Annotated in this window: 48 protein-coding genes (2 of these 48 only partly in view); 25 read left to right on the forward strand and 23 right to left on the reverse strand. The window is 47.8% G+C overall.

The genetic code is table 11. The annotated features are described in order from the left end of the window. A protein-coding gene (locus EST55_RS07675) for a hemerythrin domain-containing protein (RefSeq protein WP_100691632.1) crosses the window boundary here: on the forward strand, window positions 1-398 show its 3' portion. 40 nt of this gene lie to the left of the window's left edge; 398 of the gene's 438 nt are visible here — the last part of the coding sequence; the start codon falls outside the window, past its left edge; it ends in the stop codon at window positions 396-398. A 20-nt stretch (window positions 399-418) separates the two neighbouring features. Here EST55_RS07675 and rraB read toward each other — a convergent pair whose 3' ends face one another. From rraB to EST55_RS07705, 6 genes are all read right to left on the reverse strand, one after another. Next, a complete protein-coding gene (gene rraB / locus EST55_RS07680; RefSeq protein ID WP_129497047.1) occupies window positions 419-802 on the reverse strand; it encodes a ribonuclease E inhibitor RraB in 384 nt (127 codons plus the stop codon). Continuing rightward, window positions 799-1,524 (reverse strand): 1-acylglycerol-3-phosphate O-acyltransferase, encoded by a 726-nt coding sequence (locus EST55_RS07685; RefSeq protein ID WP_129497048.1) that lies wholly within the window; start codon window positions 1,522-1,524, stop codon window positions 799-801. The genes rraB and EST55_RS07685 overlap by 4 nt, the downstream gene beginning before the upstream one ends. A gap of 15 nt (window positions 1,525-1,539) precedes the next feature. Continuing rightward, window positions 1,540-3,777 carry a DNA topoisomerase IV subunit A gene (gene parC / locus EST55_RS07690; RefSeq protein WP_129497049.1) on the reverse strand — a complete coding sequence of 746 codons (2,238 nt, stop codon included), beginning with the start codon at window positions 3,775-3,777 and terminating at the stop codon, window positions 1,540-1,542. Between the two features lie 24 nt (window positions 3,778-3,801). Next, window positions 3,802-5,694: a DNA topoisomerase IV subunit B gene (parE, locus tag EST55_RS07695; protein WP_088767658.1), complete on the reverse strand. Its 1,893-nt coding sequence runs from the start codon at window positions 5,692-5,694 to the stop codon at window positions 3,802-3,804. Window positions 5,695-5,759: 65 nt separating this feature from the next. After that, window positions 5,760-6,227, reverse strand: a complete 468-nt coding sequence (locus EST55_RS07700; protein ID WP_129497050.1) for a DUF1249 domain-containing protein — start codon at window positions 6,225-6,227, stop codon at window positions 5,760-5,762. A gap of 8 nt (window positions 6,228-6,235) precedes the next feature. Next, window positions 6,236-6,853 (reverse strand): NUDIX domain-containing protein, encoded by a 618-nt coding sequence (locus EST55_RS07705; protein WP_129497051.1) that lies wholly within the window; start codon window positions 6,851-6,853, stop codon window positions 6,236-6,238. A gap of 221 nt (window positions 6,854-7,074) precedes the next feature. Between EST55_RS07705 and tolC the strand changes: the two genes are divergently transcribed. Then, the gene (gene tolC / locus EST55_RS07710) at window positions 7,075-8,439 is read left to right on the forward strand and encodes an outer membrane channel protein TolC (protein ID WP_129497052.1); all 1,365 of its coding nucleotides are present in this window, start codon (window positions 7,075-7,077) and stop codon (window positions 8,437-8,439) included. 100 nt (window positions 8,440-8,539) lie between these two features. Further along, the gene (lpxL, locus tag EST55_RS07715) at window positions 8,540-9,466 is read left to right on the forward strand and encodes an LpxL/LpxP family Kdo(2)-lipid IV(A) lauroyl/palmitoleoyl acyltransferase (RefSeq protein WP_129497053.1); all 927 of its coding nucleotides are present in this window, start codon (window positions 8,540-8,542) and stop codon (window positions 9,464-9,466) included. Here lpxL and glnE read toward each other — a convergent pair. Beyond that, the gene (gene glnE, locus EST55_RS07720; protein WP_129497054.1) at window positions 9,450-12,314 is read right to left on the reverse strand and encodes a bifunctional [glutamate--ammonia ligase]-adenylyl-L-tyrosine phosphorylase/[glutamate--ammonia-ligase] adenylyltransferase; all 2,865 of its coding nucleotides are present in this window, start codon (window positions 12,312-12,314) and stop codon (window positions 9,450-9,452) included. The two genes, lpxL and glnE, sit on opposite strands and share 17 nt — an antisense overlap. Then, window positions 12,314-13,813, reverse strand: coding sequence for a CYTH and CHAD domain-containing protein (locus EST55_RS07725; protein WP_129497055.1), 1,500 nt, complete (start codon window positions 13,811-13,813; stop codon window positions 12,314-12,316). The genes glnE and EST55_RS07725 overlap by 1 nt, the downstream gene beginning before the upstream one ends. A 226-nt stretch (window positions 13,814-14,039) precedes the next feature. On the opposite strand from EST55_RS07725, the gene putA reads away from it, so the two are divergent. Further along, window positions 14,040-17,207: a bifunctional proline dehydrogenase/L-glutamate gamma-semialdehyde dehydrogenase PutA gene (gene putA / locus EST55_RS07730; protein ID WP_129497056.1), complete on the forward strand. Its 3,168-nt coding sequence runs from the start codon at window positions 14,040-14,042 to the stop codon at window positions 17,205-17,207. Window positions 17,208-17,286: 79 nt separating this feature from the next. Here the strand turns inward: putA and EST55_RS07735 are convergent, their stop codons facing one another. The 4 genes from EST55_RS07735 to EST55_RS07750 all read right to left on the reverse strand — a co-directional run bounded on the left by EST55_RS07735 (window position 17,287) and on the right by EST55_RS07750 (window position 21,698). Next, window positions 17,287-17,709, reverse strand: coding sequence for a hypothetical protein (locus EST55_RS07735; protein WP_129497057.1), 423 nt, complete (start codon window positions 17,707-17,709; stop codon window positions 17,287-17,289). Further along, complete coding sequence (locus EST55_RS07740) at window positions 17,690-19,474, reverse strand: acyl-CoA dehydrogenase C-terminal domain-containing protein (protein ID WP_129497058.1); 1,785 nt, start codon at window positions 19,472-19,474, stop codon at window positions 17,690-17,692. Before EST55_RS07740 ends, EST55_RS07735 begins: the two co-directional genes overlap by 20 nt. Before the next feature lie 110 nt (window positions 19,475-19,584). Further along, window positions 19,585-20,289, reverse strand: coding sequence for a general secretion pathway protein GspB (locus tag EST55_RS07745; protein WP_129497059.1), 705 nt, complete (start codon window positions 20,287-20,289; stop codon window positions 19,585-19,587). Between the two features lie 2 nt (window positions 20,290-20,291). Further along, the gene (locus EST55_RS07750; RefSeq protein ID WP_129497060.1) at window positions 20,292-21,698 is read right to left on the reverse strand and encodes an AAA family ATPase; all 1,407 of its coding nucleotides are present in this window, start codon (window positions 21,696-21,698) and stop codon (window positions 20,292-20,294) included. Between the two features lie 117 nt (window positions 21,699-21,815). Between EST55_RS07750 and EST55_RS07755 the strand changes: the two genes are divergently transcribed. After that, window positions 21,816-22,952 carry a multifunctional CCA tRNA nucleotidyl transferase/2'3'-cyclic phosphodiesterase/2'nucleotidase/phosphatase gene (locus EST55_RS07755; protein WP_129497061.1) on the forward strand — a complete coding sequence of 379 codons (1,137 nt, stop codon included), beginning with the start codon at window positions 21,816-21,818 and terminating at the stop codon, window positions 22,950-22,952. Here EST55_RS07755 and folK read toward each other — a convergent pair. Further along, the gene (gene folK, locus EST55_RS07760; protein ID WP_129497062.1) at window positions 22,936-23,445 is read right to left on the reverse strand and encodes a 2-amino-4-hydroxy-6-hydroxymethyldihydropteridine diphosphokinase; all 510 of its coding nucleotides are present in this window, start codon (window positions 23,443-23,445) and stop codon (window positions 22,936-22,938) included. The genes EST55_RS07755 and folK overlap by 17 nt on opposite strands. A gap of 9 nt (window positions 23,446-23,454) precedes the next feature. Then, on the reverse strand, window positions 23,455-23,838 hold the full coding sequence (folB, locus tag EST55_RS07765) for a dihydroneopterin aldolase (protein ID WP_058576106.1): 384 nt from the start codon (window positions 23,836-23,838) through the stop codon (window positions 23,455-23,457). A 98-nt stretch (window positions 23,839-23,936) separates the two neighbouring features. Here folB and plsY point away from each other — a divergent pair, with 98 nt between their 5' ends. Then, the gene (gene plsY / locus EST55_RS07770; protein WP_088767647.1) at window positions 23,937-24,527 is read left to right on the forward strand and encodes a glycerol-3-phosphate 1-O-acyltransferase PlsY; all 591 of its coding nucleotides are present in this window, start codon (window positions 23,937-23,939) and stop codon (window positions 24,525-24,527) included. On the opposite strand, the gene tsaD is transcribed toward plsY, so the two are convergent. The 3 genes from tsaD to EST55_RS07785 all read right to left on the reverse strand — a co-directional run bounded on the left by tsaD (window position 24,511) and on the right by EST55_RS07785 (window position 27,768). After that, window positions 24,511-25,560 carry a tRNA (adenosine(37)-N6)-threonylcarbamoyltransferase complex transferase subunit TsaD gene (gene tsaD / locus EST55_RS07775; RefSeq protein ID WP_129497063.1) on the reverse strand — a complete coding sequence of 350 codons (1,050 nt, stop codon included), beginning with the start codon at window positions 25,558-25,560 and terminating at the stop codon, window positions 24,511-24,513. The two genes, plsY and tsaD, sit on opposite strands and share 17 nt — an antisense overlap. A gap of 100 nt (window positions 25,561-25,660) precedes the next feature. After that, a complete protein-coding gene (locus tag EST55_RS07780; RefSeq protein ID WP_129497064.1) occupies window positions 25,661-26,701 on the reverse strand; it encodes a phosphodiesterase in 1,041 nt (346 codons plus the stop codon). A gap of 32 nt (window positions 26,702-26,733) precedes the next feature. Further along, complete coding sequence (locus tag EST55_RS07785; RefSeq protein WP_129497065.1) at window positions 26,734-27,768, reverse strand: type IV pilus twitching motility protein PilT; 1,035 nt, start codon at window positions 27,766-27,768, stop codon at window positions 26,734-26,736. 34 nt (window positions 27,769-27,802) lie between these two features. On the opposite strand from EST55_RS07785, the gene EST55_RS07790 reads away from it, so the two are divergent. Genes EST55_RS07790 through EST55_RS07805 form a run of 4 tightly spaced genes read left to right on the forward strand, consistent with a single transcriptional unit; the run spans window position 27,803 to window position 30,336 of the window. Further along, window positions 27,803-28,513, forward strand: a complete 711-nt coding sequence (locus EST55_RS07790; RefSeq protein WP_129497066.1) for a YggS family pyridoxal phosphate-dependent enzyme — start codon at window positions 27,803-27,805, stop codon at window positions 28,511-28,513. Continuing rightward, the gene (proC, locus tag EST55_RS07795) at window positions 28,513-29,337 is read left to right on the forward strand and encodes a pyrroline-5-carboxylate reductase (protein WP_129497067.1); all 825 of its coding nucleotides are present in this window, start codon (window positions 28,513-28,515) and stop codon (window positions 29,335-29,337) included. The genes EST55_RS07790 and proC overlap by 1 nt, the downstream gene beginning before the upstream one ends. Window positions 29,338-29,346: 9 nt before the next feature. Then, window positions 29,347-29,874: a YggT family protein gene (locus EST55_RS07800; protein ID WP_058576102.1), complete on the forward strand. Its 528-nt coding sequence runs from the start codon at window positions 29,347-29,349 to the stop codon at window positions 29,872-29,874. A gap of 36 nt (window positions 29,875-29,910) precedes the next feature. After that, a complete protein-coding gene (locus tag EST55_RS07805; RefSeq protein ID WP_129497068.1) occupies window positions 29,911-30,336 on the forward strand; it encodes a DUF4426 domain-containing protein in 426 nt (141 codons plus the stop codon). Window positions 30,337-30,344: 8 nt separating this feature from the next. Here EST55_RS07805 and EST55_RS07810 read toward each other — a convergent pair whose 3' ends face one another. Next, window positions 30,345-32,075: a potassium/proton antiporter gene (locus EST55_RS07810; RefSeq protein WP_129497069.1), complete on the reverse strand. Its 1,731-nt coding sequence runs from the start codon at window positions 32,073-32,075 to the stop codon at window positions 30,345-30,347. Window positions 32,076-32,201: 126 nt separating this feature from the next. Here EST55_RS07810 and rdgB point away from each other — a divergent pair, with 126 nt between their 5' ends. Both rdgB and hemW read left to right on the forward strand, forming a co-directional pair. Continuing rightward, window positions 32,202-32,810, forward strand: a complete 609-nt coding sequence (rdgB, locus tag EST55_RS07815) for an RdgB/HAM1 family non-canonical purine NTP pyrophosphatase (protein ID WP_129497070.1) — start codon at window positions 32,202-32,204, stop codon at window positions 32,808-32,810. Further along, complete coding sequence (hemW, locus tag EST55_RS07820) at window positions 32,810-33,964, forward strand: radical SAM family heme chaperone HemW (RefSeq protein WP_129497071.1); 1,155 nt, start codon at window positions 32,810-32,812, stop codon at window positions 33,962-33,964. The genes rdgB and hemW overlap by 1 nt, the downstream gene beginning before the upstream one ends. A 21-nt stretch (window positions 33,965-33,985) precedes the next feature. Here hemW and trmB read toward each other — a convergent pair whose 3' ends face one another. Beyond that, window positions 33,986-34,705 (reverse strand): tRNA (guanosine(46)-N7)-methyltransferase TrmB, encoded by a 720-nt coding sequence (gene trmB, locus EST55_RS07825; protein ID WP_129497072.1) that lies wholly within the window; start codon window positions 34,703-34,705, stop codon window positions 33,986-33,988. A 111-nt stretch (window positions 34,706-34,816) separates the two neighbouring features. Further along, window positions 34,817-35,911 carry an OmpA family protein gene (locus EST55_RS07830; RefSeq protein WP_129497073.1) on the reverse strand — a complete coding sequence of 365 codons (1,095 nt, stop codon included), beginning with the start codon at window positions 35,909-35,911 and terminating at the stop codon, window positions 34,817-34,819. A gap of 115 nt (window positions 35,912-36,026) precedes the next feature. Between EST55_RS07830 and mutY the strand changes: the two genes are divergently transcribed. The 4 genes from mutY (at window position 36,027) to EST55_RS07850 (ending at window position 39,893) form a co-directional block, all read left to right on the forward strand. Then, window positions 36,027-37,067 carry an A/G-specific adenine glycosylase gene (mutY, locus tag EST55_RS07835; RefSeq protein WP_129497074.1) on the forward strand — a complete coding sequence of 347 codons (1,041 nt, stop codon included), beginning with the start codon at window positions 36,027-36,029 and terminating at the stop codon, window positions 37,065-37,067. Window positions 37,068-37,078: 11 nt separating this feature from the next. After that, window positions 37,079-37,351 carry an oxidative damage protection protein gene (locus tag EST55_RS07840; RefSeq protein ID WP_088767634.1) on the forward strand — a complete coding sequence of 91 codons (273 nt, stop codon included), beginning with the start codon at window positions 37,079-37,081 and terminating at the stop codon, window positions 37,349-37,351. A 176-nt stretch (window positions 37,352-37,527) separates the two neighbouring features. Continuing rightward, window positions 37,528-38,643: a glutamate 5-kinase gene (proB, locus tag EST55_RS07845; RefSeq protein ID WP_088767633.1), complete on the forward strand. Its 1,116-nt coding sequence runs from the start codon at window positions 37,528-37,530 to the stop codon at window positions 38,641-38,643. After that, window positions 38,640-39,893, forward strand: coding sequence for a glutamate-5-semialdehyde dehydrogenase (locus EST55_RS07850; RefSeq protein WP_129497075.1), 1,254 nt, complete (start codon window positions 38,640-38,642; stop codon window positions 39,891-39,893). The genes proB and EST55_RS07850 overlap by 4 nt, the downstream gene beginning before the upstream one ends. 82 nt (window positions 39,894-39,975) lie before the next feature. Here EST55_RS07850 and EST55_RS07855 read toward each other — a convergent pair whose 3' ends face one another. Together EST55_RS07855 and EST55_RS07860 are read right to left on the reverse strand one after the other, a co-directional pair. After that, on the reverse strand, window positions 39,976-41,961 hold the full coding sequence (locus tag EST55_RS07855) for a 3-deoxy-D-manno-octulosonic acid kinase (RefSeq protein ID WP_129497076.1): 1,986 nt from the start codon (window positions 41,959-41,961) through the stop codon (window positions 39,976-39,978). Between the two features lie 5 nt (window positions 41,962-41,966). After that, window positions 41,967-42,743: a glycosyltransferase gene (locus tag EST55_RS07860; RefSeq protein WP_129497077.1), complete on the reverse strand. Its 777-nt coding sequence runs from the start codon at window positions 42,741-42,743 to the stop codon at window positions 41,967-41,969. Between the two features lie 121 nt (window positions 42,744-42,864). On the opposite strand from EST55_RS07860, the gene EST55_RS07865 reads away from it, so the two are divergent. Next, entirely contained in the window at window positions 42,865-44,421 is a 1,557-nt protein-coding gene (locus tag EST55_RS07865; RefSeq protein ID WP_129497078.1) for a cryptochrome/photolyase family protein, read from the forward strand. 12 nt (window positions 44,422-44,433) lie between these two features. After that, window positions 44,434-44,970, forward strand: coding sequence for a lipocalin family protein (locus EST55_RS07870; protein ID WP_129497079.1), 537 nt, complete (start codon window positions 44,434-44,436; stop codon window positions 44,968-44,970). On the opposite strand, the gene EST55_RS07875 is transcribed toward EST55_RS07870, so the two are convergent. Then, window positions 44,967-46,733: a DEAD/DEAH box helicase gene (locus EST55_RS07875; protein ID WP_129497080.1), complete on the reverse strand. Its 1,767-nt coding sequence runs from the start codon at window positions 46,731-46,733 to the stop codon at window positions 44,967-44,969. The two genes, EST55_RS07870 and EST55_RS07875, sit on opposite strands and share 4 nt — an antisense overlap. Before the next feature lie 349 nt (window positions 46,734-47,082). Here EST55_RS07875 and EST55_RS07880 point away from each other — a divergent pair, with 349 nt between their 5' ends. The 7 genes from EST55_RS07880 to EST55_RS07910 all read left to right on the forward strand — a co-directional run. Further along, window positions 47,083-48,525 (forward strand): NAD-dependent succinate-semialdehyde dehydrogenase, encoded by a 1,443-nt coding sequence (locus tag EST55_RS07880; protein WP_129497225.1) that lies wholly within the window; start codon window positions 47,083-47,085, stop codon window positions 48,523-48,525. Beyond that, window positions 48,522-49,895 (forward strand): aldehyde dehydrogenase family protein, encoded by a 1,374-nt coding sequence (locus EST55_RS07885; RefSeq protein WP_129497081.1) that lies wholly within the window; start codon window positions 48,522-48,524, stop codon window positions 49,893-49,895. The genes EST55_RS07880 and EST55_RS07885 overlap by 4 nt, the downstream gene beginning before the upstream one ends. Window positions 49,896-49,970: 75 nt before the next feature. Next, window positions 49,971-50,825, forward strand: coding sequence for a thioredoxin (gene trxA, locus EST55_RS07890; protein WP_129497082.1), 855 nt, complete (start codon window positions 49,971-49,973; stop codon window positions 50,823-50,825). A 71-nt stretch (window positions 50,826-50,896) separates the two neighbouring features. Next, on the forward strand, window positions 50,897-51,982 hold the full coding sequence (zapE, locus tag EST55_RS07895; RefSeq protein ID WP_240665281.1) for a cell division protein ZapE: 1,086 nt from the start codon (window positions 50,897-50,899) through the stop codon (window positions 51,980-51,982). A gap of 297 nt (window positions 51,983-52,279) precedes the next feature. Continuing rightward, on the forward strand, window positions 52,280-53,698 hold the full coding sequence (locus tag EST55_RS07900; protein WP_129497083.1) for a sodium-dependent transporter: 1,419 nt from the start codon (window positions 52,280-52,282) through the stop codon (window positions 53,696-53,698). Window positions 53,699-53,714: 16 nt separating this feature from the next. Next, window positions 53,715-55,538, forward strand: a complete 1,824-nt coding sequence (locus EST55_RS07905) for a GNAT family N-acetyltransferase (RefSeq protein ID WP_129497084.1) — start codon at window positions 53,715-53,717, stop codon at window positions 55,536-55,538. Between the two features lie 63 nt (window positions 55,539-55,601). Next, window positions 55,602-57,671: the 5' portion of a prolyl oligopeptidase family serine peptidase gene (locus EST55_RS07910; protein ID WP_129497085.1), read on the forward strand. Its footprint extends 99 nt past the window's final position; 2,070 of the gene's 2,169 nt are visible here — the first part of the coding sequence; the start codon lies at window positions 55,602-55,604; its stop codon lies beyond the right edge, outside the window.

Consider the following 57,671-nt stretch of genomic DNA (forward strand, 5'->3'; position numbering starts at 1 on the left):
AGCGTCAATTATTGGATCTTTTACTCGACACGTCAGGCAATGAACCTGAGCGTGAACAGTATTACCAGCAATTAAAAGTACAGTTGGAGCAGCATGCGGCTGCGGAGGAACGTTATTTTTATAACCCGCTAATTGAAGACGATACGACCATTGATATGTCTCGCCACGGCATTGCTGAACACCATGAAATTGACGAGCTTATTGAGGCCTTAGAAAAAACGGATATGTCGTCTCCCGGTTGGCTGCAACACCTTAAAAACCTAAAGCATAAAGTACTGCATCATTTGGAAGACGAGGAACAAGGGTTCTTCCAGAAAGCTGGAAAGGTTTTAGAGGACTCTGAAAAGCAGTCTTTAGGTAAAGAGTATCGAGAAATGATGAAAGAAAAAGGGCTGTAACAAATTGACGGTGGAGAGGATCACTCCTCTCCATCATCGTATTCTTCATCCAGTTCATCGTCATCCAGCATGGTTCCCCAGCCGTCATACTCGACGTCACACTCGTCAGCGACAGCCGCTATTTCTCTCACCTGACGCGCTAACACATTATTATCGAGTTCAGCATCCGTCGCAGCGATGAACGCAAACCAGCGCTTACCCTGTTCGTCGTCAAACTCATCGGCATCATCCACATGATATCCCAGCTTCACCAACTCCACTGCGGCCTTCTCTAGCTTGGTAAAGTCTGTAGAAGCAAGGTGGTGTTCAATCTCATAAAGAACGTCAGGCTCAGCACCGTCACTGATGAGTGCGTTAATCGTTTGTTCGCTTTGCTCAAGTAGCTCATTCAGAGACTGGCTCATTCGCTTTCCTTCTTCACTTGTTCGTTTAACTGATTAATTTTGCTGTCCATAATGTCATGGCAGTGGCGGCTTAAGTCGCGCAAGCTCTCTTTCTGGTAGTTTGCGATGCGAATAGGCTCAAGAAAGGCGACTTTTAATACACCATTGTTCCAACGGTTCATTTTAATTTTCCCATGCAGCTCTGACACGCAAACAGGAACAATATCGACTTGAGCACGAAACGCTGTATGGAAAGCACCATTTTTAAACGGCAATAGTCCTCTGCCATAGCTTCGTGTGCCTTCCGGAAACATCCATACCGAGATATCTCGCTGATTTATCGCGTTCGCTGTTTGAGCAATTGTACCGTGTGCTTTACCCGCGTTTTTACGGTCAATCAAAATATTACCGGCCAACCAGTACAACCAGCCAAAAAACGGTATCCAACGCAGACTTTTCTTACCCAAAGTGACCGTATTTTTTGGCAGCATCGCCGCAATCGTGAAGATTTCCCAGCTGTTCTGGTGGTTACAGACAAAAACATAGGGGCCACCGTGCTCAATATCGGGGTGCCGAGTTACTTCAATTTTCAACCCAAGCACTCGAGTCGCCCACCCAAAAATGTGAGCGAACCGATACGTGTTGTTTCGGTGAAAGGGTCGAATAATGCAAAACAGGCAGCCAACGACACCAAAAACAACGATAAATCCACCTAAAAACAACCACCTCAGTACCGCTAACATAACAAACCCTCAGCCTTACTCATCTTCAACGACAATATCGTCGACTCGTTGAAGGCCTCTGGGCAGTTTGTTACCCCGGCGCCCTCGCTCGCCCAGGTAGTGCTCGAGATCAGCCGGCTTCAAGGTCAGTTTGCGTTTTCCGGCCATTAACGTTACCGCCTTGTCCGGTGCGGCTGTCGCCAGGGCCACCACATACTCCTCCCGCGACTGAGCTCTTAACGCTGGGATATTAATAATTTTGTTCCCTTTCCCTTTACTGAGCTGCGGTAAATCAGCTACCGGGAAAACCAACATACGACCTTCATTTGATACAGCGATAACACGGTCATTTTCAATGCTGTTAACCGATGTCGGAGAGAGTATTTTTGAACCGGTTGGTAAGGTAATAATCGCCTTGCCATTTTTGTTACGACTGACTAAATCACTAAACTGGCAGACAAAACCGTAACCAGCATCCGATGCAAGCAGCAGGCAGCTGTCGTCTTTCCCCATCAGTACATGCTCTACCGTTTCACCTGACACCAGACTGAAGCGCCCGGTTAGTGGTTCGCCCTGGCTTCTCGCCGATGGCAACAAATGAGCTTCGCACGAAAAGCTCCGGCCTGAGCTATCAATGAATACAACTGGCTGGTTGCTTTTCCCTTCGGCTGACCCAAGGAAGCTGTCACCCGATTTATAACTCAGCTTCTCACCGTCAATATCATGGCCTTTCGCGCTACGCACCCAGCCTTTCTTAGACAGTACAACGGTAACTGCCTCTGCCGGCGTGAGATCGCGCTCACTTAATGCCTTTGCTTCATTACGCTCAACCAACGGCGAGCGACGTTCATCACCATAAGTTTCGGCATCGGCAAGCAGTTCCTTGCGAATCAACGTTTTCAGGCGACGGTCTGAGCCCAGAATTTTTTCAAGTTGCTCACGTTCCTTGCTCAGCTCGTCTTGTTCACCTTTCAGTTTCTGCTCTTCCAGCTTCGCTAAGTGCCGTAATTTCAGCTCAAGAATGGCTTCTGCCTGCTTGTCTGACAGCGCAAAGCGCGACATCAGAACCTCTTTAGGCTTGTCTTCCGTACGGATAATTTCAATAACTTCGTCTAAGTTTAGATACGCAATGAGCAAGCCTTCCAAAATATGAAGACGCGCCAGTACTTTATCTAAACGGTATTGCAAGCGGCGGGTGACCGTCTGCTGACGGAACTCGAGCCATTCTTTTAAAAGTCCCACCAACGGCCTAACTTGCGGACGGCCGTCCAGCCCCAGAATATTCAAGTTAACGCGGTATTGTTTTTCTAAGTCAGTGGTTGCGAACAAGTGATTCATCAGTTGTTCCGTGTCAACGCGATTGGAGCGGGGAACAATCACTAAGCGTGTCGGGTTTTCATGATCCGACTCATCACGTAAATCAGACACCAACGGTAACTTCTTCGCCTGCATTTGTTGCGCAATTTGTTCCAGCACTTTTGCGCCGGAAGCCTGATGTGGTAGCGCAGTAACCACAATTTCACCGTCGTCTACTTCATAAGACGCCCGCATTTTTATACTACCGCGACCGGTTTCGTACATTTTCTTAATGTCTTCGGCAGGCGTAATGACTTCTGCGTCGGTCGGGTAGTCTGGCCCTTTTAGCACATCCATGATGTCTTCAAGTGTGCTACTTGGCTTTTCCAGTAACATGGCACAAGCGTTGGCTACTTCGCGAGCATTATGTGGCGGGATATCCGTCGCCATACCGACCGCAATGCCTGTCACGCCGTTCAGTAAAATATGGGGAAGTCGCGCCGGTAGAACTTTCGGCTCCTTCATGGTGCCATCAAAGTTCGGTATCCAGTCAGCGGTGCCCTGTCCTAACTCACTCAACAGAACTTCACTAAACTTAGACAGTCTCGCTTCGGTATAACGCATCGCCGCAAACGACTTAGGGTCATCGGGAGAGCCCCAGTTACCCTGCCCATCCACTAGCGGATGTCGGTACGAAAATGGCTGCGCCATGAGCACCATCGCTTCGTAACACGCGCTGTCACCGTGAGGGTGAAACTTACCCAGCACATCACCCACTGTACGGGCGGACTTTTTATATTTCGCTAAAGCCGATAAGCCCAGCTCTGACATCGCATAAACAATACGTCGCTGAACCGGTTTTAAACCATCACCAATATGTGGCAATGCCCGGTCCATAATGACGTACATGGAGTAATTTAAGTAGGCCTCTTCAGTAAAGCGGCTGAGGGGGCGTGTTTCGGTAATCTCCGTCGACATTCTCACTTCTCCTTGCTTAGCAGCCTACAGTTCAGCCAAATCGGCCATGTTACCTTTGCTTTCCAGCCAAGTACGGCGATCACTCGCACGTTTCTTCGCCAGCAACATGTCCATCAGTTCTTCCATCATTTCAGCGTCATCTATTGTCAGCTGCACCAATCGACGTGTATTCGGATCCATCGTCGTTTCACGAAGCGTCAATGGGTTCATCTCGCCCAAGCCTTTGAAACGTTGAACATTGATTTTGCCTTTTTTCTTCTCGGCTTCAATACGATCCAAAATGCCCTGCTTTTCATCTTCATCAAGGGCGTAAAACACCTCTTTACCGACATCAATTCGATAAAGTGGCGGCATGGCAACAAAAATATGGCCATTTTCAACCAGTGGCCGGAAATGTTTCACAAACAGTGCACACAGCAAAGTCGCAATGTGAAGCCCATCAGAGTCGGCATCCGCAAGAATACAAACTTTACCGTAACGCAACTTGTCCAAATCAACACTGTTTGGATCGACGCCGACAGCAACGGATATATCATGGATTTCCTGTGATCCCAGAATTTGCTCCGGATCCACTTCCCAGGTATTCAAAATTTTTCCGCGCAGTGGCATGACGGCCTGAAACTCTCGGTCGCGAGCCTGTTTCGCTGAACCACCGGCCGAGTCACCCTCAACCAAAAACAATTCGCTATTGGATGGATCCTGACTAGAGCAATCGGTTAACTTACCCGGTAACGCAGGTCCCTGAGTGACTTTCTTACGGACAACCTTTTTGCTTGCTCGCAAACGACGCTGAGCGTTACTGATACAAACATCAGCCAATAATTCAGCTTGCTCGGTGTGCTCATTCAACCATAAGCTGAATGCGTCTTTGACGACGCCGGAAACAAAGCTGGCAGATTGTCTCGACGACAAACGCTCTTTGGTTTGCCCGGCAAACTGCGGATCTTGCATCTTAGTCGACAAAATATAGGAGCAGCGTTCCCACACATCATCAGGTGTCAGCTTCACACCTCGCGGTAGTAGATTGCGGAACTCACAAAACTCACGCATAGCCTCTAACAGGCCTTGTCGCAAGCCGTTAACATGCGTACCACCTAATGGCGTTGGAATCAGGTTTACATAACTCTCAGATAGGCCCTCACCACCTTCCGGTAACCAGGTTACCGCCCATTCAACCCCTTCGGTTTGCGAGCTAAAAGAGCCATTAAATGGGTCTTCCGGTAAAGTAGGAACCTCTTTTACCGCTTCAATCAGGTAATCGGTCAGACCATCCTCGTAAAACCAAGTTTCTTCGGTGTCATCGACCTTATTTTTGAAGGTAATGCTTAACCCGGGACACAGCACCGCTTTCGCCCGGAGCAAGTGCTTCAACTTGGTAACAGAAAACTTTGAGGAATCAAAATACTGAGCGTCTGGCCAAAAATGGACTTTGGTTCCGGTATTGCGCTTCCCAACAGTGCCGGTGACTTCTAACTCAGAGACTTTATCGCCATTTTCGAAGGCCATTTCGTAAACCTGACCATCTCGCTTAATGGTGAGCTCAACACGCTTCGACAGCGCGTTAACAACAGAGATACCAACACCATGCAGACCACCGGAAAACTGGTAATTTTTATTCGAGAACTTACCGCCCGCATGCAATTTGCTCATAATAAGCTCGACACCCGGAACCCCTTCTTCAGGGTGAATATCCACGGGCATACCACGACCGTCATCCATGACTTCTAAGGATTGGTCGGTGTGTAGAATAACCACTAAGCTTTTAGCGTGACCGGCAAGCGCCTCATCCACACTGTTATCAATAACTTCCTGACCTAAATGGTTGGGCCGTGTGGTATCGGTGTACATACCGGGGCGGCGCTGAACCGGCTCCAGGCCATTCAGCACCTCTATAGAATCGGATTTGTAGTCTGTCATGAGTCCCTGTTTTTTGTTGTAGCTCGCTCCGCAAAGTTGACTGACAATTTACCGCTAACCGTCGTCTATTTGAAGTAGTAAGGCATAAATTTCTGCACTGACTCGCTCAGCTCTGGTTGGATTCGACCTTGCTTACGACACAGTTGCAACCAGTCCGACAAAAATTGATTTGCTTGGTACTTTTCATCGCGGTGTCGCATATCTTTATTCGGCTGACGATAATGCACTTCTAGCTTTGTAATACCCTGCGTTTTTAAGACTTCCGCCATACGCACGTCATGGTATAGGCGCACCGTCATTTTGGCGCGCAAATAATCCGCCCAGCTAGGCTTTAGTTGCTCGATCGAAATATCCGTTGTGTAACGCGAATTGTCGACACGTTTTACCACAAACACCAAGCCTTCGCCGGCTTGAATAATGACCTCAGCTTGAGTCGAGTCATCTTCATCCGGCACAAAAGGTAACAAAGCGGCATAGTTCAGCTCATTCAACCGGTGTAACTCTGCCACGTCGACAACGTAACGCTGCTGCATATCACCCCTTACAAGCTCAGCTTATTTCTAAACACATTATCTCGATGCAATAGCAACCATTGTAACCCAATTACACTGGCGGCATTATTAATTTCCTCACGCTCTAACATACCAATAGCATCTTTACGCGGTAACACATGCACTTTAATGTCTTCATCTTCTTCAGGAAGACCGCCAAAATCAGCCGCTAAACTCGTGTCGACTTCCGCAATATAAATTGTCAGTTTCTCATCGGTTCCGCCCGGGCTCGAGTAGTAGCTGGTTGCGTAAATCAACTGTTTGGCTTCCAGGCCTGCTTCTTCTTTTAATTCTCTTGTTGCGACCTCTTCAGCACTTTCATCAGCGTCAAACATGCCTGCGACGAATTCAAATAGCCAAGGCCCGTTGGGGTCATCTAATGCACCTACCCGAAATTGTTCCAGCACGACTAACTCGTCGCGAACAGGGTCATAAGGTATCACCACGACAGCGTGGCCACGCTCCATCAATTCACGCTCAACAGGCTGACTCCAGCCGCCTTGAAACAAACGGTGTTTGAGTTTGTATTTATAAACCGACAAAAAGCCTTCATAAAGCGGCTGTTTTTTATCGAGTTCAACATCTTTTCGAGTCAATCTTGACGCCATTTCACCTTCTCGCTTCAACTTTTTTTGATATGAGAGTAAAGCCTGCTTTCTGATCTACTATACAGCAAACATTCTGTTACACTTGAGCAGATTCTGAAACCATGTTTTGCTTAAATTATCAGCGTGAATCAATTACACTGGTAATCATTCAACACTGTATGTAAACTAACGCGCAATCATTTTAAGACTATTGCATGTCAAGTAACGGGACACTGACTACCATGAAAAAGCACCTCTTGTCAGCGGCTGTAGGAATTGCATTAACTACAGTCTCTTTTACATCAAATGCCGAAGATTTAGCTCAGATTTACCGCTTAGCGGTTGATAACGATCCGACCTTATTAAGAGCCGCAGCCGAGCGCAACGCCATTCAAAAGGGTGTTGATATTGCTAAGTCCGGTTTCTTACCACAGGTGACTGGTCAAGCAGGCTACAGTGATAGCAGTTCAGAGTCGTTTCAACCAGGCATCGGTTCATACGATATCGACACTGATGGTTGGCAAGCAGGCGTTTCTCTGAATCAAAGTCTTTTTGACTGGAGCGTTTGGAAAAATGCGGATATCGCCGAGAAGCAAGCCTATCAAGCAGAAATTTCTTATAACAACGCGCAACAAGAATTAATGCTTCGAGTCGTCAATGCTTACTTCCAGGCGCTTCAGGCAAAAGACGACCTGTCATTTGCTGAAGCCGAGAAAAAAGCCATTAAACGTCAGCTTGAGCAAACCAAACAACGTTTCTCCGTTGGTTTAACCGCCATTACTGACGTGCACGAAGCACAAGCACAATATGACAGTGCCGTCGCTCGTGAAATTCAGGCTCGTAATGCAGTAGAAATTGCCTACGAAAGCATTCGTGAAATCACTGGACAATACCCGCAGACACTCGCTGCATTAGACACCGAAACCTTTTCACCCAGTGACCCTGCACCGGAAGATGTCATGAAATGGGTAAAGAAAGCGGAAAATAGTAATCTAAGCTTATTAGAGAGCATGGTGCAGGTTGAGATTGCTGAACAGCAAATTAAGCTTCAGCAAGCGGGTCACTACCCGACCGTGTCATTATCAGCGAACTATTCAGCCAATGATATCGATAGAACAATACAAGGTGAGCCATCCCCAGATACGGGCCGTCTTGATAGCCGTTCAATTGGTCTAAACGTCAGCGTACCTATTTTCTCAGGCTTCCGCACCTCAGCTGAAGTGTCTCAGGCGCGTGACAACTACGTAGCAAGTAGCCAGCAAATGGTTCAGACCCGTCGTCAAATTGAGCGTGAAGTGCGTAACGCTTACTACGAAGTATCTGCGTCAATTGCCAGTATTAGCGCATTCCAGCAGTCTGTAGTTTCAGCAGAAAGTGCCTTAAAAGCAACAGAGGCAGGTTTTGAAGTCGGTACCCGTACTATCGTTGACGTACTGAATAGCACTCAAAACCTGTATAACGCTAAGCGTAACTTATCAGAAGCTCGCTATGGCTATATTCGCCAAATGCTACGTTTAGAGCAAGCGGCAGGACAGCTTCAGGAAAACGACCTACTGGCAATTAACAGCAGTTTGTCTGAAGACGTCGAAGGAACTGCGGCAGACTAACTCCGCTGACCACAGGCACCACGTCCCGTTAGTGGTGCCTGCCTCCCTTAATTCTATGTTACTATCCGCTCCAATTTAATAAACAACAACGGTTCTTGTTGTGATTGAACAACCCAAATTTAAATTCTATTTTTTGCACCCAAAGTTCTGGCTTACCTGGCTTGGCGTTCTTATCCTTTATACCGTTTCCTGGCTGCCTTATCGTGTACAGCTGGCTATGGGGCGTGGTCTTGGCTTACTGTTTAAAAAGCTTATGCCCCGGCGCGTTAATATTGCCCGCACTAATTTAAAGCTCTGTTTTCCTGACTATAGTGACGAGAAGATCGAGTCGCTGGTTACAGAGAATATGAAGAACACCGGTATCGCTTATTTTGAAGTCGGTATGGCTTGGTGGTGGCCGGACTGGCGCATTCGTCGCAAGCTTCATATTCACGGTGAGGAGAACTTGCGCAAAGCCCAGGAAGACGGCAGTGGCGTGTTGTTATTGCTGTTTCATTTTCTCAGCCTGGAAGTGCATGCTCGCTTGCACGGGTTTGTAGAGCCTGCTGTTGGTTTGTATCGCCCTCATAACAACGCAGTAATGGAGTTTCTGCAAACTCGCGGACGTGCTCGCTCCAATAAATACATGATTCAGCGGAAAGACGTTAAAGGCATGCTTAAAGCTCTGTCTCAAGGCGATATTGCCGGTTACTTACCTGACCAGGATTACGGCCGCCGCCGTACTGAGTTCGTTAAATTCTTTGAGGTCCCTGACGCCTCAACCACCACTGGCACTATGTTGTTCGCCAACGCACCTAATTGCAAAGTGTTGGTATCTCGCTGTGTTCGCCGCAAAGACGGTACGGGCTATGACTTATATTACGAACCTGAGCTTCAAAACTTCCCGACAGGCGACGACAAAGCGGACGCTCGCTACGTCAATACCCTAGTCGAAGAGGCCGTGAAAAAAGCCCCCGAGCAATACCTGTGGGTTCATCGCCGGTTTAAAACGCGACCTGACCCCGATATGCCTAGTTATTATCAGTAGGTTCTATCTCAGTGTCGCCAAGCAGCTTATTCCAGCAACGAATAACAGCTTGGCGCTCTGTGTCTAAGTTGTGCTTTTCTAAAAGCTGCTCTCCCTGCAACGCCAGGGCGTGACTCTCACAACGAAATATCTGAAACGCATTCACCAAATTCTGGGCATCAACATCGTCTAGCAAATGTTCTTGCTGAGCCTCGGTTAACAGTCGAATATTATCGCTGTAGCGACACAAGCTGGGGTGTGTATGCGCATATTTAAGCACAAGGTACTGAGTAATAAACTCAATGTCTGCAATACCACCATCGTCCTGCTTCAAGTCAAACGCATCCATGCGACTGGCCGACAAGTGATGTTTCATTTTGCGTCGCATGGACACAATATCTTTTTTTAACGGCTCGTCATCTCGCGGCTGCATTAATGCGGCTCGCCGGATATCCATTAACGTATCTCTTATGCTGTTACTTCCATACACGGGGCGAGCTCGCACCAATGCCTGTAACTCCCATGTCCATGCGTCGTCATGTAGGTAGCGCGCGTAAGACTTCACCCTTGTGACTAACAGCCCTGACTGCCCGGACGGTCGTAAACGAAGGTCAACATCGTATAACACCCCTGCAGTCGTTCGCGTCGTAAATAGATGCAGTACGCGCTGCGCCAAACGCAAGTAGAACTGCTGAACCTCAATAGGCTTATTGCCGTCAGTAACCCCCTCGTAGGTCGAGTCTGTAACAAACACCAAGTCGAGATCGGACCCATAGCCAAGCTCTTCGCCACCCAGTTTGCCGTAAGCCATAACCCCAAAGCCGGTATTCTCCACACTGGTTCCCTCGGGCTTGCCGTGCTTCTGGGTTAACTGGTACCAGGCCAGGCCAATCACTTCATGAATAATGGCTTCTGCCAGAGCACTCAGATGATCACTGACATTCATAAGCTCCAAAACATTACTAATATCAGCCGCAGCAATTTTAAGCTGTAGCGCCTGCTTTGCCTGCCTGAGAGCATCCATTTGCGTTTCTAAGTCCTGCTCTGGAATGCGAATTAAGTATTCACGCAGTAACGCATCGTAGTTTTTCGACTCCGGCAACGTATAAAGTTGCTGCGGATCGATGAGCTCATCGAGTAACAAAGGGTGTTGTGCCAGCTGGTTGGAAATCCAGGGGCTGGCCATACATAACTTACAAAGCTGCGCCCGTGCCCCAGGGTTTTCTGCCAGCAGCTCTATGTAGGCAGTGCGGCTCATTATGGCTTTAATAATAGACAGCAGCCGCTCAAGAAGTCGTTCGGGGTGCTGATGCTGAACCGCATGCCTGAGCATCATCGGCATTAGGCGTGCCATTGCCGCACGTCCTCTTGGCCCGGAACTTCGACGCCGACTCTCCTGCCGAAAGTCATTAATCAGCCGCCATAAACGTTCCGGTTCATCAACCCCTTCTGCTTCCAGAATCTCGATAGCCGCGTCGTCTTCCAGCATATCCTGCCAAAGCACTTGCAGCGACTGCTCTTCTTCATCGTCTTCGGACTGTTCACCAACGACTTGTTGAAACTCTTCGTGAATGCTCGCCATGCAGTCATCCACACGCGCTTGCACTGATGCCCAGTCGGCTTCGCCCAACATACACCGCAACCGCTCCTGACCCAGTTCGTCGTCGGGTAACTGCTGCGTTTGTGCATCATCGATTTGCTGCAAACGATGCTCTATAGTGCGTAAAAACTCATAGTTCTCAATCAGCTTGTCCGCTCGTTCTTTCTCTATGAGCTCTAGCTCAACCAGACCATTAATTGCCTTATACAACGACCGTGTTTGTAAACTTTTTTCCTGACCGCCCCGAATAAGCTGGTGCGCCTGAACAATAAACTCCACCTCGCGGATACCGCCGGCGCCCAGCTTGATATTGTTCTTGACCCCTCGTCGCCGAGTCTCCTGGGTAATAAGCAACTTCATTTTGCGCAGCGCTTCTATGGCACCAAAGTCTATGTAACGGCGGTAAACAAAAGGTCGTATCAAATCATAGAACGTTTTCTCGTCCGCGGCACTTGCGCCAATAAGGCGGGCTTTTACCATTGCGTAGCGCTCCCAGTCGCGCCCTTGCTCCTGATAATAATGCTCTAGCGCGTTAATACTGGTAACCAGCGGGCCAGACTGACCGAAAGGCCGTAAACGCATATCGACCCGAAAGACCTGACCATCGGCGGTTGTTTCATCGAGCAAGGCAATAAACAGCTGCGATAATCGCTTGTAAAACACGCTGTGCTCTAAATTACGACCGGGTCCCTCGGTTTCTCCCTGCTCAGGGTACGCAAAGATAAGATCAATATCTGAAGAGAAATTAAGCTCACGTCCGCCAAGTTTTCCCATGCCAATAACCAACATAGGCATGGCCTCCCCATTGCTGTCCCGGGGCGTACCGTGCTTGGCTACTAATCGTTTAAAGGCCCAGCTCAGGCTTTGCTCAATAGCGGCATCGGCAAAAATACTGAAATGTTTTAACGCTTCAGTAATAGATAATTGACCAAGAATATCTGCTGCCGCTAGCTTCGCCATGACACAATGACGATACTCTCGCAGTTTATATTTGGCACGGCGGTCGTCGTCGCATTCTCTGAGTAGTTTGTTGAGCTTGCTTTCATATACGCTGCTATCATCTATAGCAATAGCACCGTCATTGGCAAAAAAGTCAGCGAGGAACTGATGGGGATAGCGCTCAGCGACACGCGCAATAAAAGGGCTTACCGCAAAAAGTGCGCGCAAAACTTGCTGCTGAGACTCAGTGAGCGACACCTCACGAGCTTCCCGGAAGCGCTCCCAGGCAGGCTCACTGTGTGTTTCTAAATAGGAGTTAAGCTTAAGCATTAGGCAAACCAATACGGATCACGCTTTAACGCTGCCTTTCTTGAGTATTCCAATGCCTTCAACAAAGACTCTCGTTGCATTTTTTGCCACTCCAGCAAACGGTCCAAGTCATCGTCATCACGCTCTTTAATGCGTTCATGCAAAATATGCAGGGCGGTAATCTCTCGAATACCGCGCGCTAAATCCTGCCAGGGTAAACGGAATTTCTCGCGTATGTCATCATCGAACAGCTCACCAAAACAAGTTCCCATCAGCAGACTATTTTGCAATGGCTTCAATAACTTTAAGTAGCCTTCTTCATTCAGTTTCTCATGCTCAGAAAAAGCCGTTTGCACGAGTTGCCAGTCGCTTTTAAGTAATTGACTGCACCAAGGCGATACTGGCTGCGATAACTCTTCTGTCATTTCCTGTTCAATTAAAAATTGTGACAGTTTCAGGACTGTTGTTTGATAACGCGCAGACGCCACCACCTCTGCAACTTCATTTAACCGAATCACATCTTCCTGGCTGTTCTGTAAGCTTTCATAGAGCTTTTCATAACGCTTTAAGGCTCTATGGTAGGCTCCATCTTCTGCCGTTAGCTCATCAAGCCCTTCAAAGTTTTTCAGCCACTGTAACTGCTCAGTGATTTTAGCCAAGTTAGTTAACAGTTGACGCTCGCCAACACCCAGTTCAATCAATTGTTCCAGAGCAACTCGCACTAATTGAATACCATCAGCAAGTCCTTGAACCGCGCGAACACTCGGATTAAAAAGCAAACAGGACTCATTGTGCTGCCAGTGCCTTAATCCATACTCAACCGCTCGGTATAATGCCTGACCGATGGTGAAGTCATTTTCCAAAGGGACGTAATGCATCTGCGTAAACGGCTCTAGCAGACTCTTACCGGCCAGCATATAGCCACGGGCCGCTTTACTCAGCGAGCCCACTTTCGCTTCCACTTTAGTCACCAACTGATGCGCTAAATGATAGGCATCATCTATCGAGCCACCCTGTAACTCCAGCTCAATTTCAGAAATAGTTTCTGAGTTTTCACCGGCCTGGATTTGCCCCTCATCCAGCACCATTTCAATCACGCCATCACCGCTAGGCAGGCGCCAGCGGGTACGCGTAAAGTCAGTCACAAAAATAGTTTCTAAGTCACGCTGAATGTCGTAAACCGGAAAGTCGTCAGGCCAAATCTCACTATCAAACAATGTTAAATCGGGCTTTTCGCTATCAACATTTACATTGTACTCCGGCCGTTGATGCATACCGCCCATAACTCGACCGGCTAACTTAATCGTTTGTTCTTTTTGATCTTTATGGCTGCGTATGCGTAATCCCATATCAAACTGACGCAAACGCAAATCGGATGTGTCGAAATAACTGTTTCTGAGTTCAAACTGTGTTTTTTGCGTGGTTCCTGAACGGACATCAGCCAGTGATTGACACACTTTTAAAGCTTGATCTCGTTTTTCAGGAGCAATCAGTAATTTTAACTCAAGTTCTTGTGACATTGACGCATTCCGAAGCGGGTGAAAGTTAAAGTAAAGGTACTGGCTTGGCGGCTTAGGGTCAACAAACATAGGCATTTTGTTGGCTTGACAGTATCCCGAAAAAATAGCAACGTGACGACAGGCCTTTTTTAGGGTCTTTACCCGCGCAAAAATAAGCTTATACTTGCGCCGATTCCCGACGTTGGGGAAGCACGCCGAGCTTCGGCCTGGCTATACAGGAGATGCTATGTTCAAAGCGAGTGAGGTGCTATCCAAACAGCATCAGGCAGAAGACTTAAAGTCTCTGCAACAAGCGATAACCGACAACTATATTGTCGATGAAGATCAATATATGCGCGAGTTATTGCCGCTTGTTCCTGCCGATGAAGAGACGGTTAGCGCAGTAACCGAACGCGCAGCTAAGTTAGTTGAGCAAGTTCGAGAGCAAGCCGACAACGGTGTTGTCGATGCTTTCCTGCAAGAGTACAGCTTAGACACTAAAGAGGGCATTATCCTCATGTGTCTCGCCGAGGCCTTGCTAAGAATTCCCGATGGCTACACTGCCGATGCACTTATCCAGGATAAACTGTCCGGCGGTGACTGGCAGAAACACATGGGGCAAAGTGCGTCCTGGCTAGTGAATTCCGGTACCTGGGCATTAGCGCTAACCAATAGCGTGACTAACCCTACCGGTAAAGCGATGGAAACCCCAAGAGGTGCTTTCAGGCGCCTGGTTCGCAAAATGGGTAAACCTGTCATTCGCAAAGCGACTTATGCCGCCATGCAAATTATGGGTAAGCAGTTCGTATTAGGGCGCACCATTGAAGAAGCGCTTAAAGAGAGCCGTGATAACCGTGACAAAGGTTACACCCACGCCTACGACATGCTTGGCGAGGCTGCGCTTACCGCGAAAGATGCGAATTACTACAAACAGCAATACGTCAATTCCATCAAGACCATTACCAAAGAGAAGTTCAATAACCCGGACGCTCCAAGGCCGACTATTTCAATTAAACTGTCGGCATTGCATCCGCGTTATGAAGCCTCTAACCATGAGCGTGTGCTAACCGAATTAGCAACCACTCTGACGGAGCTGGTCAAGCTGGCCAAAGAAGCAGACGTCGGCGTTACTATTGATGCCGAAGAAGCAGACCGTCATGAGTTATCGTTAGAGCTGTTTGAGAAAGTCTATCGCAGTGGTGTCTGTAAAGGCTGGCCACGTTTTGGTCTGGTCGTTCAAGCCTACTCGAAACGTGCTTTACCAACCTTATGCTGGATTACTGCACTGGCTAAAGAGTGCGGTGATGAAATTCCGGTACGCCTGGTAAAAGGTGCTTACTGGGATAACGAAATTAAGTGGACTCAGGAAAATGGTCTGCCCGGGTACCCAGTCTTTACCCGGAAATCGCACAGTGATATTTCCTATCTCGCCTGCGCTCGCTATTTAGTCAGCGATGATACCGACGGCGCGATTTATCCGCAGTTTGCGACGCATAATGCTCAGACCATTATGAGCATCCAGCACATGAACGAAACTCACAAACGCCGTATTGAATATCAGCGTTTGCACGGTATGGGTGACAGTCTGTACGACACGCTTATGGAACAAAACCCGGGCATGGTCGTACGCATCTATGCGCCAGTGGGTCCACACAGAGACTTACTACCGTACTTGGTTCGCCGGCTCTTAGAAAACGGCGCCAACTCGTCTTTCGTTCATAAGCTATTAGACGCCGACACGCCGGTTAACGACCTGGTGGAGCATCCGATGAAAACAGCATCGGGTTACGAGAAGTACGCTAATAGCAAGATTCCACTTCCTCCTCAAATTTATGGGGATCGCACAAATTCATTAGGATTGAATATGAATATTCACTCACAAGCAGATGATTTTATTGCAGCGGTTCAGCAATATCGTGACAAACAATGGCAAGGCGGTCCTATTGTCGATGGCAAGACCGTTGAAACTGATCACCATGTCAGCATTACCAGCCCACAGGAAACCGCAAAACAGGTCGGTAGTATTTACTGGGGCGATAAGAAACTCGCAGAGCAAGCGCTTGAAAGTGCTAACAAAGCTTACAAACAATGGCGTGACGTTCCGACTGAAGAGCGAGCGAAGTGCCTTGAGAAGTTTGCTGACTTAATGGAAGCCAACCGCAACGAGCTAATTGCATTGTGTTCTGTTGAAGCCGGTAAAGGCTTGCAGGACGGTATTGATGAGGTTCGGGAGGCAGTCGACTTCTGCCGTTACTACGCTAACCAAGCGCGTGAGTTGATGGGCTCGCCTATTCAGCTACCGGGGCCAACTGGCGAAGACAATGAGCTATTCGTGGAAGGTCGTGGCACCTTCATCTGTATTAGTCCATGGAACTTCCCGCTGGCTATTTTCGTTGGTCAGGTTGCCGCAGCATTGGTGACCGGTAACTCAGTTATCGCCAAACCAGCCGAGCAAACTGGTCTTATCGCTTACCGCGCAGTGCAACTTGCACTAGAAGCGGGTATTCCGGGTAATGTCTTGCATTACATGCCGGGTAGCGGTGCGGAAGTTGGTAGTTACCTGACATCACAAGAAGATATTGGCGGTGTCTGTTTTACTGGCTCTACTTACACAGCACAAGCTATTAACCGTGCGCTTGCGGCTCGCACAGGACCTATCGTGCCGTTGGTTGCCGAAACCGGTGGCCAAAACGCCATGATGGTCGACTCAACGGCGCTGCCTGAGCAGGTTGTCACTGACGTTGTTGCCAGTGCGTTCCAAAGTGCCGGTCAGCGCTGTTCTGCACTTCGTGTCTTGTTCGTTCAGGAAGACGTGGCTGACCGTGTTATCGACCTGCTACGTGGTGCCATGGAAGAATTGCAAGTCGGTGACCCGCTACTGCATGAAACCGATGTTGGTCCAGTGATTGACGGCATTGCCAAGACAAACCTTGAACAACACATTACCGACATTCAGCAAGCGGGTCGTTTAATTGCCCGTGCGCCAATGCCGGACTACACCATGGGCGGTACTTTTGTTGCGCCAACGGCTATCGAAATTGACAGTATTAGTCAGTTGGTTAAAGAAAACTTCGGTCCAATTCTGCACGTTATTCGCTACTCAACCGACAACATTGAAGAGGTTATTGAGAGCATCAATAACACCGGCTTTGGTTTAACCTTCGGTATTCACAGCCGTAACGAAACCTTCGCCTATGATGTTGCCAGCAAAATTGATGTGGGTAACGTGTACATTAACCGTAACCAAATTGGTGCTATTGTTGGTGTGCAACCATTCGGTGGTCGCGGTATGTCTGGTACAGGGCCGAAAGCCGGTGGTCCTCACTACCTTACTCGTTTTATCACCGAAAAAACGCGCAGTGACAACATTACAGCGGTGGGTGGTAACGCTACGCTGTTATCGCTCGACGACTAAAACGCTAGCCTGTATTGGCATAGCAAAAACGCCGCTAACGTTAAACGTTGCGGCGTTTTTTGGTAGTTAGTGGGTAAGTTTAGCGCTTATCAACAAGCTCGACATCGGTTCCGTTGACGCTTCCCTGTAAGTCCTCATCAAACACCACATAAACTTCATGAAGGGTGTTCGACTCGTCTCTAAACTGCAGAGCTGCTATATCATCTTCATAACGCAGCAGCTTTGGTGGATTACTTAAGTTGTGTGTTCTCGGCGGTAAAATTAAACGTCTTTCTTCAAGCTGCTTGCCATTCCAGCTAGCAGCCAACTGCTTTGGTCGAAACTTAATCACTATCGCCGCCATTAACGCCATCGTCAGTAAGGCGCCAACCGCAATAACCCATATCGGCACCACGCCACCAATATAAATGGCCATCCACAATGCCAAAAAAAAGCCGCCCCAGGCTTGGGGGCGGCGGCTATCACGATAAAACTGAAGCGTTTCAGAATTGTTCGTCGTCATGTAAATATAAACTCTCGCTACCGTCCTTAATTGCACCCAATAATGCGTGAGTACGAGGCATAATGCGAGCAAAGTAAAAACGAGCTGTCTTAATTTTCGATGCCAAATACGGCTTTTCCGCTTGTTTTTCTTCAGCTGCAACGGCCATTCGTAACCACATATAACCGTAGGAAATATATCCCACCAAGTGCAAATATTCTACCGCTACACTGTTTACTAAGTTCTCATCGGTAGCCGCTTTTTGAAGTAACTCTTCGCTGATGTTGGTCAAATCCTGAAGCGACTGTTGCAGTGTGCTTACCTCTCCGCTCCAGTTACTGTTACCTGAAATACCTTGCAAGAACGTTGCTATTTCCTCGACAAACGGTTTCAGCAACTCACCACGCGAACCACCAACTTTGCGACCTAACAAATCCAGTGCCTGAATGCCGTTAGTGCCTTCATAAATTTGTGCAATACGGGTATCGCGAACCAACTGTTCTTGTCCCCATTCGCGCACATAGCCGTGACCGCCAAACACCTGCTGACCATGAATAGTCGACTCAAGACCGGTATCGGTTAAAAACGCTTTAGCAACCGGCGTCAGTAATGCCACCATGTCATCGGCTTTTTGGCGAACGGAGTCGTCTTGAGAGTATTTTGAACGGTCTAACTGCTGGCCAACCCAAGTCGAAAACGCACGCCCACCTTCGGTCAAGGCTTTCATAGTCAGCAGCATACGGCGTACATCACCGTGGACTAAAATAGAATCCGCTTCTGCATTGTCATTGCGAGTTGCTTTAGCGCCGCGTCCCTGAATACGATCTTTCGCGTACTCCAACGCATTTTGATACGAGCGTTCCGCCGCACCCAGCCCCTGAATACCAACGCCCAGACGTTCGTAATTCATCATCGTAAACATGGCGGGCAAACCACGATGCGGTTCACCAACCAACCAGCCTTTCGCGCCATCAAAGTTCATTACACAGGTTGCTGAACCGTGAATCCCCATTTTGTGCTCAATAGAGCCACAACTAACCGCATTGCGCTCGGTTAAATTGCCTTCGCTATCAGACAAGAATTTAGGCACCACAAACAGTGAAATACCTTTCGTGCCAGCAGGCGCGTCAGGCAACTTCGCCAAAACCAAATGAACGATATTGTCCACCAGGTCATGCTCACCACCGGTGATAAAGATTTTCGTACCGCTAATCTCAAAGCTGCCATCTTCGGATGGAATTGCTTTGCTTTTAATAATACCGAGATCCGTTCCGGCGTGTGGCTCAGTTAGACACATAGTGCCAGTCCACTCTCCTGACACCATGCGGGGTAAGTAATGGTTTTTCAGCTCGTCACTGCCGTGAGAGTCAATCGCCATAATGGCGCCTGAAGTCAGGCCCGGATACAAAGAAAACGCAATATCCGCACTGCACAGCATTTCTTCATACTGCGCCGATAACGACTTAGGCAAGCCCATACCGCCAAATTCAGGGTTTGCAGTAACACCAACCCAGCCACCTTCAGCCAGCTGACGAAAGTTCTCTTTGTAACCTTTCGGAGTTGTCACTACGCCGTCTTCAAACTTAACGCCTTCTTCGTCAGCTTCACGTGCCAGCGGAGCGACTAAGTTTTCAGCAACTTTAGCACCTTCATCAAGAATGGCTCCGGCCGTTTCTACATCCATCATTTCCGCCAGTTCAGGAGCTTTCTCCCAGTCAGCGGCTACGTTAAATACGTCATGCAGGACAAAATCCATATCATCACGCGGTGCTCTGTAATCTGCCATATTATTTACCTCTTGTTCCCACAAACAGGAAATTTAAACCACTAATTTAAACACCTGTTTAAACTGTATCGCACAAGAGTATGAATCCCATTGCGGGATGTCAATAATTTCTATCGTTTCCAGTCTTCTAAAGCCGGGTGAGAAAAGGCGTTTGAATCTAATGCCAACACCACCTGATGCGGCTCAATACGAATCACGTTCAAACTTTGATAGCTGTCACCTTCGTACAGTCGCTGACCATTCAGCTCAATCCAGCGCTGGCTCGAGCTGCTTCGATACATGTGGCTGTCGTAGCTAAATTCCGGTACTCGCTGCTGAAATGTCGGAGATAAGTCAGACAATGACGGCACCACGCTGATACGTTGCTCTGTCTCACCTCCCGTTTGCTCGACTGCCTCCTGAAAGCGGTTCAGAAGTTCAGGTGAGACACTGGACAAATCTAAGGCTTCACGCTGACGCTGCCTTTGCTGATCCAGTTCTGACGATTGTTGGGGCTGAACAGGCTCGTTTGTACTGGTTGTAACCTGCGGCTCTGCGGGCGAGTCGTCTATCGCTTCCCAGCTGATTGCCGGCACCACGGCCGTTTCACCCCATGCAAAGTCTGGATTAACAGTCACTTCATCCACCACCTCAGCACCCGACCAATAAGCAATACCATACCCCAACGCACTCCCCAAAATCAGCGCCAGCGGCCAGACTAACCATAGATTGTTTTTAGCTGGACGGTCCTGCGCAATGAGGGAGCTGTCCAGCACACTACGATTTTTAAGCAGAGGTGACTGTTGTTGCTTTAACGCTTTTAGTAATGAGGACATACCTATTCACCTCCCGTCAGTCTTGGGCCAAAGTCGCTCGATCTGGACGAAAGCCATGCCATCGTTGCGGCGTCTAACTCTCCCGTGACTCTTAAACCGTTATTCACCTGAAGTGCTCTTAGTTGCCGAGTCGAACTTTCCTTGTGAAGCTCCTCTGGTAAATGCCTTTTTAGCTGTTGTTTGACCCAATCTTCCAAATCGTTCTCGTTAGACACAGGCACTTGCTGATACAACAGCAAAAACTCACCAGTCCAACCCGCGATTGTTGCGGATGTTCGACTTTCCATCAGCAAAGGCGCGGCGTTCTTCCGATACAACAGCGCCGGATAGTTAATGGCTTGTAGCTGTTGAAGGGTCTGGTTCAGTTTTGCGCAAGCTAAGTCATACTGCTCAACCCACTGGCAAAACGGCTCTGACAGCGACGGCTCAGGAAGCCCCCAAGTTGCAGCTAGCGCCTTTGCAGAAAGATAGTCATTCTTTACTTTCAACGGCTCATTCGAGGGTGTTGAATACCAGAAGGTTGCTAACGCAGCCACGGCGAAAAGCAAAATACTCCCCATAATTGAGAGCCCTTTTGTATTATTCCTACTGACTTTTCGAGAAGGACCGTCAAGCTCGACCGCTGCCTGATTTAAATGCGTCGGCTTTACCTCTGGTGACGAGTCGGTGTATGCAGCCAGCAAAGCCCGGTCACAATAAAGGTTTAGAAGCCGTGGAATACCTTGTGTCAGCTGATGTGCCCTTTTTGCTGCGGCCGCCGTAAACAATGGCCGGTTTGCGCCTGCGACTTGCAGCCGATAAGCAATATAACGCTGTGTATCTTGTTCAGTAAGAGGCAATAAGTGATAACGAGCCGTAATTCTCTGCGCTAATTGCCTTAACTCCTGACGACGCAACAAATCCTGAAGCTCAGGCTGCCCAATGAGAATAACGCGTAATAGCTTTTTATTATGTGTTTCCAGGTTGGTTAGCAGCCGCAATTGTTCTAACACCTGCGGTCTTAAGTGCTGCGCCTCGTCAATAAGCACCACACATTGCCGACCGTCTTCATTGGCTTTTAACAAAAACTGGCTGAGCTTATCCGTCAGAACTTTTCGTGTTGCTGAGCGCTTTTGGTAACGAATCCCAAACTCGTCACACAAGCTGGCCAGCAGTTCGTCCTCATTCAGCATCGGATTCAGAATAAAAGCGGTTTCCGTTGACTCCGGTAACTGCTCAATAAGCGCCCGTGACACCGTTGTTTTGCCCGTGCCGACCTCACCCGTTAAAAGAATAAAGCCACCACTGCCCTGCAAGCCTTGGGTTAAATGCGCTAACGCCTCCTGATGACGTTCACTCAGGTAAAGGTAATTAGGATCCGGCGCTATAGAGAAAGGCTCTGCCTGCAAGCCAAAATAGTTCTGATACATAAGCGTTGTACGCAATTTATTATTATTTAACCAACAGTGTAACGACTTGCTTGCACATCCACCAGTGATTAGCGATGATCACTTTCACTAAGAATTAAGTTTAACCGGGAGTCATGAGTGCAGACCTATTTAGTCGGCGGTGCCGTTCGCGATAAATTACTGGGACTGGACGTTCACGAGCGCGACTGGGTCGTTGTTGGCGCAACGCCACAACAAATGCTCGACCAGGGCTTCCAGCAAGTGGGAAAAGACTTCCCGGTATTTTTGCACCCACTGACCCGAGAAGAGTACGCTCTCGCCCGCACTGAGCGTAAAAATGGCAAAGGCTACAAAGGCTTTGATGTATTCGCTTCACCGGATGTCACTTTAGAAGACGATTTGGTGCGCCGCGACCTTACTATCAATGCCATAGCCGAAGACGAGCAAGGCCAGCTGATCGATCCCTATGGCGGTCAGCATGATATTGAACAGAAAACGCTGCGCCACGTGTCACCAGCGTTCGAGGAAGATCCGTTAAGAGTACTTCGCGTTGCCCGCTTTGCTGCGCGTTTTAAGCATTTAGGCTTCACCATTGCCGATGAAACCCATGAGCTACTGACCAAGATAGCTCACTCTGGCGAGCTCGAAGCATTGACACCAGAGCGCGTCTGGCTGGAGTGGGAAAAGTCATTAGGCACAGGTAACCCGGACGTATTTCTGAGTACCCTGGCTGATATTGACGGGCTAAAACAGGTACTTAAACAGTTCAATGCTAAGAGCAGTAATTTGGATCGCCTGCGCAATGCCGCTCAATTCCGCATTGCTGAACCTAAGCTGACTAAACCGCTTGTTTTTGCGAGTTTGTTTATTGCCGACTCGCCTGTTGAGGATATCCCCCACTTTTGTAAGGTCCTGGCGATACCGAATGAATACCGTGATGCCGCTTTACTTGCCGAGCGAAATAGTGACGTCATTCTTTCAAAGACGTTGCCAACCGCCGGGCAATTTGCTGAAACATTGCAGTCTATTGACTACTGGCGCCGCCCGGAAAAGCTGCAACAGTTGCTGTTATTGCGTGAGTTAGAACATGAACACACAGAGTTTTCTGAAAACATAGCTGATCAAAGCCGTCAGCTAACACAAGCCGCGTTAAAAGCTGCTGAAGTAAGCCCGCAGTCACTGATTGAAAAAGGTTATACAGGTAAGCAGCTTGGGCTTGCCATTAAAGAAAAGCGACTGGAAACACTGGCTAACGAACTTAGGCAAACTCTTTAAGCCAGTCCGTATTTTCCAGCGGAGTTAAATTTTGCTGTTCAGACTGTTCGCAATATTGGCGCCACATTGCGCCGTAAGTTTTCTTCAAAACCGGGTGCTGTCTGTTTTCGGCTATTTCCGCCAAAGGCCAAAGCACAAACGCATTCTCAGTTATTTCGTGGCGGGGCAGCTGTGGTGCTTTTTCTCGCACCATGTCATCGTAAAGTAACACGTCAATGTCTAACGATCGCGGGCTGTACTTCGCGCTATCGGGCTTGCGCCCATTCTCTTGCTCAATGCGCTTGCAGTGCTCTAATACCTTTTCTACCGGCAGCTGGGTCGTGACTTCCACGACAAGGTTGTAAAAGTCACTACCCTTAAAACCTACCGCCTCGCTCAAAAAAACACGAGAGCGCCGTTGATAAGTAAAGCTATCGGCTAATGCCCTTAAACCGGACAAAATATGCTGCTCTTTATCGATATTAGAGCCGAGTCCCAAAAAGACAACTGCCACACTAACCCCTTATCCGAACGGACTGTCGAAAACACTGCGACGAACCGTCACTGCAACATTCGCAGCGTTAGGAACAGCACCGGGCTTCGACACTTTTACTTCGACATTCTGCACGCCAAATTCATTGAGAATTAAGCTGGCAACGCCTTCGGCTACCGTTTCAATTAACTGACGCGGCTTTTCAGCAACCCATTGAGTCACTTTTTCACTGACTAAGGCGTAATCCAGAGCGTCGTTCAAGTCATCGGACTTCGCGGCGGTTTGGTTATCCCAGCTCATTTGAATATCTAAAGTGAGTGTTTGCTTCTTCTCTTTCTCCCAGTCATACACACCTATAATGGTGTCGACGCTGAGGCCTTCAATGCTAACCACATCGATATCCGCTTGTTCCATTTTCACTCACCCCATAGTAATTGCGGAAAAAACCGCTTATTCTATAAACCTGAATTTTAAACCGCAGTCTACCCTAACAAAAGAGGGATTCGTACCCTATGACAGCGTTAACCATACTGATGATTCTAACAGCCTACCTCTTAGGCTCTATCAGTAGCGCTGTGCTTATCTGTAAACTATGGGGTTTGCCTGATCCTCGTAAAGAAGGTTCCGGAAACCCGGGAGCGACTAATGTTTATCGGGTTGGTGGAAAAATTCCTGCCTTGCTCACACTCTGGTTTGATGTATTAAAAGGCATGGTGCCGGTTTGGGGCTCATACTTTTTAGGTATAGAGCCCTTTTTCTTGGGACTAATAGCGGTGGCAGCCTGTCTGGGCCATATTTTCCCGTTGTATTTTCACTTTCGCGGTGGCAAAGCTGTCGCTACGGCATTAGGCGCCATGTTTCCGGTTGCCTGGGAAATGGCACTGCTGCTTATTGCGACCTGGCTAGTGGTCTTCAAAATAAGCAAAGTCTCTTCGCTTGCTGCATTAGTGACTGTCTGTCTGGCGCCTTTTTATGCGTATTGGATAAAACCGCAATACACTGTGCCGGTTATTATGATTTCTCTGTTAATTTTGTGGCGACATCAATCAAATATCGTGCGCCTGACTTCCGGTCAGGAAAAAGGTTTTAAACGCCGTCAGTAGCCGCTGTTGGTTTGGTCACCTGCATCGGTTCTAAGTTAGTCATTGGCCAGCGCGGATGTGTCTTAATGCTCAATGCTTCGCGCTCTCCCGCCTGCAAACGTAAAGCGCCGGCAAGCGCAATCATGGCACCATTGTCAGTACAAAATTCAGTGCGAGGATAAAACACGCGACCGTTTAGTTTTTTCATTAACTTTTCGAGTTCGGCTCGCAAGTGTTTGTTAGCACTTACTCCACCAGCTATGACCAGTCGCTTATAGCCCGTTTGCTTTAACGCACGACGGCATTTAATAAGTAAGGTATCAACAACCGCATCCTCGAACGCCCGGGCAATATCCGCCAGTGTTTGTTCGCTGTTGTCATTCGCCGCTAATGTATTGGCAGCAAAGGTTTTTAAGCCACTGAATGAAAAGTTTAAACCGGGACGGTCTGTCATCGGTCTTGGGAACGTGAAGCGATCACTCTCACCTTTTTCAGCCAGTGCTGCAAGTCTGGGTCCGCCAGGGTAATCAAGACCCATCAGTTTGGCAGTTTTATCAAAGGCTTCTCCAGCAGCGTCATCGACAGACTCGCCCAGCAACTCATAATCACCAATACCTTTGACCTGAACCAGTTGCGTGTGTCCGCCCGACACTAATAAGGCGACAAACGGAAATTCGGGTTGATCGTCTTCCAACATAGGCGCCAACAAATGGCCTTCCATATGGTGTACACCAACCGCCGGAAGCCCCCATCCAAATGCCAGGCTTCGGCCTATGCAGGAGCCGACTAACAACGCACCGACTAGACCGGGTCCTTTAGTATAAGCCACGCCATCCAAGTCTTTCGGTGTTAACCCTGCTTCTTGCAGTGCGGCTTTCACCAACGGCAACGTTTTACGTACGTGATCTCGCGACGCCAGCTCAGGCACCACACCACCGTAGTCAGCATGCAGTTTGACTTGCGAATACAACTGATGAGCCAGCAGCCCTTTTTCAGTGTCATACACCGCAATACCTGTTTCATCACAAGACGTTTCTATACCTAATACCCGCATACTGCTCACCGATGATGCTTTTTACCGACAATTACCGCTATTTTACCTGATTTTTGCGGCTGTGACTCGCCAGAGTCAAAAAGTTATGCCACTTTACTCCCTAGTTTGCCTGCAGTTCACTAAGGGGTAAGCGACGGCTATCGAGCGGCCGACCATCAACGTCACGGAGCGTTAAAACCAGTTCCGGCTGCTCTTTCCAAATCACCTCTATTTGACCATAACGACTATCTTCATAAGCTTGTCCGTCTCTGTATACGGACGAATAAGGGGTGTCGCTCCCTAAATTAATGCTGCCTGCGGTGACCTGCCAAAGCGGGTACGGCAAATAATCATCAGCTTTTGAAAACTCGCCAAACAAGCGATCACCAACACCGAGGATGAGTCCCGACGGCTCCAACTCTTGCAGAACAGACTTCAATCTGTCCTGCTCTTTAGGAAACATTGACCAGCTATCATAGCCGTTAGCCGGTGCCAATATTGGCGTCGCGCTGAATAAAACTCTCACTTCAGCAGGCTTTTGCAGCTGCTCTTTCAGCCATTGCCACTGCTTATTGCCAAGCAAGTCGCCCGCTCGGTTCGGTTGATAAGGTCCTAAATCAGCGTTAAAGCGACGCGTTTGTCGTTCCATCCAGCCGACTTGCTCTAACTCGTCACGGTTCCAGCGACCATCGAGTACAATAACCTGCACCCGCTGCGGCTCATTGCCAAAAATAACGCTTTTCGCAATACCATGTTCCTGAAACAGTCGCTCAGAGGTTGCCGGCTCCCGCCAAAAGGTCAAAAAGTGGTTGCGCACGGCGTAACGTTGAGGATTGTTCTTACCTCCATTCCCATCAATGCTGTAGTCGGTTTTATTCCAAACCGACATCACTGCTGAACCGCGCCGCAGCACTCGAGGCCCACGGAAGCGGTTAAAGACGTCATAAGCGTCAAGCAAGTCATCCATGTCATCCGCTTCAACATCTAATGTATTACCGAGAAACACGAAAACCTCTGGCTGCGCATGATTTACCGCATCCCAAACCTCTTGCCGACTGCTGTGGTCCATGCAACAACCAAAAGCCACCCGAGTGCTCTGCTGAGCTTGGCTGGCTGCGACAAAGAACAACAGTGAAACGCCCAGTATTAGCTGGGTAATCATCGATTGAGTGCTCAACAGTCGGCAACAACGCATCAGAAGTCCTCTTTATTTGCAGCGCAGCGACGCGCCTCCTCTGCGTCTATATCGCCACGTGACACCAATTTCTTGAGGGCTTGATCCAAAGTTTGCATCCCCTTTTCAGCACCGGTTTGGATGGCTGAGTACATTTGCGCCACTTTGTCTTCGCGAATCAGGTTTTTAATGGCTGGCGTCGATACCATAATTTCATGCGCTGCGACTCGCCCACCGCCAACGCGTTTCAACAAGGTTTGTGAGATAACCGCCCGCAAAGACTCCGACAACATTGAGCGAATCATCGGTTTGTCGTCGCCCGGGAACACATCAATAATGCGGTCTATAGTTTTTGGTGCTGACGTTGTATGCAGCGTGCCTAACACTAGGTGTCCGGTTTCAGCGGCAGTCATCGCCAACCGAATGGTCTCCAGGTCACGCATTTCACCCACCAGAATTACATCCGGGTCTTCCCGTAAAGCCGAGCGCAACGCCGCACTAAAGCTTCGGGTATCGCGATGCACTTCTCGCTGACTCACCAAACTTTTCTGGTTGTCATGCACAAACTCAATAGGGTCTTCAATGGTTAAAATATGCTGCGAACGGGTCTGGTTAATATGATTCACCATCGCCGCTAAAGTCGTAGACTTACCAGAGCCCGTCGGGCCGGTCACTAAAACTAAGCCTCGGGGCGCATCAATAATGTCCGTAAAGCTTGCCGGAGCTTCCAACTCATCCAGCGTTGTGACTTCATTTGGAATCATTCGAAACGCGGCAGCAATGCCTTTTCGCTGCGTAAAAACATTGGCACGGAAACGTGCAACGCCATCTATTTCAAAAGAAAAGTCACATTCAAAGCGCGAATTAAACTCATCCTGCTGCGACTCGGTCATTATCGCAAATAAATCGCTTTTCAACTCTTCAGCCGAATGCTTGGGTTGATTTAAAGGGCGAATGTCCCCATCCACTCTTATCATAGGCGGACTTCCTGACGACAAATGTAAGTCGGAAGCGTTTTGTTTCACACTAAAGGCGAGTAATTCGCTAACATTCATATCCTGTCCCTGAATCAATGAGATGACGATTGCTATGACTATTAAGGTATCAGAAAAAATACAAAATAACCTTGTTAACCTCCGTCAGCAATTAAAGATATTAAGCGAGGAATCTGACGACCAACAACCAGTCCAATTGCTGGCTGTCAGCAAAAAGCATTCCATTGATGCCATTAAAGCCGCAGCTGACGCGGGGCAAATACACTTTGGTGAAAACTACGTACAGGAAGGTGTCGCTAAGATTCAGCAATTGCAGGCTGAAGGTTTTAACCACTTGCAATGGCATTTTATTGGTCCATTACAGTCCAATAAAACAAAAGACGTTGCCGAGCATTTTGACTGGGTGCAAAGCATTGAAAGAGAAAAAATTGCGCGTCGCCTGAACGATCAGCGACCGGTCGATAGCGATCCGTTGAACGTGTTGTTGCAAGTGAATATTGATGACGACGACAATAAGTCAGGGTTATCACCAAATGATGTAGAAGCCCTGGCTCGCTTCGTCAGTAACTGCGAAAACCTGAAGCTGAGGGGTCTAATGACCATTTTAAAAGCAGGGACATCAGAGCAGGAGCGCAAAGGCAGTTTCGCCAAAATGCGCCAGCTCTATCAGCAGCTGCAAGCGGTGTATGGTGAGCAAATTGACACCCTCTCGATGGGAATGAGCGGCGATATGCGACAAGCCGTGCTCGAGGGTGCTAATATGGTACGTATTGGAACAGCAATTTTTGGACAACGGGAGTCATAATGAAAGACATTCGCAACATTGCGTTTATTGGTGCCGGTAATATGACACAAAGTATTGTCGGTGGTATGTGTAAAAGTGGTTACCCTGCTGACAAAGTCTGGGTCAGTAACCCAAGTGACGCAAAGCTTGAGAAAATGAAATCGGAGCTGGGTGTTAATACCAGCAATGACAACCTGGAAGTGGTCGAAAAAGCGGACGCTATCGTGCTTGCAGTGAAACCTCAGCTGATGTCTGAAGTGTGCACACACTTACGTGAAAACGTCAGCAATTTGAGTGATAAACTTATTATTACTATTGCGGCAGGTATCCGTATTCCGAAGTATCGCGAGTATTTAGGCGAGCGCATTCGCATTATTCGCGTCATGCCAAATACGCCATCGCTAGTTGGTCAGGGTATGTCAGGCTTAGTCACTGACGACTCAGTCGATCAGGCAGACAAAGACTTTGTCACTGAAGCGTTCAACGGTGTGGGTGAAACCTTGTGGGTTTCCGACGAAGATCAGCTCGATATTCTGGGTGCGGTTGCCGGTAGTGGTCCAGCGTATTTCTTCGAGTTTATGGATAGCTTGGCAAAAGCAGCCACGGCACTTGGCTTTGATGCCGCCAAAGCTCGCGAAATGGTACAACAAACCTGTTTAGGTGCCGCACAAATGGCGAAAGAAAGCGACTTGTCGCTGGAAGACTTGCGCAAACAGGTAACCAGCAAAGGAGGCTCTACTGCAAAAGGAGTGGAAGCCTACCAAGAGGCTGACTTGCACGGCATTTCAGACAAAGCGGTCAAAGCCGCTGTTAACCGTAATCAGGAAATGGCGAAACTCTTCTAGGAGCCAGTAATGAATAACGCGCTTACGTTTTTAGTCGCCACACTCATTGATCTTTACCTGATCATTGTTTTGTTACGACTTTGGATGCAGCTGACCAAAGCGGATTTTTATAATCCGGTCAGTCAGTTCGTTTATAAGGCGACACAACCTATTGTTGGTCCGCTTAGAAGCTTTATGCCCAGTGTCGGTTCACTCGACACGGCAAGCCTGCTGCTCGCTTTGGCGCTAGGAATCCTCAAAGTCGCCGCCTTGGTGTGGCTGAACGGTCTCGCTGCAGGCGCTTTGGTTATTGTCATTCAAGGCGTACTGGCAACCATTAGCAGCTTCTTGTCGATGTTGTTCTGGGTGCTGATTATACGGGCGATTCTAAGCTGGTTCTCACAAGGGTATAACCCCGTTGAAGCCATGCTGCACCAAATAACTGAGCCAGTTTTAGCACCTATCCGCAAGGTTATACCGCCACTAGGCGGCCTCGACTTGTCGGTGCTTGTCGCCATTATTGCGTTGCAATTTTTGCGTATTTTAATTGGCGTATAAGCTCAGTTAATAAAACATAAGGTGGGAGTAAAAGTTATGTTGAAAAGTACCCTGTTTGCGTTAAGTGTTGCCTTTGTTGCCGTTTTTTCGAGCGCAACATACGCAGAACAAAAACAGACTTTAGGCAACTGGGATGTTCACTACAGTGCTTTTACTTCCACTTTTTTAGCACCTAAAGTTGCAGCTACCTACGGTATTACCCGAAGTGCTTCTAAAGGTGTGCTGAACATATCCGTGCTTGATAAAAATACACAAGCGCCGCAAGAGCTGGAAGTTACGGGCCAGGTTGTGAATCCCCTTGGTCAGGTTCAATCGTTGGAGTTTCAGAAAATTACTGAGGCAGAAGCGGTGTACTACATTACTCAGTTTGACTACACCAACGCCGAAACCTTGCGTTTCACCATTAATATTGGCGACGAGCAAACCTTAAAATTCAACCAGGAATTCTGGTTGAACGACTGACTTTTGACCTAGTTACTCACCGGTTTAACACCAATAGACTGGATATCGCCGGTTTCGCTAACGTTTCGTACCGTTAACACAACATCCCCCAACCTGACCTTGTCACCAATAACCACCCGCCGGTGGAATTTCTGCGAGAAGTAGTCCGCAATAGTGGTACTTAGCAAGCCCTCGTCCAAATCGCCCAGTGGGTAGAAACTACCGACATCAGCCAGGGTTAAGTCTCCTTTAAGAGTAAAGTCACCGAAGAACTCTTTTTCGTTCACTTTCAGTCCTTTACCGCCTGACGCAAGAATTCGACTGACTTCATCAATATCTTTTACAGTAGCGGCGACAAGCAAGCCATCACCCTCCTGCACCATCGGTTGGGTTTCCGGCTGTAACCACTCTCCTTCCCGTATAATTCCAACAAAGGTCGCTGGGGCCGTTAGTTTAAGATCTTTCCATGTTCGGTCGCAGGCCGGTGATGTTTTATCAATACGATATAGCCATACTTCAAGCGACTCAGAGCTTGGCACCGACGATAGAGGCATACGCTGCTGCGGCTGTGCCTTTAAAGGCACTTCAAGCCCAAGCCAGCGAGCCACGGGAGCAATCGTCCAGCCTTGAATAATGAGCGATATCATAACCACCACAAAAGCAATATCGAAATAGAGCTGTTGATTCGGCACACCACTTAACCATGGAAACAGCGCAAGAATAATAGGTACCGCCCCTCTTAACCCTACCCAGCTTATAAACATTTGCTCTCGCCAGGGGAAACTAAAGGGCAATAAGCTGATAATCACCGCCAGCGGTCTGGCGACGAAAATAAGTGCCACCGCAATACCTATCGCAATAGGCGCGTTCGCCACTAAGTGGGACGGTACAACTAATAGACCCAGAATAAGGAACATGGCCATTTGACTTAACCAGGCCAGGCCATCCTGAACTTGCAGAATATGAACAAGCTGGGGTAACCGCCCATTGCCAATGACAAATCCCATTAGATAAACCGCTAAAAAACCACTCGCGTGCAGCTTAGCGGTTAATGCATAGATAGTGATTGCGCAGGCAACAGCAAGCAGCGGGAAAAAACTAAAACTCAAAGGAAGCTTTCGAGCGGCGATAATAAACAGGCGCCCCCCTAACCAGCCAATTGCCAAGCCTCCGGTAAGCTGCCAGATTATATCTAACGCCATCCAATGCCATTCAGTCATCGTGCCACTGGCAACCGCTGCCGTCATAGTGAGAGTCAAAATAACAGCCATTGGGTCGTTACTGCCCGATTCTATTTCAAGTGTTGAAGCAACACGTTCTTTAATTTGCAGACCTCGAGACTGGAAAATACCAAATACTGCAGCGGCATCGGTAGAACTGAGAATGGCCCCCATCAATAAAGCAGCAGGCCAAGGCAGATTAAAGAAGTAAACGGCCGACGTAGCAACAATAGTACAGGTTAATGCCACACCTATGGTTGCCAGACTGATTGCCGGCCAGAGCGCCACACGAAAACGCTCAGGGTGAGTTCGCATACCGCCATCGAAGAGAATAATAACCAATGCCGCCGAGCCAATAAAAAAGGCAATGTCGGGATTATTGAATTCGACACCTAAAATACCCTGCTCACCGGCTAGCATTCCAACCAACAAGAAGGTCAGAAGTACCGGAGCGCCTAAACGATTCGATAAAACCGCGGCCAAAATGCTAACAACCAACAATAAACCGCACAGCAGAATTAGAGTATTCGCAGAGTCCAACTAACCGCTCCTTTTTTATTGCTTTTCTCATTTCATCATAACAGCTTTGCGCATTTTCTTTGTGAAGATTTCAAAATACGGTAAAAACCGATATCCTGTGCGCCGAATAGGTATGAGGTATTAATTATGGCAACGGCAAAAGAAATCGTACTAGCAACGGGAAACCCAGGCAAAGTCAAAGAATTACAGGCAATGCTGGCTGGCAATGCGAACACCTCAGACTGGCAAGTATTGCCTCAGTCGAACTGGTCGTTTGAAGAGGCCGAAGAAACCGGCACTACTTTTGTCGAAAATGCCATCATTAAGGCTCGACATGCGTGTGATAAGACTGGCCTTCCAGCCATAGCTGATGACTCCGGTCTGGCAGTTGATGCTTTGAACGGCGCCCCGGGCGTTTACTCTGCCCGATACGCTGGTGCAGACGCATCGGATAGTGACAACATCGAAAAGCTATTACAGGCATTGTCGAACGTACCGAGCGAAGGCCGGCAAGCGCAATTCCATTGTGTGTTGGTTTATATGAAAAGCGCAGAAGACCCGACGCCGCTCATTTGCCATGGCATGTGGCACGGCTCCATTTTAACCTCACCACAGGGTACCAACGGTTTCGGGTACGACCCGATATTTTGGGTTGAGCAGCACAAGTGTTCAGCGGCAGAGTTAGAGCCGTTAGTAAAGCAGAAGCTCAGCCATCGTGGTCAAGCGTTAAAACAGCTATTGAGTCAATTCAGTTAATGTCCACACCTAAACTCCAGTTACCGCCTCTGTCCCTCTACGTTCATATCCCGTGGTGCATACAAAAGTGTCCGTATTGCGATTTCAATTCGCACAAGCTGTCGGGGGAAATTCCCGAGCGAGAGTACGTAGCCCGACTACTCGATGACTTACGAGCCGATTTAGGTTGGGTACAGGGAAGAGAGATTACGTCGATATTTATTGGTGGCGGCACACCCAGTGTGTTCAGTGCGGCAGCCATGCAGTCACTCATGGATGGCATTCGGCAATTACTTGTCTTGACGGATGATTGCGAAGTTACCATGGAAGCCAATCCGGGAACTTTTGAAACCGAAAAGTTTGCTGATTTTGTAAAAGCGGGCATCACTCGTCTGTCCATAGGGGTACAAAGCCTGCAATCAGAGCAGCTGTTACGACTGGGGCGGATACACGACCCTGCACAAGCGAAGGAGGCTGCAGCTCATGCCTCACGATTACCGTTAAAAAGCTTCAATTTAGACTTAATGCACGGCCTTCCCGATCAATCCGTAGAGGCCGCTATGGATGACTTAAAACAAGTGATTGCCCTGAACCCGCCGCATATTTCCTGGTATCAGCTCACCATTGAACCTAATACCTTGTTTGCAAGCTCGCCTCCTCAGCTCCCGGATGAAGAGACGCTCTGGGCGATTTATCAAAGGGGGCATGAACTTCTGGAAGCGGCGGGTTATCGGCAGTATGAAGTGAGTGCTTATTCTAAACCCAGCCACCAGAGTCGCCATAACCGCAATTACTGGCAGTTCGGCGACTACCTGGGTATTGGCTGCGGCGCGCATAGTAAGATCACGCTGGAACAGCAACAGCGCATCATTCGCTGCGAAAAAATTAAACACCCCAAAGGCTATCTCGATTTAACCAAACCACTGCGCTACAAACTTAATGAAGTGGCTAAAGAGGATGTAACCTTTGAGTTCTTTATGAACCAGTTTCGCTTGATGGAGCCGGTTTCTAAGCAACGTTTTGAGGACACGACAGGCTTACCTTCGTCACATGCATCGAAGCAACTGGATAAAGCCCTGGGGTTGGAGCTTTTAACAGAACACGGGGCGGCCTGGGAACTAACACCCAAAGGCCACCGTTTTTTAAACTCGGTTTTAGATACGCTTCTCGACTAATTCGAGAAGCGTTTTCTCTTATTATTCAGCGACCTTAAACTGTAGATCCCAAACGCCATGCCCTTTGCCTTCACCGCGACGTTCAAATTTAGTTTTTGGCCGGCTATCAGGTCTTGGTATGTAGTCACCCGATGCGGATAAGTTAGTCAGTGCACTGCTACCATTCAGCACTTCAAGCATGTGTTCTGCGTAGTTTTCCCAATCTGTTGCTAAATGAATAATGCCACCAGACTCTAGCTTCTGAACAAGCAGTTCAACAAACTCTGGTTGTATGATTCGGCGTTTGTGATGGCGTTTCTTGTGCCATGGGTCAGGAAAGAACACCTGCACACAGTTAAGGCTTTTGTCAGGCACACACTGCTTGAGAACCTCTACGGCGTCTTCATGAAAAACACGCAAATTACTCAATCCCGCTTCTTCAGCAGCCATTAAACACGCGCCAACGCCAGGTTCGTGGACTTCGATGCCAATAAAGTTGCGCTCAGGATCAGTCTCAGCCATTGCAACTAACGAGTGACCCATGCCAAAACCTATTTCCAGAGTAACAGGGGCTTCGCGGTTAAAAACGTCTTTAAAACTCAGCATTTCGTCAGCCAATGACAGACCCATTTTAGGCCACTGTCGCTCTATGGCTCCCGCCTGACCTTTAGTTAAACGCCCTTCGCGCTTAACAAAGCTACGCACAGTCCTTACATACTTCCCTGCCGCAGCAGCTTCTTCCGCACTTTTAAAATGACTCATCAGTACCTAAACCATTGATAACAGCTAACACCAAAAAAACAGGCCTGAATAATCAGGCCTGTTTATATCTCGTGCGATATTATCGCTGTTTCAACCTATCAATACAACGTACTATTTACGCTCTTTCGGTACGCGGTTGACTACTTTTAAAGTCGCTTCAATACGGCGGTTGGCTTGGCGATCAGCTGCACTGTTTTCACGTACTTTTGGTTGAGACTCGCCATGGCCTTTCGACTTCACTCGGCTTTTCTCAATACCGTAACGATTTACTAACGCAGTAGCTACCGACTGTGCACGCTTTTCAGACAACCACTGGTTGTAGTCAGCTTCACCAGTACTGTCAGTGTGGCCATGAATAGTGATATCTAGCTGCGGATGCTCTTTCATGAACTCTGCCATTTCTTCAATATCGTCATAGGCATTATCACGAATTTTTGACGAGTTCAGGTCGAACTCAACCAACAGCTCTTCAGTGATGGTTTCGTTTTCATACAAAATGCAGCCATCTTCATCTACAGAGTAATCTTTTGGCGTATTCGCACATTTATCATTCGCATCAATAACACCATCACCGTCCGAGTCTACAGGTTTTGGCTCTGGCTTAGGTTCTGGTGCCGGTGCAGCCTTCTGCGGCTCTGGTCTTGGACGCGGTTCAGGGCTTGCGTCACGACCACCAAAGAACCATTGTAAGCCAATGTTGGCAAACATCTCTGTGTAGTCTTCTTCCCAGCCGCGCTGAACACCACCTTCAATACGCCATGCTAAGTTGTCGTTAATGAAGCTCCGATGACCCACCGTGGCACGAGCCGCAACATCCGTTACCTCGCCTATCTCGGTATTATTAACACCTAAACCCGCATAAACGCTGTCATTAAAATGATAAAGAGCGTCCACACCATAACTATCACCATAGGCATCACCGCCGCCTACTAAGTCGGCTTCCATGTAGTCATAATAAATACGAGCTTCCCAGGCCTCAGTCATCATGTAGCCGGCTTCAATGCCTGACGTAAAGGTTTTAAAGCCGTCATCAACGAAGAATAACTGGTTATTGTCGACTGCAACGCGATCATCGTCTGCCGAGAATACGCCTAAGCGTGCGCCTAAATAGAAGTCATCTTTTTCGGCTTGCGTTTGTTGTGCAAAAACTGGTGCTGTTAAGCCCGCAGCAATTAAAGATAGGGTAATTAAGTTTACTGCTTTCATTGCAAATCTCCTTTTCGATGCAATAACAAATCAGCTCTAAATATGAGAGACTGTTTATGATGTAAAGCGTAGTACAATTTTTTTATAAGTCATTTCCATTTGCAGAGATTTACAGTTGACTCAGTCATTTAGTAGCAAAGTCCTTAAGTGGTATCACCAATTTGGTCGTAAGCATTTGCCATGGCAGCAAAGTAAGACGCCTTATAAGGTTTGGGTGTCGGAAATTATGCTACAGCAAACTCAAGTCACGACCGTCATCCCTTACTTTCAACGATTTATGAATGACTTTCCGAACATTCATACGTTGGCAAAGGCCGAGCAGGATCACATACTAAGCCTCTGGACCGGGCTTGGCTACTACGCCAGAGCCCGAAATTTGCATAAAGCCGCACAAATTATCAGTCAGGACTTGAACGGCCAGTTTCCAACTACTGTTGAAGCTCTCGAAGAATTACCCGGAATAGGCCGCTCCACAGCGGGTGCTATTTTGTCTTTGGGGCACGGACTATACGCCCCCATTCTCGACGGTAACGTTAAACGTGTTCTGACCAGACACTTTGCCATTGACGGCTGGCCGGGAAAAGCATCGGTGCAAAAACGTCTATGGGAATTCAGTGATGAATTAACCCCCGAGGAAGAGTGCGACAACTATAACCAAGCTATGATGGATATTGGGGCTACTGTCTGTACTCGAACAAGACCTGAGTGTCACCGCTGTCCTATCTCAGCAACTTGCGAAGCATTTGCCAACAATACTATTGAGCTTTACCCGGGCAAAAAGCCGAAAAAAGCAAAACCGGTAAAGACGACTCAGCTGTTAATGATTAAATGCGGCAACGAAGTCTTGCTACAAAAAAATCCGCAACAAGGTATTTGGGGTGGACTCTGGGGCTTCCCTCAGGCGCAAACAAGTAACGACGTAGAACGTCTTCTCGACAAACTGGGGGTTACTGCTGAATCGAGCAAACCACTGACTGAATTTAGACACACATTCAGCCACTTTCATTTAGACTGTCTTCCAGTCATCATTAATCTCTCTGAGAAAGTAAGTTGGGCTAGTGAGTCTGGCCAGTCGATGTGGTTTAGTCTGGATTCGGAACAGCAGTTGGGCTTTGCCGCTCCAACCGTTAAACTACTTAAAGAACTGAACAAATAAGCGAGCGAATTATGAGCCGTACTGTATTTTGCGAATATTTACAAAAAGACGCCGAGGGCCTGGACTTTCAGTTATACCCCGGCGAGCTGGGTGAGCGCATTTTCAACCATATTTCAAAGGAAGCCTGGGCCGAGTGGCAAAAAAAGCAAACCATGCTGATTAATGAAAAGCGCTTGAATATGATGGATCCAAACGACAGAGAGTTTTTAGAGAAACAAATGACTGACTTTTTGTTCGAGCATAAGGACGTCCATATTGAAGGCTATACACCGCCTGAAAGCTAGCATCTAACCGCCCTTTACCTATGCCAGAGCCCCTTATTTAAAGGGGCTTTTTTATTTTTCTTGTCAATTTCTATGATTCTCTAATATATTGACAATAGTTATAACTTATGGGCGTTACTGGAGCTCATTCGGGCAATCTGTTAGACTACTAACGAATTCAACAAAAGGGAGTCTTTATGAAAGCGCCATCCTGGCGAAGAGCCGTACTGAAAGTGGGGAGTGCGCTCATCGCGCCAGATGAAACTGGGGTTAGCACCAAATTTTTACTACCCATAGCTCGTTTCATTAACGAGTGTCATGAACGCGGACAAGAAGTAGTTTTAGTTTCTTCTGGTAGCGTTGCTGCCGGCCGCAAGCATATTCATTTCGAACATAAAAAAGTACCTGTCGCTGTTCGTAAAGCAATGTCGGCAGTTGGCCAAAATGAAATGATGGGATACTGGTCGCGCTTTTTCGATTTCCCCTGCGCTCAGCTACTCATGACGCATAGTGACTTACGCGACAGAGCTCGTTATGTCAGCATCAAAAACACACTCAATAGATTGTTAGAACACAACATTTTGCCTGTTGTGAATGAAAACGATGCGCTTGCTACTGACGAAATGAAAGTTGGCGACAACGACAACCTGTCTGCAATGGTCGCTACACTTGTCGACGCTGATGCGCTCTTTATTTGCTCAGACATTGATGGGTTATACGACGCCGACCCGAACCTCAACCCTGACGCGAAGAAAATACCAGTGGTTGAGCAAATAGATGAAAGCATCTATTCATTAGCGGGCGGCTCAGTGAGCGATGTGGGCACCGGTGGTATGCGCACGAAGATTGAAGCTGCTGAGAAAGCAACGTCGCATGGTATCGACACTTACATTGTTAATGGTGGTAAAGGCGAAACCTTCGAATCTTTACTACAAGGCGAAATTCCGGGAACACTTTTCCGTCGCCAATCTGATCCAATTAGCAATAAAAAGCATTGGTTAAGACACACCCTGGTTGCACAGGGCGAAATATTAGTAGACGAAGGCGCAGAAAAAGCGCTGATTGAAAACGGTGCATCGTTACTCAGTTCAGGCATCGTTGATGTACAAGGTGACTTTGATCGCGGCGACGCTGTGTTGGTGCGCAGTGCAAATGACACAGACGCTATAGCGAAGGGCATCTGCCAGTATAGCTCTCACGAGCTTATGCATATTAAAGGACAGCAGACGGAAGACATTGCTGAGCAATTTGGCTATAGCCCAATCACAGAAGTGATTCATCGCGACGATTTAATGATTTTGGAGGATTCATGAGCCAGCAATTAGCTAAAGAAATTTCACAACGCGCTGCCAAAGCGGCACGTGCCGTAGCAACGCTATCAGAAGCAAACAAAAACAAAGTTCTGCAAAAAATGGCTGACGCTATTCGCGCACACCAGGACAAGATTATTGAAGTGAATAAGAAAGACTTGGTAGCGGGCAAAGAAAAAGGCCTAAGCGATGCCATGATGGATCGTCTGGAATTAATACCAGAGCGTGTCGAAGGCATGGCGTCTGCTATTGAAGAAATTATCAACCTGAAAGATCCAGTCGGTGACAGCTATATACTGGAAGAGCGTCCTAACGGTCTTAAGATTGAAAAGATGCGTATTCCACTTGGCGTTATTGCCATGATTTACGAAGCGCGTCCTAATGTAACCGCAGACGCGGGTGCACTGTGCTTTAAGTCTGGTAATGCTGTCATTCTGCGTTGTGGTCGCGAAGCCATTGAAAGCAGTAAAGCCATTGCCGAAGCATTACATGAAGCTTTAGAGCAAAGTGGTTTGCCAAAAGATGTTATTACCGTGGTGCCAACACCCGATCGCGAATTAATGACCGAGCTGTTGCAGCAAAAAGACTACATTGATCTGGTCATTCCTCGCGGTGGTGAAGGTCTTATCCACTACGTGAGTGACACCAGTAAAATTCCAGTCATTCAGCATTACAAAGGTGTTTGCCACTTGTATGTCGATAAGGACGCTGATCTTGACAAGGCACTGGCTATTTTGCTTAATGGCAAGACTCAGCGCACTGGTGTTTGCAACGCGCTTGAGGGTCTGTTGGTGCATCAAGACGTCGCCGATAAATTCCTGCCTATGGCCGCTAAAGCACTCGGTGAGAAAGACGTCACTATTCACGCGGACAAACGCTCAGTCGGTTATTTTGATGGTGCTGATGAAATTGCCGATGACCAGTTCGGTGAAGAATACCTGGCACTGGAAATTGCCGTGCGCACCGTCGATGATTTCGACGCAGCATTAGAGCACATTCAGCAATTTGGCAGTGGTCACACTGAAGTTATCGTTACTGAGAACGATGACACAGCGAAGCGTTTCATCCGTGAAGTTGACTCAGCAGTCACCATGGCGAATGCATCATCACGCTTTTCTGACGGTGGCCAGCTTGGTTTAGGTGCTGAAATTGGTATTTCTACCAGTAAGCTGCACGCTTATGGCCCAATGGGCTTACAAGCGCTGACGACTGAAAAATTCGTGGTTACCGGTAACGGTCAAATTCGCGAATAATAGCGACAGACTTTCTGTAATAATAAAAGCCCCGGCGCCAAAACGCCGGGGCTTTTTTGTGTCTGTTTATTACAAGCCAGTTTTAACGACGGTATCCCGTCAATAACTCAGGCCAGTCTCGAGATTCTTTCCAGTAAAAAGTTTCGTTCTTCTCTTTTTCTTTTCTCAGAGAGCGCAATAAACGCTGAATGTTAGCTTCTTTCCAGTCACCCTCTTCACGAAAGTCACATTTATCAAAGTCCACTATCCACGCTTTGTCGTTGTCATCTAACATCAAGTTATGGCAGTTCAGGTCTGAGTGATAGACACCAGCATCGTGCAGCTCCTTTATGACCGCACCAAGCTTTTGCCAAAGCTCTGCCGACAACTGTTTTTCACGCAGTAAGCGAAAGACATCCACTGCTCCGGGAATGACTTCGACAAGGATATCGGCTTTGTAACTAAATACACCGGTTTTTTCCATGCGTGCCGCAACCGGTCTCGGAACCGGAAGCCCTTTCTCACGCAGCTTCAATAACAAATCAAACTCATAAATTGCCCTGCTTTTCTCAGCGGGCTCTCTTAAAAATCGGTCTTTATTAATCTTCCCAACTAAACCACCGCGGTAATAGTGACGTAGCAACAAGCCCAAGTCACCCTGCTGAATAAACCAAACCGTTGCCCGGCCGGTTGAATTACCCGCAATGGCTTTCTGCTGTTGCCAGTACTGTGCTGTGAAGTGCTTATCTTCAATTGCTTCAATAATGTCGCTATCGTAGCGAATAAGCCCGCGGGGACTCTGCTCTGTTTTTATCATACCGCTTCCTGTCAGAGTATATTCCAGTGCTCTCGCTAACACGCGTTGCGTTGCACCCTGATGCGTCTTTAAGACACCTTTAGCAGCATCATGTTGTTGTTTCATGACAGCTGGCTGCTGCAGCTTATTGATTGTTTTGACAATATCGTCAATGCTTTCTACCCAGTTTACCGCGCTGGCTTTTGCCAGCTCCCCATAAACCTGTGGGAAATTAAAAACATGTTTACCAGACATAACATTGGAGCCAGCGGCAATAACTTCAAGGGGGTTATGTCCTCCTCGTTCAATTAAACTGCCGCCAATAAAGCTCACAGGTGCTAACTGCCCCCAGAGCATCATTTCGCCCATGCTGTCCGCTAAAAACACCTCGCAGTCACTCGGTATCGTTTCACACTGACTGCGCCTGGCCAGTGTCATTGAGCTTTCTTCGACCAGTTTTGCAACCGCCTCAAACTGTTCAGGATGTCTGGGCGCGATAATGAGACAGGCTTCCGGCTCTTCATTAAGAATGGCTTTATGGGCCGCAAGTAACTGCTCGTGCTCGCCGGGATGAGTACTGCTGCCCAGCCAAACCAAGCGCCCTTCAGAACTCTCTTTCCATGAATCCGCTTTTAATTTGTCAGTCTGACTAAGTTCAATATCGTATTTGAGGTTTCCATCGACAAATAAACGCTCTTTCGGCACACCCAGTACATTCATTCGACGCGCCGTTTCTCTATTTTGTACCGAAACTAAGGCTAGCTGTTGCCAAACTGACTTCATTAAACAATGGAAACGTCTATACCCTGCAGCGGAACGCTCTGAAAGCCGAGCATTAAGCAAACACACCGGCGTGTTTTTCATGGCCAGTCGGTTAAGCATTTGAGGCCACAACTCAGTTTCCATAATCCAGACGGCTTTCGGCTTTAGTTTAGTCACAAAACGTTTTGCAGCGCCAGGTGTATCTAATGGCCAATACCGGCAATTCACAGTATTGCCAAAATGCTTCTCAATAAGCGCCCGTGCCGTCGGCGTCATGCAGGTTATAACCACTTTTTGGTCGGGAAATTGAGCGATAAATTGCTCAATTAAGCGTTTTGCTGCCAGGGTTTCGCCAACCGACACACTATGAATAACCGTACAGCCCTCAAGTGTGCTACTGACAGTATCCAGCGCCAGCCGCTCTGACCAATGCGAGCGGTAGCGACGGTCTTTTTTTCCGCGCAACCACAGCCAGACAAAAACGGCTGGAGTGACCAGCCGTAATGTTAATCCGTAAAGCCAAAGCATCATGCCAGTTAGCGCCAATACTCAGCTATCCACTTAGTTGGCAACACCTTGCGATACCATTTACCGCTGCGGCCCTCTAAAGCGTCGTCCGGGTGAGGTTTTCCGTGGAAAATAATCACTTTTGCTTCTTCCGGAATACGCGGCTCCTGGAAGAAGCTCAAAGGGAATGGACGCAAGCAATGTCGCTTAAAGCTACGGCACCATTTTTCCGGCCAGTATTTCAACTTGTTCTGACGGTCAACAAAGTGCGTAATGTACTCTTGCTCATTGCGAACATCGGCGGTAGCGGCGTCAGGATCTTTCTTCAAGTGCTCAAGCGCATCATCGTGCGCACCAACATTAAAACGAAATACCGATGTATTACCTGTTGCATCGGACTTATCCCATTCCTTGATAACCATGAAGTCACCTTCAGGCTCGAAAAACTCGTCCAAGCTGCCAACAATGATGATGTCGAGATCTAGAAAAAGTGTCGGTCCCTCTAAGTCATAAAGAGGGTTTGCAAAGCAGGTTAATTTCAACCAGCCATGCGCTTTTGTCCAAGGGACTTGCTTGTCGAAGTCTTCAAAGCCAATTTTCGGAATAGCTTTTACTTCAATCTCATCATTAATACCATCGAAGTCGTCCGTAAAGCACACAAAACGAAACGGTCGGCTCAAATGGCGGCTCACCATTGAGTGCAACGTGTTTACATAATCGGGACCGTATTTTTTGCCCCACTTTATACAAATGACATTAACGGGCTTTTGCTGAGATTGATTCTCCGCATTTCCAACCTGGCTCATAAAAACTCCTGACTCTTAAACTAACGCGCATAATGCCATATTTTAGCGAATTTCGGTACGCCAATCTGAATTAACTCAAGCAGCGTATTAGGCCTTAGTTAACTCTGGTTATGGACTCGTAATGAAGGCGAAGACAATAAGACTGATATTAGGTGACCAATTAAATGCTCGCCACCGTTGGTTTAAAACAAAAAACTCAGAAACGCTTTACGTAATGATGGAGCTGGGGCAGGAAGCCGATTACGTGTTGCATCACCGGCAAAAGGTATTGGCGTTTTTTAAAGCCATGCGTAACTTTTCTAACGCATTAGAATCAGCGGGCCATCGCATCTTTTATCTCAGACTGGACGATGCCCGTAACCAACAAAGCCTCACGAAGAACCTGCTTTGGTTGCTTGAAGAAACTCGCGCAAAACATATTGAGTGCCAGCAACCTGACGAATACCGACTCGACCATCAACTAAAGAGCTGGGCAGGCGCCAACAATATCGTCATTAAGTGGTTTGATACTGAGCACTTCCTTACTGGCCGAAACGCTTTAAAAGACTACTTTCCAGATACCGACAATTATCTGATGGAAACCTTCTACCGCAAGGTGCGTAGTGAACACGAGATTTTAATGGAGGGTGGGAAACCAATCGGCGGGCGCTGGAACTTCGATAAAGAAAACCAAAAAAAACTGCCGAAAAACCAACACGTTCCCGAGCCTCTTGTATTTGCTAATGACGTTTCGGATATCGACAACATGCTCTCGAAGCAGAATATCAAAACAATGGGAAACGTTAATCCAAAGCAACTTATTTGGCCGGTAAACAGAAAGCAAGCGCAACAATTATTATCGTACTTCTGTGAGTTTGGCTTACCGAATTTCGGCCGTTACCAGGACACAATGACAACTGACAATATAACGCCCGGGGCACATTGGAGTCTCTTCCACTCCCGTCTGTCCTTCGCGTTGAACACCAAAATGCTGCATCCATTAGAAGTAGTTCACTCAGCCGTTGAGCATTGGTCCAACAACAAAGACACGATAAGCCTCTCGCAAATAGAAGGATTTGTCCGTCAAATTATTGGTTGGCGAGAGTTTGTCAGAGCTATTTACTGGAAATTTATGCCCAACTACAAAAACACCAATGCGTTAAACCATACTCGAGCGCTTCCGGAATATTATTGGAATGCGGAAACAAAAATGGCATGTATGCATCACTCTATCCGACAGTCACTCGATTACGCTTACGCTCATCACATACAGAGATTAATGGTAACCGGCAACTTCGCACTTCTGGCGGGCGTCTCTCCAGACGCTCTCGATGACTGGTATCTCGGCATATACATTGACGCTATTGAATGGGTGGAACTGCCCAACACACGGGGCATGAGCCAATACGCTGACAATGGGCTCATTGCAACTAAGCCCTACATCTCAAGTGCAAATTATATGAAGAAAATGGGACACTATTGCGGTCAGTGTCACTACAACCCGAATAAAAAAACCGGTGACAAAGCCTGCCCGTTTAATAGTCTATACTGGCATTTTATTAACCGTCATAAAGAACATTTTGAAAATAACCCCAGAATGGGCATGATGTATCAAGTATGGAGCAAAAAGTCTGATGACGAGCAAAATGCGCTCATTAAACAAGCCGAGCATTATTTGCATACAATTAACGAGTTATAACAAGGACGCACAATGAACAAATGGTTATCCGCAGTTTTACTCACTTTGCTACTGAGTGCCTGCAAGTCACAACCAACTCCTGTAGCTGAAGTTGTCGACGAATTCGACGCTGACCGTTATCTAGGTAAGTGGTACGAAATTGCCCGAATGCCACACAGCTTCGAGGAAGGTTTGCAAGGCGTTACAGCTGAATACCGTTTAAATGGTGACGGCACATTAGAAGTTACCAATCGCGGCTTTCATGTGAAAAACCAGGAATGGCAAACAGCCATAGGCAAAGCAGAACCAGTTGAAAACATGAAAGCGGCCTATCAAGTAACGTTTTTCTGGCCGTTTTATGGAGGTTATTACGTAAGCTGGTTAGATGATAATTACCAACAGGCAATAGTCACCAGCGATTCACATGAGTATTTCTGGTTTTTGTCGCGGACACCGAATGTTTCTCAGCCGGACTTAGATTATGCGCTCGCTAAAGCCAATGAATGGGGGTATGACATCGACCAGATGATCATTGTCGATCATCCGGCCGGTGTGAATCATTCTAATTAGTTAAAACGACGTGCTGCGCCCTTTCCTGCCTGACGGCGTTTAGGACCACGGGCGTCACGATCACGCGGTGGACGTGGCGCTCGTTTCACTTGCTCATCACTTAGCTCAAGGCCCATTGGCTGCTGACGAACACGCGCTTTTTTCAGTACGTGCATAACATCTTTCGGCATACCTTTTGGCAACTGAACCAGCGAGTGGTTATCGAACAACTGAATTTGACCGATGTATTTGCTGTCCATAGAGGCTTCGTTTGCAATCGCGCCAACGATGTCTCCGGGACGAGCACCATGCTCTTTACCCACTTGAATTTTATAGGTATCAAAGTCGATATCGGCTGCACGTCCGCCACGCTCCGCACGAGGTTTACGCTTATCACCACGTTCATTACGGCCAGGACGTTCACTGCGCATTTCACGCACTGGACGGTCTTCTTTCAGGAACAATGGACGTTGTTTGTGCTGTTCAGTTAATAATGCCAAGGCAATATCTTCCGCTGACAACTCACCACTTTCCAGCCACTGACCCAATAATTTTTTCAGTTTATCGCTATCAGCATGGGCGCTGTCAGCTTGCATTGATGCCTGAAGCTTTTCCAGTAATTGCTGTTGGCGATGCTGGCTCAACTGGTTCGCATTTGGAACTTCGAAGAACTCTACTGGTGCGTTGGTTAAACGCTCGTAGTGACGCAATAAATGACGCTCTTTTGCTCGGAAGAATAAGATAGCCTCACCTGAACGCCCCGCGCGACCAGTACGACCAATACGGTGAACATAAGACTCGGTGTCACTCGGTAAATCGTAGTTAATAACGTGGGTAATTTCAGGTACATCCAAACCACGTGCTACAACGTCTGTAGCAACCAGAATTTCGATATGACCACTGCGCAACTGACTGACCGTTTGCTCACGTTGAGCCTGGTTTAAGTCGCCGCTTAAAGGTGACGCTTTGAATCCTGAACGTTGTAATAACTCAGCGACATCCATAGTGTCCTGACGCGTACGCACGAAAATCAATGCACGCTGGTACGGAGTCACTTCTAATAAGCGAGTCAGAGCGGTCATTTTCGTCATGCCCTGAACTTTCCACGCTTTCTGCTTAATGGTCGCTTTTTCACGAGCAACCGCTTCAATCTGAATGTTCAACGGGTTCGTTAAGAACGTTTTTGCCAGTTTGCGAATAGCATTTGGCATAGTTGCTGAAAACAACGCTCGCTGTGCGTTTTCAGGTACGCCTTTCAAAATAGTTTCGATGTCTTCAATGAAGCCCATGTTGAGCATTTCGTCGGCTTCATCTAATACCGCAACCTTCAAACCGTCCAGTTGCAATACGTTTTTATTCAGTAAGTCGATAAGACGACCCGGCGTACCAACAACAATTGAGGTACCTTGTTTTAGCGCTTTTACCTGCGGACCGAAAGCTGCACCCCCATAAACAGTAGCAACACCGACGCCACGCATCTGCTTAGAAAAGCCTTCTAACGCTTCAGCAACCTGAATAGCCAGCTCACGCGTTGGTGTAACCACCAAGACTTGTGTCTGTTTCAGCGAAGGGTCTATTTTGGCCAGCGCGGGTAAACCAAATGCGGCTGTTTTACCGGTACCAGTTTGCGCTTCACCTAACACATCATTACCCTCTAACAGAGCAGGGATTGACTGCTGCTGAATAGGAGTTGGGGTTTCAAAACCCATTGCGTTCAGTTGTTCAAGCACAGCAGAAGGTAGGGCCATGTCGCTGAACGACAGGCTCGTTTGAGTCTTTGACATAAATTGTGTCTCACTATATTCCCGTTTGCCTCATGGCAAACAAAACAAATATGGGGTTATGGCCCGGCAACAGGAATCAGTGGTCAGTCTCTAAACTGTCTGGACTGGAATCAGGCGCTGCAACCCCGCGAATCAAGGGTGACCGCTGCCTCATCAGTAATGCGGTGTTCCTTGAAGGAGCTGCGGATTATACGCATTTGTGCGATAAAAGCAATGTAACTGGATACTTTTTCGACAAAAACCAAAATATAGTCTGAAATCATTGAAAAAGTTGAACCATTTGCGCATTTATTGCCTACATTAGTATAGATAAACTTATTCAGTTGGAGGCTATATGTCAGCACATTCCATGTCATCACTTACTAAAAGCGATTGTTTCATCGAAGGTCACTGGGTACCCACAGAGAAGCGTTTCAGTGTGACTAACCCAGCAACTGGTGAGGTGTTGGCCGAAGTTGCCGATGCCGATGACGAACTTACGCAACGCGCCATTAATGTTGCCGAGACGGCACTGGCGAAATGGCGTAAGAAGACCGCTCGCGAGCGGGCGATGCTATTACGTAAGTGGTATCAGTCCATGATGGACAACAAGCAGGCATTGGGCGAATTGATGAGCGCCGAACAAGGCAAACCGGTTCCAGAAGCGGTTGGTGAGGTCGAGTACGGTGCCAGCTTTGTCGACTGGTTTGCCGGCGAAGCCGAACGTATTAACGGTGATATTCTGCCGCTGACCGACAGCAGCAAACGCGTGTTAGTAACCAAAGAACCCGTTGGCGTCTGCGCAGCCATTACCCCGTGGAACTTCCCGAATGCGATGATCACTCGAAAAATTGCACCGGCATTAGCCGCTGGCTGCACCATCGTTGTTAAGCCACCACAGTTAACTCCCCTTTCAAGCTTAGCGTTGGCGCAACTTGCCAGTGAAGTCGGCATTCCGGACGGTGTTATTAATATCATTCCAACCACCGATGCCAAAACCGTAGGTAAACGCCTTGCAACGTCATCACAGGTTCGTAAGTTGTCATTCACGGGCTCTACCGGCGTTGGCAAGATTCTTATGCAACAATGCTCAGAGCACGTATCCAAAGTGTCGCTGGAGCTGGGCGGTAATGCTCCGTTCCTGGTGTTTGACGACGCCGACATTGAGCAGGCTGCCGAGCAGCTTATTGCCTGTAAATTCCGTAATGGCGGACAAACCTGCGTTTCTGCCAACCGAGTGTTGGTGCAGGAAACGGTTGCTGAAAAATTCACTCAGGCGATTGTCAGCAAGGTAAAAGCATTAAAAGTGGGGCCGGGGACTGAAGAAGGCGTCGACTTAGGACCTCTAATTGATCAGGATGCTGTCGACAAGGTTCAGCGTCTGGTGCTGTCAGCGAAATCAGATGGCGCTACGATTGAAGCCGGCGGTTCAGTCATGACCGAATTGGGTGATTTATTCTACGCACCAACCGTGGTTTCAGGCGTTACTGACGATATGGACATCACCAAAGAAGAAATCTTTGGTCCTGTCGTTGCCATTAATACCTTCGAAACGGAAGAAGAAGGCATTAAGAAAGCCAATGACACGCCATTTGGGCTGGCGTCGTACTTTGCCGCAAAAGATACCTCTCGCATTTTCCGAGTGAGTGAAGCACTTGAATACGGCATGGTAGGCGTGAATACCGGCGGTATTTCGCATGCTTACAACCCATTTGGCGGCATTAAAGAGTCCGGTATTGGACGGGAAGGATCAAAATACGGTATTGATGAATACTTAGAATTGAAAACCGTAACCCTCGGCGGACTTGAATGAACCCACAACTCAAAACGTTAGAGCAACTTCAACACACCTTTGACAGCGGGCTTACACGTCCGCTGTCTTGGCGTCAGCAGCAGTTAAAACAGCTCTCCCGTTTTTTAGAAGACCACGAAAAGGACTTACTGGACGCACTGCAGCAAGATTTAGGAAAGTGCCCCAGCGAGTCACAACTTACTGAAATTCAGTTCCTTAAAACCGATATTACACATACTCTTAACGCTCTGCGTGGCTGGGTGAAGCCACGTAAAGTCAGTAATCCAATGCTGGCCTGGCCGGCCAAGAGCGTGATAGTGCCAGAGCCCTTAGGCACCGTATTAGTCTTAGGCGCCTGGAATTACCCTGTTCAGCTAACCCTGGCACCGCTTATTGCGACCATTTCCGCGGGTAACTGTGCCGTAATAAAGCCGTCTGAGCATGCCCAGGCAACCGCTGGTGTTTTTGAAAAATGTTTGGTTAATTACCTGGACAGCGCCGCCTTTAAAGTCGTTACTGGTGGCGTTGACGTCTCCCAACAGCTGACTGAATTGCCGTTCGACCATATTTTTTACACCGGCGGTCCGCAAGCAGCCAAAGCCATTATGGCAGCGGCGGCGAAAAACCTGACGCCTGTGACGCTCGAGCTGGGCGGCAAGAGCCCCGCAGTCGTGTTGAACGACGCCGATATGACCGTAACGGCTCGCCGTATTGTCTGGGGTAAATACCTTAATGCCGGGCAAACCTGCATCGCGCCAGACTACTTACTGGTTGAAGAGTCAATGAAAGAGCGTTTGATTGACGCATTGCACGATCAAATTGCGCAATTTTACGGGGATGATCCACAGCAATCGAGTGACTACGGTCGTATTATTCACGAACAGCACTGGCAACGACTGACCCGAATGCTCGACGGTGCCAATGTTGTCATTGGTGGAGACTTCGACAAACGTGAGCGGTATATCGCACCAACAGTTATCGATGGAGTACCTGGCGACAGTCCGCTAATGCAGGAAGAGATATTTGGTCCGCTACTGCCGGTAGTGACCGTTAAGTCAGCTTCTGAAGCTATTGAGTTGATTAACACCAAACCTAAGCCTTTGGCACTTTATGTGTTTTCAAAAGATACACGAATGCTGAAGCAGTTTACTCAGCGAGTGTCCGCCGGCAATGTTTGCTACAACGACACCCTGATGTTTATGCTCAATGACAAGTTGCCGTTTGGCGGCGTCGGGCAAAGCGGTATGGGTCGTTATCACGGAAAGTGGGGCTTTGATACTTTTAGTCATTTAAAACCGGTTATGACCCGCAGCTTCCGCTTTGATGTGTCATTGCGTTACCCTCCGTACAGCAAATTAAAAGACAAAGTCTTGTCCTGGTTTGCCGGTTAACCTTGAAATTGGCGTTTAGCGTCAACATATCCTGTTTTAAGACACGAACAAAAAGACACAGGAGAACGGGCGCAAATGTCACAACAGTCCAACATTATTGATGTCACGCTGCAGAACTTTCAGCAGGTGCTCTTAGAAGGCTCAAAAGAGAAACTGGTTATTATCGATTTTTGGGCTGACTGGTGTGAGCCGTGCAAACAGCTCATGCCGGTGTTGGAAAAACTGGCAAACGAATACAGCGACCAGGTTATTCTCGCGAAAATAAATTGCGATGACCAACAAGAGTTAGCCATGCAGTTTGGCATTCGCAGTCTCCCAACCGTAGCTCTTTTCAAAAACGGTGAACCAGTTGATAATTTTGGTGGTGTTAAAACCGAAAGCGAAGTTCGGGAAATGTTGAGTAAGCATTTGCCAAGCCCGTCAGACGATCTTATTCAACAGGCACAAGTCGCCATGGGTGAAGGCGATGCGAACAAAGCTTATACCCTGGCTAAGCAAGCCTATGACCTCGACAATTCTGATATGGCAGCCATTAAATTACTGGCCGAAGCGGCCGTAGACGCTGGTCGGTTAGATCAGGCCAAGGAATTGGTTGCCGCTATTCCAATGGTCGAGCAAGACAGTGATTATCAGCGTATTAAGGGTAAGTTAGAGTTAGCCGAAGATGCGGCAGACTCCCCTGAACTTCGCGCCTTGCAGGAGCAAGTCGAACAAAACCCTGATGATTTATCCTTAAAGTTGCAGTTGGCCTTAAAGTTTCATGAAGCACACCGCGACGAGGAAGCACTGCAACTGGTATTTACCGTGTTAACGAACGACGTCAATTTTGAGGGCGCAAAAAAATACGCACTCGACATTATTAATTCGTTACCCGATGGTGATCCGCTCGCAGCAACCTACCGTAGAAAGTTGTACAGCATGATGTATTAGGCTGTTCACTAGCAACGATCTTGGCCGGCTCCCTCAGCCGGCCCTTTTTTTGGCACCAACTCAGTAACGCCATGCAGCAAATTTACCAACACTGGATTGACTCAGGAAAGCTAAACGACGACGGTTTCCAACGAAACGCCGTTGCTGCGCTTCAACAGCGGCTTGATGCTATTAGCAATAAAGATTCAACATCCATGAAGAGCTTATATTTATACGGTCCGGTTGGCCGCGGGAAAACTATGCTAATGGACATGTTTTCCGAGCAACTACGCTCACTCTCAACAGCCAACTCATCGTTTATCAGACTGCACTACCACCATTTTATGTCGAAGGTTCACGACGCACTGAATAACTTGCAAGGCGAAGAGAATCCGATGCAACGAGTGGCTAGTGACTGGGCCGAGGCGCACTCTATTATCTGCCTGGATGAGTTTTTTGTTGAAGATATTGGTGATGCCATGATTTTGGCTCGGTTATGGGAAAGTTTGTTTGCCGCGGGCGTGACGTTAATTACTACGTCAAACGCGCCTCCCGTCGAGTTGTATAAAGATGGCTTGGCACGGCATCGCTTTGAACCGACCATTGAGTTACTTAACCGTCAATGCGAGCTTATCGATTTGGGTTTTGGTACCGATTATCGCCGTATTAACAGCACAGATATGCCGCTTTACCTAACCCAGGGGCAGCCATCTGACTTAAAAGCGCTGACCGAAGGTCGCTTTGGCAAGCTAGAGCAAACCGATAATGTCGTGATAATGAATCGAACGATTCCCTGCTTATGGCGTAACAGCGAGGTTATCGGTTTTGACTTCATGAGCCTGTGTTCGGGCCCCCGGAGCCAGCGTGACTACATGGAGCTTGCCGACAAATACAAAGCCATTGCCGTACAAAATGTTCCGGCCTTTACCTACATTCCTGACAAAGAGTTGGTGCATGGCGTCGAAGAGACCTACCAGCGAGAACACGACGCAAAGCTTATCAGTAAGCTCGATAATGAAGCTCGTCGTTTTATCGCGCTCGTCGACGAATGCTACGATCGGGGCTGTCTATTACTGATAACCGCGGAAGTGGATGTTGAAAAACTGTACCATGCACAACAACTCGCCTTTCCATTTAGACGCTGTGTGTCCCGCCTTTTTGAAATGCAGCATTGGTAATGGGAAACACGCTGGTAAAAAGACGCCAATCTGTTCCAGAGAGTAGAATTCCCTGTATTTACCAGCGTGTTAAAACAGAGTTAGAAAAAGGTTACATGAGTTTTAACATTTTCCAATATCGCATTTGTAATGGATGTTAATAAATTTTTTAGCACTCAGGTCGGACTTGCCAATATTCACGACGTATTCACTCATCCGCTGCTTGCCGTTAACGTTACCCCTTGCTAGGATTGCTGGAATTTAAAAATTGATGCTTACAAAGCACCTCAAGATAATAACGATAACAAGAAGGTCAGAATGAGCGAACAACGCGATCAATTCAGCTCTAAAATTGGATTTATACTTGCCGCGGCAGGCTCTGCCGTTGGTATCGGAAACTTAGTTGGCTTCCCTGTTGCCGCAACAAAAAACGGTGGCGGTGCCTTTCTTATTATTTATGCTTTGTTCGTTGCCTTTATCTGCCTGCCAGTCATGCTGGCAGAAATGGGGCTGGGCCGCCGCGCACAAAAAAGCCCGCTAGGCTCTTATCAGGTACTTTCTCCTGACAACAAGGGCTGGCATATTGCCGGACTACTGGCGGTCATTACTCCCTTTATGATTGCCGTGTTTTACATGGTGATTACCGTCTGGATATTCGGTTATTTATGGCATTCAATCACCGGAAATCTGGCCATGCTGGCTGACGCTGAGTACTTTGGCCAGTTCGTCAATGACTACGGCTTTGTTGGGTTTCTCGTCGCAGTTACCGTCATTATCAACGTTATTCTTGTTGGCGGTGTCAGGAAAGGCATTGAAAAGGCCGCTAAATTTCTTATGCCAGCGCTTTTCATTATGCTTGTATTGCTGGTTATTTTTGTATTATCGCTAGACAACGCCGCATTAGGGGTCGAGTTTTACTTAGTGCCGGACTTCTCAAAAATCGACGGTTCTGTCGTGAACGGTGCGCTTGCTCAAGCGTTCTTCTCATTGTCATTGGGTATGGGTATTTTGATTACCTACGGCTCTTATTTCAGCCGTCGCGATGACATTGTTACTTCCGGCAAGCTGGTCGCCCTGACCGATACCGCCGTCGCATTTACCGCTGGTTTAATGACTCTGCCAGCTATCTTCGCCATCAACCCGAATACCAACCCGGACACATTGAGTGACTCTTCGGTGAGTATGATTTTCTCTTTCTTCCCGCAAATCTTTGTGGCTTTAGAAGGTGTTGTTGGCTACGTTGGCGCCAGTATCGCCGCAACAGTTTTCTTCCTGCTGACGTTCATCGCCGCTATAACGTCATTGGTATCGATACTCGAAGTACCAACCGCAGCGATTATTGAAAAAGCGAAGTTCAGTCGTAAGAAAACGCTCTTGGTTATGGGCTTTGCCGTGACCGTACTCACATTGATAGCGGCGACATCGTTTGGTTTTGTGCCTGCGTTTACTGAATTTACCGCGTATGCCGGACAGCCAAAGTCAGTATTCGACGTCATTTATGACGTATTTTATGACACCATATTGCCGTTAAACGGTTTACTTATCTGCTTGTTTGTTACACTACACTGGCGTCGTAAAGGGCTTGAAGATGAACTTTCAGAAGGCAATCCAAATTATAGAAATACGTTACTTGCTAAATATGTTCGTATTTCAATCAGTACCTTTATTCCGTTAATTCTTGCGGTTGTGTTTATCAACACAGTACTGACTAAGTTTGTTGGATTCTCCATATTCTAAAGACGGAGCCATATCAATGAGTCGTGGCGGTTTTCGACAGCTAAAACTGCTGCAAACAGCGAGCCAATGGCAGCAAGCCTGCCAGGCTCGCTCTTCTAAAAGCATTCTTCTTTCTCAAACTGATGTACACGCAGACGCTCAACTCAATCGGTATCGTGACTACTTAGGTCATGAGTTCGAGAGCGTTTTTCTTGATTGCCACAACGGCATTAATGCCGACGCGATTTGTGCATTATGCGGCACTGTTATCGGTGGCGGACAACTCATTATTTACCTTCCCCATGAGCCTTCAGCCATGCGCGAGCGGCTGCATTATTTCGCCAATAAATACTTCCCCCAAAATCAATTGCAAAAGCGGCAAAAAAGCACCTCCCAAAAGGAATTTGATGACGCCATAGTTGGACTTCAGACGTTACAAAAAGAACTGATTGATGAGGCCTTTTCTAAAAACCCAATACACACTCACATTATTATCGCTGAGCGCGGCAGAGGAAAAAGCACCTTGTTGGGAAAAGTACTCAGTCAGGTCAGTAATGCGTCCCCCAATGTCGATTTCGTTGTAACGGCTCCGAGAAAAGCGAACGCACAGGTTTTGCTAAAAAACGCTCCCAACACCACCTTCAAAGCATGGGACAAGTTATTAGAGCAGCCCAGTAAAGAAGAAAAGTGGCTGATTATTGATGAGGCCGCAGGCATACCGTTGTGGGCAACAGAGCAACTTTGCGAAAAATTCACGCCATGGTTATTAGCGACAACGGTGTCGGGCTACGAAGGTTGTGGCCGAGGCTTTGCAATTCATTTTCAGGATTGGGCAAAACAAGAGTTTCTCCGGGTAAAAAGTCATCAACTCAATACGCCAATGCGCTGGCCACTAAACGACCCGCTAGAGCAGTGGTTAACGGACTGTTTTCTTATGGATGAGTCACCCGTTTTACCCGATCCCGGACTTGCTGACGGCCAGTTTCTAGAGTATGCCGCTGACATGAGTGAAAGCACGCTGCGTCAATGTTTTCAGTTATTACTCAATGCGCATTATCAAAGCAGTCCAAATGATCTCAACCTGTTATTGAGCGATTCATTACATCGCCTGGCCTATACACGTAAAAACGGGGAAATCATTGCTGTCGCCTGGCTTATTCAGGAAGGGCCACTGGCTCCAGAACTGCATACCGGTATTTTAGAGGGCAGACGACGCCCCAAAGGTAACCTGCTACCACAAGCTATTGGTTACTTTCTTCAACAACCCTGGGCGCTTAGCGCGCGTTGGCTAAGAGTTGCCCGTATTGCCGTGCCCGAACATGAGCGTCATAAGGGCAATGCTTCCCAATTGCTCGACTTTATTGCGCAACATCCCAAGCACAGCGCTATCGACAAATTCGGTACTAGTTTCGCTTGGGAACCAGGCGTTGCTAACTTCTGGGAAACCAATGGTTTTGTGCCTTGGCGCATCAGTCATCGTCTCGACAGTGTGTCTGCGCGCCCCGCCGCCATTTATGTCAAAACAGCCTCCAGCGACAATGCTTCTATTCACGATATTCATCAGTGGGCGCACGCTGAACACCAGTGGCTTAGCGAATCGAAAGCCTGCATTCCGGACGACTTAAACCAACCCCACTTAGCCCAGCTACTGGTCGACGCTTACTTAAAAGAGCGAATACCATTTGATGCGGCACACTTTGCGCTAGCCGTATTCTATAAAAATAAGCGCCCTACTGACCGTCTGACAACACTGTTGGCAATGCCCACTTTGTCATTAAAAGAGCTAGCCAGTTACTTAGGTTGTTCATCAAAACAACAGGCCAATGTAAAACTCCGTAAAGATACCGCACAGCTCGTCTAATGTGACTTGTTGTTTTCTCAACAACTTTCTATGATCAAGTCAGTCTTAACAAAGGGGAAGGCAATGACTCGTTACTCATCGCTAAAAGCATTACTGGCTGTTATATCTGGGGCAATTATTCTTGGCGCGTGCAGTTCACAACCTGAGCCTCAACAAAAATCGCCTTATGGGTTCCCAGAAACTAAAACGGTTAATCAAACAGATAACTATCATGGCACTATCGTTGCCGACCCTTATCGTTGGCTGGAGAACCTTAACTCAGACGAAGTTGAGCAATGGGTCAATCGCCAAAACACATTTTCCACCCCGTCTTTGCAGCAACTGCCTGCTTATAGTGAGTTGAAACAGCGGCTTACAGAGCTTTGGAATTACAAAAAAATAGGCACGCCGTTTCAATACGCAAACCGGTATTTTTATTTTGCCAACGATGGCCTGCAAAGCCAGGACATTCTCTACACAATGACCGCCTTAGACAGTGCTCCGGAAATAGTCATTGATCCGAATAAACTCAGCGAAGACGGTACTTTATCACTGGCGAGAATACAGGTCTCCCCAAACGCAAAGTACATCGCTTACTCGGTTTCAGAAAAAGGCAGTGACTGGAATCATATTCGCGTTAAAAATATCGAATCGGGAGACGTTTTGTCAGAGCGTATTGAAGGCGTTAAGTTCTCGAACGTCGCTTGGCTTCCCAACGAGAACGGCTTTTATTACAGCCGCTATCCGCAACATGCCAACGGAAAATACGATGACTCAGAGCCGGTCAGTGTCTACTTTCATCGCATCGGCCGCTCGCAAAAAGACGATGAGCTGATCTTCGCATTGCCGGAGCAGCCAAGCTGGAATCCTTACCCGGAAGTCACTCACGACGGTCGGTATCTACTAATTAATGTCTCATCCGGCTACGATGCAAACGCCGTGTTCAGCCGTCCATTATCCGAAGACGGCGCGCCTTTTACCGGACTCTTAACCAAATGGGACGGACAGTACGATTACGTAACGAGCCACAATAGCAAGCTGCTCTTTCGAACCACAGCTCAGGCCCCCAGAGGACGAGTTATCGCCATTGATATGAGCGACACGGGTGATAACAACTGGTCGGAAATAATTCCTGAAAATACTCATACGTTGACTTCAGTGTCCGCTGTTAACGGGCAACTGTTCGCACACTACCTGCAAAACGCCCACTCGCGCGTTGGTATTTTTAATCAACAGGGGCAGTTACTACAGGAGTTAGCCTTACCCGGAATAGGCACAGTATCCGGCTTTAACGGCTCTCCGTCTGCTGACGACACCTTCTTTAATTTTTCAGGCTTTACTGAACCCGGAAAAATTTACCGATACCAAGTGGAGCAGCAGCGCACAACGTTATGGCAGGAGGTCGAATTCCCCGCCGAACTTGAGCCATACGAAACGCATCAAGTCATCTATGAGAGCAAAGACGGTACAGAGATACCGATGTTTCTGGTGCACTCAGAAAGTGTCGAATTAGATGGCACCAACCCAACACTATTGTATGGCTATGGCGGTTTTAATATCTCTTTAACCCCTGAATTTAAAGCAGACCGCATTGCCTGGTTAGAAATGGGTGGTGTTCTGGCAATACCTAACCTGCGTGGTGGCGGAGAATTTGGTGAACAATGGCATCAGGCTGGTACAAAAGCTAACAAGCAAACGGTGTTTGATGACTTTATCGCCGCGGCCGAATGGTTAATTAAAAACAACTATACCAACAGAGACAAGCTCGCTATCCATGGTCGCAGTAATGGTGGCTTGCTCGTCGGAGCCACCATGACTCAACGCCCAGAATTATTTGCTGCGGCAATTCCTACGGTTGGTGTATTGGATATGCTGCGTTACCACTTACCCAACGCCAATGCCCGCGGCTGGGGCAGTGAATTCGGATTAAGTGAAAATGCCGATGAGTTTGCTGCTTTATATGAATATTCTCCGGTTCATAATACCAAAGCGGGCACTTGCTACCCGGCCACTCTCGTCACCACTGCTAATAATGATAACCGGGTTGCGCCTTGGCACAGCTACAAGTTTGCGGCAGCACTGCAAGCCAACCAAAGCTGCGACAACCCGGTGCTGTTGAATGTCGAGACTCGAGCCGGTCATGGTGCTGGCACA

Source organism: Idiomarina sp. 29L, from assembly GCF_004123135.1.
Classification (GTDB): domain Bacteria; phylum Pseudomonadota; class Gammaproteobacteria; order Enterobacterales; family Alteromonadaceae; genus Idiomarina.

What these genes read in the sequence shown, in the direction of transcription:
- EST55_RS07860 (WP_129497077.1), bottom strand. Translation starts at nt 42,743, where the DNA reads ATGAGCCAGGTTGGAAATGCGGAGAATCAATCTCAGCAAAAGCCCGTT.
- trmB (WP_129497072.1), bottom strand. Translation starts at nt 34,705, where the DNA reads ATGAGTCATTTTAAAAGTGCGGAAGAAGCTGCTGCGGCAGGGAAGTAT.
- EST55_RS07905 (WP_129497084.1), top strand. Translation starts at nt 53,715, where the DNA reads ATGAGTCGTGGCGGTTTTCGACAGCTAAAACTGCTGCAAACAGCGAGC.
- EST55_RS07805 (WP_129497068.1), top strand. Translation starts at nt 29,911, where the DNA reads ATGTTGAAAAGTACCCTGTTTGCGTTAAGTGTTGCCTTTGTTGCCGTT.
- EST55_RS07880 (WP_129497225.1), top strand. Translation starts at nt 47,083, where the DNA reads ATGTCATCACTTACTAAAAGCGATTGTTTCATCGAAGGTCACTGGGTA.
- EST55_RS07725 (WP_129497055.1), bottom strand. Translation starts at nt 13,813, where the DNA reads ATGTCACAAGAACTTGAGTTAAAATTACTGATTGCTCCTGAAAAACGA.
- EST55_RS07865 (WP_129497078.1), top strand. Translation starts at nt 42,865, where the DNA reads ATGAAGGCGAAGACAATAAGACTGATATTAGGTGACCAATTAAATGCT.
- tolC (WP_129497052.1), top strand. Translation starts at nt 7,075, where the DNA reads ATGAAAAAGCACCTCTTGTCAGCGGCTGTAGGAATTGCATTAACTACA.
- EST55_RS07885 (WP_129497081.1), top strand. Translation starts at nt 48,522, where the DNA reads ATGAACCCACAACTCAAAACGTTAGAGCAACTTCAACACACCTTTGAC.
- EST55_RS07800 (WP_058576102.1), top strand. Translation starts at nt 29,347, where the DNA reads ATGAATAACGCGCTTACGTTTTTAGTCGCCACACTCATTGATCTTTAC.
- putA (WP_129497056.1), top strand. Translation starts at nt 14,040, where the DNA reads ATGTTCAAAGCGAGTGAGGTGCTATCCAAACAGCATCAGGCAGAAGAC.
- parE (WP_088767658.1), bottom strand. Translation starts at nt 5,694, where the DNA reads ATGACAGACTACAAATCCGATTCTATAGAGGTGCTGAATGGCCTGGAG.
- parC (WP_129497049.1), bottom strand. Translation starts at nt 3,777, where the DNA reads ATGTCGACGGAGATTACCGAAACACGCCCCCTCAGCCGCTTTACTGAA.
- EST55_RS07750 (WP_129497060.1), bottom strand. Translation starts at nt 21,698, where the DNA reads ATGTATCAGAACTATTTTGGCTTGCAGGCAGAGCCTTTCTCTATAGCG.
- proB (WP_088767633.1), top strand. Translation starts at nt 37,528, where the DNA reads ATGAAAGCGCCATCCTGGCGAAGAGCCGTACTGAAAGTGGGGAGTGCG.
- tsaD (WP_129497063.1), bottom strand. Translation starts at nt 25,560, where the DNA reads ATGCGGGTATTAGGTATAGAAACGTCTTGTGATGAAACAGGTATTGCG.
- rraB (WP_129497047.1), bottom strand. Translation starts at nt 802, where the DNA reads ATGAGCCAGTCTCTGAATGAGCTACTTGAGCAAAGCGAACAAACGATT.
- EST55_RS07745 (WP_129497059.1), bottom strand. Translation starts at nt 20,289, where the DNA reads ATGTCCTCATTACTAAAAGCGTTAAAGCAACAACAGTCACCTCTGCTT.
- EST55_RS07700 (WP_129497050.1), bottom strand. Translation starts at nt 6,227, where the DNA reads ATGCAGCAGCGTTACGTTGTCGACGTGGCAGAGTTACACCGGTTGAAT.
- zapE (WP_240665281.1), top strand. Translation starts at nt 50,897, where the DNA reads ATGCAGCAAATTTACCAACACTGGATTGACTCAGGAAAGCTAAACGAC.
- EST55_RS07685 (WP_129497048.1), bottom strand. Translation starts at nt 1,524, where the DNA reads ATGTTAGCGGTACTGAGGTGGTTGTTTTTAGGTGGATTTATCGTTGTT.
- EST55_RS07875 (WP_129497080.1), bottom strand. Translation starts at nt 46,733, where the DNA reads ATGTCAAAGACTCAAACGAGCCTGTCGTTCAGCGACATGGCCCTACCT.
- proC (WP_129497067.1), top strand. Translation starts at nt 28,513, where the DNA reads ATGAAAGACATTCGCAACATTGCGTTTATTGGTGCCGGTAATATGACA.
- hemW (WP_129497071.1), top strand. Translation starts at nt 32,810, where the DNA reads ATGTCCACACCTAAACTCCAGTTACCGCCTCTGTCCCTCTACGTTCAT.
- EST55_RS07850 (WP_129497075.1), top strand. Translation starts at nt 38,640, where the DNA reads ATGAGCCAGCAATTAGCTAAAGAAATTTCACAACGCGCTGCCAAAGCG.
- plsY (WP_088767647.1), top strand. Translation starts at nt 23,937, where the DNA reads ATGACAGCGTTAACCATACTGATGATTCTAACAGCCTACCTCTTAGGC.
- EST55_RS07740 (WP_129497058.1), bottom strand. Translation starts at nt 19,474, where the DNA reads ATGGCAGATTACAGAGCACCGCGTGATGATATGGATTTTGTCCTGCAT.
- EST55_RS07855 (WP_129497076.1), bottom strand. Translation starts at nt 41,961, where the DNA reads ATGATGCTTTGGCTTTACGGATTAACATTACGGCTGGTCACTCCAGCC.
- glnE (WP_129497054.1), bottom strand. Translation starts at nt 12,314, where the DNA reads ATGCTTAAGCTTAACTCCTATTTAGAAACACACAGTGAGCCTGCCTGG.
- EST55_RS07785 (WP_129497065.1), bottom strand. Translation starts at nt 27,768, where the DNA reads ATGAATGTTAGCGAATTACTCGCCTTTAGTGTGAAACAAAACGCTTCC.
- rdgB (WP_129497070.1), top strand. Translation starts at nt 32,202, where the DNA reads ATGGCAACGGCAAAAGAAATCGTACTAGCAACGGGAAACCCAGGCAAA.
- EST55_RS07830 (WP_129497073.1), bottom strand. Translation starts at nt 35,911, where the DNA reads ATGAAAGCAGTAAACTTAATTACCCTATCTTTAATTGCTGCGGGCTTA.
- EST55_RS07735 (WP_129497057.1), bottom strand. Translation starts at nt 17,709, where the DNA reads ATGACGACGAACAATTCTGAAACGCTTCAGTTTTATCGTGATAGCCGC.
- EST55_RS07780 (WP_129497064.1), bottom strand. Translation starts at nt 26,701, where the DNA reads ATGATTACCCAGCTAATACTGGGCGTTTCACTGTTGTTCTTTGTCGCA.
- EST55_RS07790 (WP_129497066.1), top strand. Translation starts at nt 27,803, where the DNA reads ATGACTATTAAGGTATCAGAAAAAATACAAAATAACCTTGTTAACCTC.
- trxA (WP_129497082.1), top strand. Translation starts at nt 49,971, where the DNA reads ATGTCACAACAGTCCAACATTATTGATGTCACGCTGCAGAACTTTCAG.
- EST55_RS07705 (WP_129497051.1), bottom strand. Translation starts at nt 6,853, where the DNA reads ATGGCGTCAAGATTGACTCGAAAAGATGTTGAACTCGATAAAAAACAG.
- folB (WP_058576106.1), bottom strand. Translation starts at nt 23,838, where the DNA reads ATGGAACAAGCGGATATCGATGTGGTTAGCATTGAAGGCCTCAGCGTC.
- EST55_RS07870 (WP_129497079.1), top strand. Translation starts at nt 44,434, where the DNA reads ATGAACAAATGGTTATCCGCAGTTTTACTCACTTTGCTACTGAGTGCC.
- EST55_RS07840 (WP_088767634.1), top strand. Translation starts at nt 37,079, where the DNA reads ATGAGCCGTACTGTATTTTGCGAATATTTACAAAAAGACGCCGAGGGC.
- EST55_RS07900 (WP_129497083.1), top strand. Translation starts at nt 52,280, where the DNA reads ATGAGCGAACAACGCGATCAATTCAGCTCTAAAATTGGATTTATACTT.